This window comes from Streptomyces sp. RK62 (assembly GCF_018070255.1).
Lineage (GTDB): Bacteria > Actinomycetota > Actinomycetes > Streptomycetales > Streptomycetaceae > Streptomyces > Streptomyces nigra.
The window spans coordinates 1-57,531 of record NZ_JAGPYD010000010.1; the positions used below are offsets into that span (position 1 = coordinate 1).

The following is a 57,531-nucleotide window of genomic DNA, read 5'->3' on the forward strand; positions in this document are numbered from 1 at the left end:
ACCCCAAGCTCTCCAGCCCCCAGACCAAAGCCCCCAGCCCCACCCCGAACGACCACATTCCGCTCACGTTTGTCGCGGTTGTGTCACGTGATGACGTTCACCGCGCACGTGGGGAACCCGCCCCGAGGCGGTGGCCTCTTCCACCCTGGAACGGAACAGAACGGAACCAACCAGACTTCGCGTAACGTCGAATGAGGGAGCAGATCGTGACAACGCCGGACATGACAGCGCGCCGCACAGTGGGGGCCTGTGCCGCCCTGGTGATCGGCACCCTGACCCTCACCGCCTGCAGTGGCGGTGGCGCCGACGCCGGGAACGGTGACGGCAAGGGGGGCAAGGGGTCGTCCACGACATCGGCGGCGAAGATCGTGATCTCGGCGAAGGACGGTTCCTCAGGGGCGTCCATCAACTCGACGGGCGTACGGGTCGACGGCGGCAAGCTGACGGCCGTACGGATGAAGGACGCGAAGACCGGGCAGGAGGTGCCGGGTTCGCTGGAGTCGGACGGGTCCGGCTGGCACCCCGGGAAGCAGCTCGAGCGCGGCACGAAGTACGAGATAACGGCCACCGCGAAGGACGCGGACGGCCGGAGCACCACCGCCGACTCGACGTTCACCACGGTCAGCGCGGCGAACAGCTTCATCGGCACCTACACCCCCGACGGCGGGACCACGGTGGGCGTCGGCATGCCGGTGTCGTTCTCGTTCGACAAGGCGATCAGCGACCGTAAGGCCGTGCAGTCGCACATCACCGTCACCTCCAGCAGCGGGCAGAAGGTGGTCGGGCACTGGTTCGGCCAGAACCGTCTGGACTTCCGGCCCGAGGACTACTGGAAGACCGGCTCCAAGGTCACGATGAAGATCGACCTGGACGGGGTCGAGGGCGCCGACGGGGTCGTCGGCGTGCAGAAGAAGACGGTGACCTTCACGATCGGCCGCTCCCAGGTGTCGACGGTCGATGTGAACACCCAGACGATGACGGTCGTCCGGGACGGCGCCACGATCAAGTCGGTGCCGATCTCGGCGGGCAGCTCGGAGTTCTCCACCTACAACGGGCAGATGGTGATCTCCGAGAAGTCCGAGCAGCTCCACATGGACAGCCGTACGGTCAATCTGGCGGACGCGTACGACATCAAGGACGTGCCGCACGCGATGCGGCTGACGCAGTCGGGCACGTACATCCACGGCAACTACTGGTACAACCAGGGCAATCCGCCGTTCGGCCGTCAGGGCACCAGCCATGGCTGCGTGGGTCTGCGGGATGTGAAGGGCGGCCAGGGGGACACGCCGTCGAAGTGGTTCTACGACAACTCGATGCTCGGGGACGTCGTGGTCGTCAAGAACTCCCCCGACAAGAGCGTGAAGCCGGACAACGGCCTCAACGGCTGGAACATGCCGTGGAGCGAGTGGATCGCGGGCAGCGCCGCCTGATCAGCACGCCGCCTGATCAGCACGCCACCTGATCAGCACGCCGCCTGATCGCCACATCCCCTGATGGGCACGCCCCCCTGAACCGCACGTCGGGCAGGGTTTCTTGACGGTTCGACGGGCCGCGCGGGAACTTCTCGCGCGGTCCGCGCGTTTCACCGGACGTACGTTTTCTCGGTTCCCGGACATGATGTCCGACCGAGGGGCTACGGTATGCACCCACAAGGTGACATGCAGCAACGCCGGGAGAAACCTTGAGCGTTCCGTACGAGACCACAGCGTACGAACCACCCGAGTCGCCGGAGTCTCCGGAGGAGCACCTCGCGCGGCTCCTCGGCCGTGCCCTGAACTCGTTCGAGCTGCCCGACGAGACCATACGGCGGCTGGACTGCGCGCTCGCGCACGACAGTTCGCTGCACTCCGCGCACCACAGTGCGGGGCTGCACCGTGAGACGTACCGGCACACCTGGCTGCTCGCCGACGGTTCGGCACTCACCTTGTGGGAGCTGGTGCACAACACGGCACGGGACCGTGCCCCGCAGCACGAGGTGTACATCGACGAGGAGGAGCTGCGTGCCGCGACCGAGCGGCTTCCGCTGCCTCCGGACACCCCTGACTTCGAGCTGCCGGTGACGGTGCAGCTGTCGCCGATGGTGGCGCCCCGGCACGCGTATCTGCCGGACAACTCGGTGGATCATGCGCGGCGGTTGCTGCGCCGCGCGGAGAACGCGGACCGGCCGGGGCGTGAGACGGCCGCGTTGCTGGCCACGGCGTGCGGGCACCGGATCACGCAGGCGTTCGGGCGTCCTTGGCGGTCGGCGCGGGCGGGCCTGTGCTTCTCGCTCTACGAGCACGCGTTCCTGCTGCGGGACGGGGCGGAGGTGTCGCTGTGGGAGGTCGAGCACACGGCGACGCCGGACGGGCGGCACATGTGCGAGGTGTACGTCAGCGAGGACGCGGCGCGTGCCGCGATGGAGCGGCGGGCGACGCAGGTCTCCTGACGGCGAGCTTCCCGAGCAGCGCCTCTGGTCCGGTCAGCGGCCGGAGTTGAGGCGGTGGACGAGGCCGGCGAAGGCGTCGCGTTCGGCCGGGGTGAGTTCGACGGCCTCCCGTTCGGGGGCGGTCTGCCGTTGCTGCGGAAGGCCGGAGAGTGCCTGGTCGGGGCCCCACGGACGGTTCACGGGGCGGTAGCGGCGGAGCAGGCGGGCGAGCCCCGTCACCCACAGCACGGCCGCCAGGGCGAGGACGACGGGTCCCAGGAGCTGGAGGATCGAGACGTGCTCAGGCATGTCTCCCAGTAGACACCACGGTCCGGGCGGTATGGCCCGGACCGTGACGTATCTCGCAGGTGCCGTGAAGCGCGCACAGCGCCGCAACCGGGACAACCGGTCGTCTCAAGCGGTGGCCACGGGCCGCTTCCCCGCGCCGCTGCCCTCGGAGGCGTCGGCGGCCGAGGGCCCCTCCCCCGCCGTAGGGCGCATGCCCTTGAGCAGGATGACGAGGCCGGTGGTGACGGCCGTACCGGCGGCGATGGCGAGCAGGTAGAGGAACGGCTTGCCGATCAGGAAGGTGACCCAGACGCCGCCGTGGGGTGCGCGCAGGGTGGAGCCGAAAGTCATGGTGAGGGCGCCGGTGACGGCGCCGCCGGCCATGGAGGCGGGGATGACGCGCAGCGGGTCGGCGGCGGCGAACGGGATGGCGCCTTCGCTGATGAAGGAGGCGCCGAGCACCCAGGCGGCTTTGCCGTTCTCGCGTTCGGTGGGGGTGAAGAGGGTGCGGCGGAGGGTGGTGGCGAGGGCCATGCCCAGGGGCGGGACCATGCCGGCGGCCATCACGGCGGCCATGATCTTCATGGCGGAGTCGCTGGGGTCCTGTACGGCGATGCCGGCGGTGGCGAAGGCGTAGGCGACCTTGTTGACGGGGCCGCCGAGGTCGAAGCACATCATCAGGCCGAGGAGGATGCCGAGGAGGACGGCGTTGGAGCCGGACAGGCTGCCGAGCCAGTCCGTCATGGCCTTCTGTGCCTCGGCGATGGGCTTGCCGATGACGACGAGCATCAGGAAGCCGACGACCATGGAGGACAGCAGCGGGATCACGACGACGGGCATGATGCCGCGCAGCACCGGGGGGATGTCGATGCGCTGGATGGCGAGGACGACGCCGCCGGCGAGCAGGCCTGCGACGAGGCCGCCGAGGAATCCGGCGTTGATCGTGAAGGCGATCATGCCGCCGACGAAGCCGGGGACGAGTCCGGGCCGGTCGGCCATGCCGTAGGCGATGTAGCCGGCGAGGACGGGGATGAGGAAGCCGAAGGCGACGCCGCCGATCTGGAAGAGCAGGGCGCCCCAGCTGTCGATCTGGCCCCAGGCGAAGTGTTCGGTGACGGGCGGGGCCTCGTCGATCCGGTAGCCGCCGATGGCGAAGCCGAGGGCGATCAGCAGGCCTCCGGCGGCGACGAACGGGACCATGTAACTGACGCCGGACATGAGCCACTTGCGCAAGCGGGTGCCGTAGCCGTCGCCGGGTTCGCCGGCGCGGTCGACGGGGGTGCCGGGCCGTGCGGCCTGTGTGACTTCTCCCCGCGCGGCCTTCTCCCGCACCTCGGCGATGAGTTCGGCGGGCCGGTTGATGCCGGCTTTGACGCCGACGTCGACGGTGGGTTTGCCGGCGAACCGGTCCTTCTCGCGTACGGCGACGTCGTGGGCGAGGATCACGCCGTCGGCGGCGGCGATGACGGCGGGGTCGAGCCGGGTGAAGCCGGCGGAGCCCTGGGTCTCGACGACGAGGTCGACGCCCGCGTCCCGGCCGGCGTTCTCCAGGGACTCGGCGGCCATGTAGGTGTGGGCGATGCCGGTGGGGCAGGAGGTGACGGCGACGATACGGAAGGGACGCGGGGCGTCCGCGGCGGAGCCCTCGGCGTCCCCGCCCTCCACCGGCGTCTGCTCCCCCCGGATCAGCGCGGACGCCGACTCGGCGTCCCCGGCGGCGCGCAGCGCGTCGGTGAAGGTGCTGTCCATGAGTTGCCGGGCTAGCGACGACAGGATGGTGAGGTGGGCGTCGTCGGCTCCGGTGGGGGCGGCGATGAGGAAGATCAGGTCGGCGGGGCCGTCGGGGGCGCCGAAGTCGATGCCGTTCGTGCTGCGTCCGAAGGCGAGCGTCGGTTCGGTGACGTGGGCGCTGCGGCAGTGGGGGATGCCGATGCCGCCGTCGAGGCCGGTGGGCATCTGGGCCTCGCGGGCGGCGACGTCGGCGAGGAAGCCGTCCAGGTCGGTCACCCGGCCGAGGGCCACCATGCGTTCGGCGAGGGCGCGTGCCGCCGCCTCCTTGGTGTCGGCGGCCAGGTCGAGGTCGACCAGGTCCGCCGTGATCATGTCGCTCATCGCGGGCTCCTTCGCACGCGTATCGCCCCGGGAATCCGGTGGGCGAGAAGGGGGACGGGGCTGGGGACGAAGTAGAGGACGGGGAGACAGCCGCATCCGGCGCCTCCACCACGCCCCGCGGCGCCGCTCATACGGCGGGCTCGCCGAGGACGCGGTCCACGGGGACGTCGGCGGTGACGGTGACGGCGGTCGGGTCGAGGTCGGCGGGGGTGGGCATCACGCTGCCGGGGAGCCGTACGGCGGCGGCGCCGTGGGCGACGGCGGAGGCGAGGGCGTCGGGGCCGTGGCCGCCGGCGATGAGGAATCCGGCGAGGGAGGCGTCGCCGGCGCCGACGTTGCTGCGGACGGTGTCGACGTGGGCGCTGCCGTACCAGGTGCCGGCGTCGTCGACGAGGAGTTGCCCGTCGGCGCCGAGGCTGGCGAGTACGGCGCGTGCGCCGAGCGCGCGCAACCGCTCGGCGGCGTCGAGTGCGTCCCCGACCGTGGTGAGCGGGCGCCCGACGGCCTGGGCGAGTTCCTCGGCGTTGGGTTTCACGACGTCGGGCCGGGCGCGTACGGCTTCGAGCAGGGCGGGTCCGGAGGTGTCGAGGGCGATCCGGGTGCCGTCGGCGTGGGCGCGGGTGACGACGTCGGCGTACCAGGTGGCGGCGAGTCCGCGGGGGAGGCTTCCGCAGCAGGCGATCCAGTCGGCGGTGCGGGACTGGGTGCGTACGGCGTCGAGGAGGTGGGCGCGTTCGGCGGCGGTGAGTTCGGGGCCGGGGGCGTTGATCTTGGTGAGGATGCCGTCGGTCTCGGCGAGGGCGATGTTGGAGCGGGTGGCTCCGGTGACGGGGACGGGGGCGACCTCGATGCCCTGGGCGTGGAGGAGGTCGGCGACGAGGGCGCCGGGGGCGCCGCCGAGGGGCAGTACGGCGACGGTGCGGCGGCCGGCGGCGGCGACGGCCCGGGAGACGTTGACGCCTTTGCCGCCGGGGTCCATGCGTTCGCCGGTGGCGCGGATGACTTCGCCGCGGTGGAGTGCGGGGACCTCGTAGGTGCGGTCGAGGGAGGGGTTGGGGGTGACGGTGAGGATCATGCGCTCGTTTCCAGGCCCGGGTGGGGGGACGTTCTCAGACTCGCTGGACTTCGGTGCCGTCGTGTTCGAGGGCCGTGGCGGTGTCGGGGGCGAGGCCGGTGTCGGTGATGAGCAGGTCGACGTCGGTGAGGTCGCCGAAGCGGGCGAAGTGTTCCTGGCCGTGTTTGCCGGAGTCGGCGAGGAGGACGACGCGGCGGGCGGCGGCGACGGCGGCGCGTTTGACGGCGGCTTCGGCGAGGTCGGGGGTGGTCAGCCCGTGTTCGGCGGAGAAGCCGTTGGCGGCGACGAAGAGCACGTCGGCGCGGATCTCGGCGTAGGCGCGCAGGGCCCAGGCGTCGACGGCGGCGCGGGTGCGGTGCCGTACGCGGCCGCCGACGAGGTGGAGCTGGATGCCGGGGTGGTCGGCGAGGCGGGCGGCGGTGGGCAGGCTGTGGGTGACGACGGTGAGGGAGGCTTCCAGTGGGAGTGCGGCGGCGAGGCGGGCGACGGTGGTGCCGGCGTCGAGGATGACGGTGCCGTCGGTGGGGAGTTCGGCGAGGGCCGCCTTCGCGATCCTGTCCTTCTCGTCGGCGGCGGTGGATTCGCGTTCGGTGAGGTCCGGTTCGAAGTCGAGGCGCCCGGCGGGGATGGCTCCGCCGTGCACGCGCCGTACGAGTCCGGCCCGGTCGAGCGCCTTGAGGTCGCGCCGGATGGTCTCGGCGGTCACCTGGAACTCCTCGGCCAGCGACAGCACGTCGACGCGGCCACCGTCCCGGGCGAGCCGAAGGATCGCCTGCTGCCGCTCCGGTGCGTACATGCCCGTTCTCCTTCGCACTGTGCCCGAGCTTGTGGTTCCGAAGCGAGAGTAGGCCTGACCGAGCGAGAAGTAAACACATTCAGGCACCGTACGGACATGAACGGGCACCTCCCAACCCCCGAGGCCGCTTGGCGCGAGAACGTGACGAAGCGCTGCCCCGACGTCACCGCGTCCGTATCCTGGACGTGGGACACAGCTTTCGGGGGGTGTTGTGGACACGGACGACTCGCGCCACCGCACGGGGGTGGACCACGACTGGCAGCGGGAGCTCGTGGAGGCGCTGCTCGACTCGCCGACCCTCCAGGACCGCTCGGCGCGCGCCATGCTGGAGGAGCTGATCGGGGAGGAACTGGGCCGGCGGCTTCACCTGCGCGAACACCCCACCCGTCACCTGCAGTTCCTGGAGCTGGTGCGGGCCTGCGAGGGGGCGGACGGCGGGCTGCCCGCGCTCGCGCAGGTCGTGTCGCTGCTGGAGGGGCACAGCCGCACCTCGGACAGGGTCAGCACCCTGGTCCACGGGCGCGTCGCGGAGACGGCCGGTCCGCCCCCGGCGCCTCAGCCCGCGGCACTCGGTTCCTTACCGGCCTCGCGGTCCCCGCACCCCTCCCCCACCGCCCAGGACGGCGCCTTGGACTTCTTCGTCTCCTACACCGCCGTGGATCGCGCCTGGGCGGCGTGGATCGCCTGGCAGTTGGAGGACGCGGGGCACGGTGTCCTCGTGGAGGAGTGGGACTTCGTGCCGGGCACCCAGTGGCCGGTCGGCATGGAGAGGGGCGTGACGCAGTGCGCGCGCACGATCGCGGTGCTCTCCCCGGACTATCTCCACTCGGTCTACGGCCGCCAGGAGTGGCAGGCCGTGCAGGCCGCGGACCCCACGGGTCTGGCCCGCAGACTGGTCCCGGTGATGGTGGCGCGCTGCAGACCGGAGGGGCTGCTGGCGTCGGTCGTCCACATCGACCTGGTGGGCCTTCCGAGGGAGCGGGCGCGGGAGCGGCTGCTCGACGGGGTCGGTGCCGCCCGCGCCGGCCGCGCGAAGCCGGCGTTGCCGCCCCGGTTCCCCGGCTGAGTGGGGCGCCGTTGACCTGGGAGGGCGGCGGGGGCCGCGGCCGTTCGGCATCGCGGATCCGCGAGCGGATCGAGGAGGAGGGGCAGAACGCGCTGCTCTCGGTCGGCGCGCTGCGGGAGCGGTCCGCGCGGGCCCTGCTCGCGGAGATGGTCGGCGAGTCCCTCGACCGCCGGGTCGACCTGCGTGAACAGGCCACGGTGCCGATGCAGTTGCTCGAACTGGTCCGCTTCTGCACCCGGTGCCCGGACGGGTTGTCGGCCCTGGCCCGCAAACTGCCGATGCTGGATCCCGGCTGCCCGCAGGCCGTGCTGGTGCGGCGGCTCGCGGACGAGTGGACGGCCGTCGACTCGCTCGACGGCCTCCCCGAGATCACCGACTCGTGGGACTTCCTCACCGGCACGCTCGGAGCGCTGACGATGTCGCACGAGATGCGGACGGCCTTGGTGCGGGCGGCCACCCACGCCCGGGTGGCGGCGCCACCGACCCATGCGGAGAACCCGTGGCACGACTTTTTGCACATGGCCGGTCAGGGTGCGCCGCGGGACGGTCTGCCGCCGTGGATGCTCTATCTGGACCGCAGCACCGACTCGATGAACCACCTCCTCGCGGGGGAGGTCCTGGCCCGCAACCGGAAGTGGGCGCTGCGCTGCGGTCTCGCGCAGCTCCTCGACATGGAGCGCACGCAGCGGCTGCGGTCGCCGACCGCTCCGGTGCGGCCGCATCAGGAGTTCCTGGCCATCCACATCACGCCCGATCCGCTGGACAGCGAGTCCTACACGGTGTCCCACTCCTTCATGTCGACGGCGCGTGGGCCGCATTGGGAGCAGGGGGACGCGTTGCCGCAGGTCCCCAGGGACGGGCTGGAGGAGGCGGTGAGCGGGATCGTCCGCTCGGTCGAGGGGGCCGCCGGTGACCGGCCCGCCGATCTGTGGCTGGAGTTCGTCCTGCCGTTCGAGCTGCTCAATCTGCCCGTCGACTGGTGGCCGCGGGACACCACGGAGAGCCCGCATGTGCCGTTGGCGGTGGACTATCCGGTGGTGATCCGCAGCCTGGACCGGCTGCAGAACAGCGCCTGGCACCGGTTCTGGCGCCACCGCTGGCTGCAGCTGTCGCTGGGTGAGCCGCCCGCGCAGTCCCTGTACGTCCATGCGGTCGGCGGCGACGGCGGTCATCTGCGCGGTCTGGAGGCCCGCCTCGGCGACAACCAGCAGGTCGTGGCGACCGTCCTGAGCGAGCCGCCGCTGCCCGGGCAGAACCACGGCCGGCGCGAGTTGGAGGCGGCGCTGCGCAGCGGGCTGCCGGTGGTGATCTGGCACCGCACGGACCGCTCGACGCAGGAGTTCCTGGACGTCGTACGGACGTTGCTCGCCGAGGGCTGGCAGCGGCTTCCGGCGAAGGTCGCCGCGTATCGGCGGCAGGCCGCGATCCATGACGGCGACGGCCGCGACGGGCACCATCCGGGCCGTCATCTCACGCTGCTGTGGGACGACCCGGACCGCAAACCGGTCGTGCCGGACGGGCGGGGGTGGCCATGAGACGGGGACCGTGACCAGGGGCGGCCCCTGACGCACAGCCGTCTTGCCAGTACCTCGCGCGTCGCCCCCGTCCCCGACCAGTGCCAGCCGGAGGAACACTCGCCATGCCGCCGACCGAAGAGCCCCCGCACGAGCAGGCCACCTGGGGTGTCTACCGGGGCACCGGCCACCCGGGTCCCGGTGGCGGGCCCTGGCCGGATCCGCCCGGCCGGCGCAGCTTCGGCGGCGGTCCGCTGCTCCCCGCTCCTGCGGACGATCCGTACGCGGCCCTGCTGCTCGGCGAGGGCACGTCCCCGCTGCCGTTCGCGCCGGACGAGGTGGACCGGGTCAACGCGGCGCTGTGCCTTCGCCGCCCGCTGCTGGTCAGCGGCGAACCCGGCACCGGCAAGGCGTCCCTGGCCCACCGCATCGGCCGTGAGCTGGCGCTCGGGCGTGTCCTGCACTGGCGGATCACCAGCCTGAGCACGCTGCGGGAGGGGCTGTTCGCCGGTGAGGGCCGGCTCGGTCCGCTGGGCACCGCGCTTCTGCCGTACCGCAGGCCCCGGGTCCTGCTGATCGACCGGCTGGACCGGGCCGAGATCTCCCTGCCGGAGGATCTGTGCACGGTGCTGGCCGCCGGCGGGTTCGACCTGCCCGCCGGTGCCGGCCGGGTCGCCACGGACGACGATCCGGACGCGGTGGTGACGGTGCCCGGCGGTGTGGTGCGCTGCCACGCCTTCCCCGTCGTGGTGATCACGACCACGGGCGAGCGGGACATGCCCTTCGACCTCGTACGGCGGTGTGTGGTGCTGCGGACGCGCCGGCCCGACGCGGACACGCTGCGGGCGGTGGCCGCGCGCCACTATCCGCCGGGCCGCCCCGGCACTCCGGCACCGGACGTCGTGGACGCCTTCCTGGAACGGGCAGAGCGTGCCGAAGGGCCGGTCGTGGAGCGACTGCTGGACTCGCTGCACCTGGCCGCGAACGGTGTCCTGAGCGCCGTCGCCGATGAACGCGGCTGGCAGCCGGCGGTGGACGCCCTGTGGGCGTGGACGGCCCCGGAGGAGCCGTGACCACCGGGTTCTGGCCGGAGCTCCCGCCAGGGCTGCCCGGTGCGCTGTGCCGCGCCGGACGGGCCCTGGGCCGGGCCGGGCCGGGCGGCGGCGGGCGGGGGCGGCCCTGGGACGTGGCCCTCGTCGTGGACGGCGGACCCACCATGGAGGTGTGGGAGGAGACGGCGCGTGCCCTCGTCCGGGTGCTGCGCCGTACCGGTGTCTACGGCCGTGTCACGACCCATCGGCTGCCGCACGGCCGCAGTACCGACCCGGCCGGTCTGACCCGGCGGGGCGCGGACCGCCGGCTGACGCTGCTGCTCACCGACGGGGCCGGGGCCCGCTGGCGCACGCACACCGTGGAACCGTTGCTGCGCCGCTGGGGGCAGGCCGGGCCCGTCGCCGTGATCCATGTGCTGCCGCACGCGGTGTGGCCGGCGACGGCGTTGCGCGGCTGGCAGGTGCTGCTGCGTGCGCCGTCCCCCGGCGCCCCCAACCACCGGCTGCGCTGGCGGGCGCGCGGCCTCGGCCCCGACGGGGACGGCCGGCCCCCCGGCCACGGCCCGGACGTGCCGATCCCGGTGCTGGAGCTGTCGCCGCGCTGGCTGGACGCCTGGTCGGCGCTGCTGCGTGCGGGCCCGCCCGGCTGGCTGCCGCTGACGGTGATGTTCCCGCGCGCCGGACTGCCGGAGCGCACCGGGGATGTGGGGCCGCCCGCCGATCCGGGCGGCCGGGTGGCGCACTTCCGTTCCGCGGTCACCCGGGACGTCTTCACGCTGGCCACGCTGCTCGCCGCCGTCCCGCTCGAGCCGCCGCTGATCCGTCAGGTGCTCGACCGGTTGCTGCCCGACGGTTCCCTGGCCGACTTCGCCCAGTTGCTGACCCACGGCCTGGCCCGGCCCGCGCCCGACGGCCGGGGCTACGCGTTCGAGCCGGGTGTGCGGGAGGAACTGCTCGCTGCCGGACGCCGTCCCGATCTCGTACGAGTGGTCGAGCTGGTGGGGGATCGTCGGGGAGGCGACGGGGAACACTTGTGGCGACTGCCCCGGCTGCTGAGTGGGGCCGTCGTGTCCCGGCTTCCCGAAGTGAACGAGGAGTCAGGGCCCTGGCTCCGGGCGGAGAGCGCCGTGCTCCACGCCCTGTCCGGCCCCTTCCTGAAACCGGCACGACAGGTGGACGCCGCACTCGCCGCCCACCGCGAGCAGCACCACGCACCATCCGAGGGCACCATCGCACCCCGCACACCCAGCCAAGCCGTCGCCCACCCCCCGGGCGACGCCGACCGCCCGACGCATCAGGGGAACAGGAGGCCGGCGATGCCGCAGCAGCCCCCGGGCACCGTGGGAAACGACCGCACCAGGAACACCCCCACGGTGTGGGGAAACATCCCGCCCAGGAACCCGAACTTCACCGGCCGTGAGGAGCTCCTCGACCAGTTGCACCGGCGACTGCTGGTCGAGAAGGCCACCGCGGTCCTTCCACACGCCCTGCACGGCATGGGTGGAGTCGGCAAGAGCCTGCTCGCCGTGGAGTATCTGTACCGCAAGATGACCGAGTACGACGTCGTCTGGTGGATCTCCGCGGAACGCACCGCGCAGATCTCCCTGTCCCTGGTGGAGCTGGCCCCGCGCCTCGGGCTCACTCCGGGAAGCGACGCGTCCTCCACGGTCGACGCCGTCCTGGAGGCGCTGCGCATCGGGGAGCCGTACTCGAACTGGCTGCTCGTCTTCGACAACGCCGAGAGCCCGGAGACGGTCCAGCGGTTCTTCCCGGCGGGCGGGCCCGGGAACATCCTCATCACCTCCCGCAACCCTCAATGGGCGTCCATCGCACGCCCGTTGGAGGTCGACGTGTTCCTGCGCGAGGAGAGCAAGCAGCTGCTGCGCCTGCGGGGACCGGAGATCAGCGACGAGGACGCCGACCGGCTCGCCGAGGCGCTCGGCGACCTGCCGCTGGCCATCGAGCAGGCGGCGGCCTGGCACGCCGAGACCGGCATGCTCGTCGACGAATACTTACGCCTGCTCGACGAGAAACGCGTCGACCTGCTGCGCGGCACGGCCCCGCTGGACAACCAGCATCCGGTGATCGCCGCCTGGAACATCTCCCTGGACCAGCTGGAGACGAAGAACCCGGCCGCCTACCAGCTGCTGCAGGTCTGCTCGTTCTACGCGCCGGAACCCATCGCGCGGGCCCTGTTCGCCCGTATGCCCCGCGGCTCCATAGCCCCCGAGCTGGACGCGGCGCTGGAGGACCCGATCCGGCTCGGCCAGGTCATCCGTGAGATCGGCCGCTACTCACTGGCCCGCTTCAACCACCGCAACAACTCCCTCCAGATGCACCGGCTGGTCCAGGCGGCGCTGCTGTACCGGATGACGGAGGAGGACCGGGCCACGATGCGGCGCGGCGCCCATCTGCTGCTGGCGGCGAACGACCCCAACGACCCCAACGACATCAACCGCTGGGACCGGTACGGCTCGTTGTATCCGCACGTGGTGGTGTCGGAGGCCGTGCGGTCGCAGGAGAGCTGGGTGCGCAACCTCGTCGTCAACGAGGTGATCTATCTGCTGCGCTGGGGCGACTACACCTCCGGCCGGGAACTCGCCCGCACCGCGTACGAGATGTGGTCCGAGACCCTGGGACGCGACCACCCGCAGACCCTGCTGGTCGCCCGCTGGCTGGGCTTCCTGCTGTTCACGATGGGTTCCTACCAGGAGGCGGCCGACCTGAACGCCTCCGTCCTGGACGCCTACCGGCGCACCATGGGCCACGACGCGCAGGACACCATCGACGCGCTCGGCAACGTCGCCATCGACCACCGGGTGCGCGGTGACTTCGCCGAGTCCCTGACACTGACGGAGTCCGTGCACCAGCAGTATCTGCGCATGCTCGGGCCCGACGACCCGGAGACCCTGCGCGCCGCGCACAACCTGGGCGTGAGCCTGCGTCTCGCCGGTGACTTCGCCCGGGCCCGGGACGTCGACGAGATGACCTGGAACAGCTACGTCAACATGTACGGCCAGGACCACGTGGACACGCTGCGCACCTGGCTGGGGTTCATCCTCGACACCCGTGAACTGGGCGAGTACGCGACCGCGTTGACGTACCACCGGGAGATCGTGGAGCGGTCGACGGCCCTGCTGAAGGCGGACAACCCGCTCAGCCTGTCCTGCTTCCGTCACATGGCCGTGGCCCTGCGCAAGGCCGGCGAGCACGAGGAGGCGCTGACGACCGCCGACCGGGTGCGCGCCGCGCTGCGCGCACGGTACGGCGACCAGAACCCCGAGACGATGGCGGCGACGCTGGAGCTGACGGTGCACCTGCGGCACAGCGGAGACCTGCCGCAGTCGTTGCGGATAGGGACGCAGATCTGCGAGCAGTACGAGAAGACCTATGGCCGGCACCACCCGCACGCCCTGTCCGCCGCACTGAACCTGGCCATCACCTACCGGCTGCTGGGGAACGCGGCCGCCTCGCAGTACATCAACAGCGTCGTCCTGGACGAGTTCACGGCCGCTCTCGGCGAGAACCACCCCTCGACGCTGGTGTGCCGGACGAACCTGGCCAGCGACCACTACGCCCTGGGGGACGCCGCCGCGGCGCTCGCGCTGGACGAGGAGACACTGCGCCGCTCACGGGCCACCTTCGACGAGGACCATCCGTCCACCCTGGCCTGCGCCGCCAACCTCGCCATGGACCTGCGCGCACTGGGGCGTACCGACGAGGCGGACGTCCTGCACGCGGACACCCGTGAACGTCTCGCCCGCAAGCTCGGCACCGCGCATCCGGCCGTGGAGCGCGCGGCGGACTGGGAGCACCGGGCGGACTGCGACATAGACCCGATGCCGCTGTGAGACGAACGCCGGCCGGGCGGCGCGGACTCAGGCGCCGCCCAGCCAGTGCGCCAGGGCCACCGGGTCCGGCGGGACGGGCAGGGCCGCGCTGACGGCGCGGGCCAGTTCGGGCTGCTCGACGAGCGCCGTACCGGCGGCCTTCCGCCCGCTCTCGAGGAGGGCCAGTCCGAGTCCCGCCCATGCCGCCGGGCGGGCGTCCCGTCGGGTGAGTTCGTCGGCGTACAGCTTCACCGCATCCTGGGTGTCCCCGGCCACGAGTGCCAGGTCGCCGGGCCCGGCGCCGGACACCTCCGCGCCCGGGTCGTCCTGGGCACGCAGCCGGGTGAAGGCGTCCGGGTCGATGAGGAGGAGCCGCGCCAGCAGCGCCGGCACGTCCAGCCTGCAGGCGTCGGGGTCGGCGGAGACGGCGGCACCGTCCGGGCGCGCGGCCCGGGCCCGCTCGGCTCGGGGCCGTCCGGCCTCCCACAGCTCCGCGAGTTCGTCGACGTCCGTCTTGGACGGCCGCACATGGTGGGCGCGCCACGCGGCCAGGTGGTAGGCCGCGGCCAGGTCGGCGAGCCGGGACTCCGTCTCCCCCGCCCGGTCCGCGTCCCACGCGGCGGTCTGCTCCGTGAGGGCCGTCACGAGGTCCTCGCCCAGCCGTGTGAGCGCCGGATGGTCCCGCAGGGTGGCGAGGACCTCCCGTACGGCGTGGCGCCACAGCGCGAACTCGAACCCGGCGAGGCCGTCGAGGCCGCGGGTCCGCCAGTAGCGGGTGACCCCGGAGAAGGCGTACGCGCCGTGCACCAGTCCCCCGACGGGTCGTGGGTCGTCGCGCCAGGGGGCGTGGAAGAGCGCGCCGGAGTCGTCGAAGAGCGGGGTGAGGAAGATCAGCCCGTTCAGCAGGCTGTGCCGGAACTCATGGACGAGGGCGACGCCCAGCTGGGCGGGCAGCGCCTCGGCGTCCTCGTCCGGCGCCGACAGCAGTACGCAGCCGAACGCGTCGCTGGAGGACGCGGCGCGGGCCCGCAGTCGTTCCCCTCGGGGCAGGGGCACCACGGATCGCAGACCCGCGGCGAGCGCCCGCGCACTGGCGGGGTGGTCGTCCACGAGCAGTGGCCACATGGCGGCGAACCAGTCGCGCCAGGCGGTGAGTTGACTATCCGTCAGCCGTTCGGTGGCGGGCAGTCCGGTGACCACCGGGCGGTCGCCCAGGTCGTCCAGGACGAGGGTGAGCGCCACGCCGCCGTGCTCGGCGCGGATCCGGCGCAGCCCTTCCCAGCCGGGCCCGTCGGCCTCCGGATCGCCCGGGAGCGTCACGGTCTCATCGTTCGCGGCGACGGCCAGGACTCCGTCCCGTGCCGACACCCCGGCGGTGCCCCATGCCTCGTCGGAGCCGAGACGGGCGCGCCCGAGCCGGGGGAGGAACACCCGCCCCTGCCGGATCGGCACCTGGACGTCGAAGTCGAGCCCGGCCTCGAAGGCCACGGCGGCCGCGAACTGCCCGAGGAACCCGGCCTCCGCCCACAGGGGCGATTCGTCCGCGGCCCCCTCCGCCTCATCCTGGGAGGGCAGGCGGCGCATCAACTCCGCTGCCCACACGCTGACTTGGGGGTCCAGCAGCGCCGTCCGGAACGCCTGTGGGTCCCGTTCCTCGGCCCGCACCAGCAGCTTCCACGCCTCGCCCACCATAGGCATCGACGCACAGGCGTCCAGGATGGCGCGCAGCATCAGAAGGCGGCGGCTGCACTCGACGTCGAGCAGTGCCTCGACGGCCGACACGTCCTCGCCGGTCGAGGCGAGGGCCTCGAAGACAGGCGTGGAGAGCTGGTGATGACGCATCAGGTCATGCTAGGCGGGCCCCGGCGTTCCGGGGCCCCGTTTCGCCGGGACTAGGGTCTTTCGTTTGGAGTAGGCCAAACCCCGCGAGCCCGGCCTGATCCAAACGAAAGGCCCTAGCTGCCCGAACTTCCGGCGATGGTGGAGAGCGGTTTGTTGACGCGGCGCTTGAGCTGCTCGAGGGGCGCGTCCAGCGCCGCGGGGTCGAGCGTGGCGAGCTCACCCAGGGAGAGTGCCGAGAGGGTGGGGAGCCACGACGCGGTCTCCGACGCCGCCGCCTCCGTCGGAGCAGCCTGTTCTCTCGATGCCATGACGCCTGCCGCTTCTCGTTCGTCCGTCCTCTGCGGGCCCGCACAGGACGCTGGCGTGTTCTGCGCGGGCCCGCACAGAACGTTTGTGTGTCGCAGATTACATTCCGTCCCAGGGCGGGCCCACCAGGGGGGAGCTATCCGGGGCGTCAGAGCGCGTGCGCGAGCCGTTCCTCCTGCTCGGAGGGTGTTTCCTGAGCCGTCGTGGAGCGCGCGCGCCCGGCGTGCGCACCCTCGTCGCGCCCCTCGGTGTCCTCGGTGGCCTCGCTCCCCTCGCCCTCCCGATGCACCGCCGGCCGGGCCGGCAGGGCCCACATCAGCAGGAAGATGACGCCCATCACCACCGCCACCCACACCAGCGCGTGCTGGAAGCCGTCCGCGAAGGCCGTGCTCGCCTCGGTGCGGGTGGTGGCCCGGGTCAGGCGGTCGTCGACGACGCCGAAGAAGACGACGGAGACCAGGCCGAGGCCGAGGGCGTTGCCCATCTGCTGCACCGTGTTGATCAGGCCGGACGCCGAACCGGAGTGCCCGCGCGGCACCTCGGAGAGGATCGCGTCCGTCAGCGGGGCCACGATCAGGCCCATGCCGATCCCCATCACGACCAGGGGCAGCGCCATCTGCCACGGGGTGATGGACAGGCCGTACCGGCCGGCCTCCCAGATGTAGAGCAGGACGCCGGCGCCCATGATCAGCGCGCCCGCCTGGAGCACCTTGCGGCCGAAGCGCGGGACGAGTTGCTGGACGGACAGACCGGCCGCCGTGGACACGGCGATCGAGAACGGGATGCCGGTGAGACCGGCCTTCAGCGGCCGCCAGCCCAGGCCGTACTGCATGTACAGCGTCCAGACCAGGAAGAAGATGCCGAGCGCGACGCCGAAGACGGTCTGGACGGCGATGCCGGCCGCGAAGCTCTTCACCCTGAACAGGGACAGTTCGACCAGCGGCGAGCCTTCCCGCGCGCCCTTGCGCCGCTCGTACGCCACCAGCGCCCCCAGCACGACGAGCGAGCCGCCCATCGACACGTACCCCCACAGCGGCCAGCCCAGCTCGCGGCCCCGGGTCAGCGGGTAGAGCAGCATCAGCAGTCCGAGAGTGACCAGCGCGACGCCCACCAGGTCCAGCTTCAGGGCCTTCGGCGCCTTCGACTCGGTGATGAAACGGCTGCCGAGCAGCAGGCCGGCGATGCCGACCGGCAGGTTGATCAGGAAGATCGGGCGCCAGGCCAGCCCGAACAGGTCGCCCTCCGTCAGCAGCGCGCCGAGCAGCGGCCCGCTGACCGCGCCGAGGCCGACGATCGCGCCGAACAGGCCGAACACCTTGCCCCGCTCGTGCGCCGGGAAGGTCGCGTGGACGATCGACAGGACCTGCGGCACCATCAGCGCGGCCATCGCGCCCTGCAGGATGCGGGAGGCGACCAGCATCTCCGGGTTCACGGCGAAGCCGCACAGCGCGGAGGCGAGGGTGAAGCCGCCGATGCCGACGAGGAACACCCGCTTACGGCCGTGGATGTCGCCGAGCCGGCCTCCCGTGATCAGGCCCGCGGCGAAGGCGAGGGCGTATCCCGCGGTGATCCACTGGATCTGGCTGAACGTGGCCCCGCTCTCGCGCTGGATCGACGGGATGGCGATGTTGACGATCGTGACGTCCACCAGGTCCATGAAGGCCGCGGTCATCACGATGGCCAGGGCGAACCAGCGGCGGCGGTCCGCGGGAGCCACTCCGGAATCCGGTTCTGTGCCTGTCCCGGGGCCCGTGCCCGTGGGGCTGTCCCGCATCGCTGTCGTTCGCTGTCGCTGTGTCGCTGTCCTGCGCTCCGCTGAGGTCATGGAACGACGCTACGGCCCGATTAGGTCAGATCGTGTCCTAGACGTACGGCATGCTCGGACGCATGACGACGGACACTCCGGCACGGCTGCTGACCCTCCTGTCCCTCCTCCAGACACCCCGCGAGTGGCCCGGCGGTGAGCTCGCCGACCGGCTCGGGGTGTCGCGGCGCACGGTCCGCCGTGACATCGACCGGCTGCGGGAGCTCGGCTATCCCGTCCAGGCGACCAAGGGGTCCGACGGCGGCTACCGGCTCGTCGCGGGCAAGGCGATGCCCCCGCTCGTCCTGGACGACGAGGAGGCCGTGGCGATCGCGGTGGGCCTGCGGGCCGGCGCCGGGCACGCCGTCGAGGGCATCGAGGAGGCGTCCGTACGGGCCCTCGCGAAACTGGAGCAGGTGCTGCCCGCCCGTCTGCGGCACCGGGTGAGCACCCTGCAGGCCGCCACCACACCGCTGGCCAGCGGGGACGGGGCGAGCATCGCGCCCGAGACGCTCACCGTCATGGCGTCGACCGTGGCCGGACGGGAGCGGCTGCGGTTCGCGTACCGCGCGAAGGACGGCACCGCGTCGCGCCGACTGACCGAGCCGTACCGGCTGGTGTCGACCGGGCGGCGCTGGTATCTGGTCGCCTACGACCTCGACCGGGACGACTGGCGGACGTTCCGGGTGGACCGGGTGAGCGAGCCGTTCGCGACCGGCGCCCGGTTCGCCCCGCGGGAGCTGCCCACGGGGAGCGCCGCGGAGTATCTGCGCCGGTCCATGTGGGGCTGGCAGGAGTCGTACGAGTTCTCCGTGACGTTCGACGCGCCCGCGGAGTTCGTCGCCGCGCGGCTGCCGGGGTGGCTCGGTGCGCCGGAGCCACTGGAGGACGGGCGGACGTGCCGGGTGCGGGGGACGGCCGGGGGCCCCATGGAGTGGATGGCGGTGCGGCTGGCGATGGCGGGCTGCGACTTCACGGTCGAGTCGCCCGAGGAACTGGTGACATCCGTGCGGGAGTTGGGCGGGCGGTTGAGCCGGGCCGCGTCCGCCTAGGGCCTTTCGAGCCCGGCCTGATCCAAACGAAAGGCCCTACGTCCCGGCTTCACCCCAAGGGAAACCCTTCAGCGCCTCCAGGTTGGCCAGGGCCCGTGCCCGGGGGCCCTCCGGGCCGTCGGCCGGGGCGTCTCCGGTGGCCCAGGTCTCCACCGCCACCCGGACCGCGGCGGAGGCCACCGCCGCGGGGAAGGCGAGGCCGGGGGCAACGTTGTCGCCCGCGCCGCGCGCCGCCAGCGCCGTGGCCAGCCTGGCCTCGGTGGCATGGCCCACCTCCGCCCACACCCGGTGCAGCGCCGGGTCGTGCAGGGCGAGGCGGACCAGGGTGCGGGTCCAGTCCCAGGAGGCCCCGGAGATGCCCTCGCCGGGCGTGAGCGTGTGCCGGACCGCGTGCTCCAGGGCCTCCGGCACCGACAGGCCGGCGGGGGCGTCGTGAACCGCCCGGGTCCAGCGGTCGGCGCCGTCCGCGTAGAGCGGCGCCACCGCCTCCTCCTTGGTCGCGAAGTACCGGTAGAAGGTGCGCGGTGCGATGCCGGCGGCCTGTGCGATGTCCTCGGCGCGCGTCGCCTTCAGTCCCTGCCGTACGAACAGGGCGGCCGCGGCGCGGGCGATGTCCATGCGGGTCGCCGCCTTGCGTCGTTCCGTGAGGGAGGCGGTGGCCGGGTCAGGTGCGGGGGTGGGGCTGCTCACATGCTGCAGGCTATGCCCATGTGACACAATCTGCCATCCGAGGGGTCACCCCGTGGTTCAGGTACGGGGTGGCCCTTTGTTCCACCCGGGATCGCCCCGCCCGCACGGGGGCGGACATGGGTCGAGCCGGGCCCGGCGCCCAGGGGGGATGGGCGCCGAAGCCCGGCTCGGGGAAAGTCCCGGCGCCGGGGGGAGTGCGTCGGGACGTGGTTTGTGGGTGAAGGGTCGAACTCCCTTGCCGGGGCGAACTCCCTTGCCCTGAGGTCTTGTTCCCTGGACCCCGGGGCCTCAAGCGGCGTTCCGGAGCCATGTTTGCGCGGTCTTTCGCCACCCGGCGCACGCCCCTCGCCGGTGCCGCCCCGCGGTATCGCCGGTACCGCTTCACGGCATCGCCTCGCGGCGTCACCGACACCACCCTGCGGCGGTCCGGAGGATGAGGATGCCGCCCCCGCGGCCGCGCGGGTTACGCGGCCGCGTCGAAGCCGGTGCTGCGCGCCAGCTTCTTCAGCTCCAGCAGGGCGTGCTTCTCGATCTGGCGGATGCGCTCGCGGGTCAGACCGTGCTCCTTGCCGACCTCGGTCAGCGTGCGCTCGCGGCCGTCATCGATGCCGTACCGCATCTTGATGATGGACGCCGTGCGCTGGTCGAGGCGGCCGATCAGGTCGTCCAGCTCCTCACTGCGCAGCAGGGTCAGGACGGACTGCTCGGGTGAGACGGCGGAGGTGTCCTCCAGCAGGTCGCCGAACTGGGTCTCGCCCTCGTCGTCCACCGACATGTTCAGCGAGACGGGGTCGCGGGCCCAGTCCAGGACGTCCGTCACACGCTCCGGGGTCGAGCCGAGCTCGGCGGCGATCTCCGCGGGCTCCGGGTCACGGCCGTGCTCGCGGTTGAACTCGCGCTGCACACGCCGGATCCGGCCCAGCTCCTCGACCAGGTGGACGGGGAGGCGGATGGTCCGGGACTGGTCGGCTATGGACCGGGTGATGGCCTGGCGGATCCACCACGTGGCGTACGTGGAGAACTTGAAGCCCTTGCGGTAGTCGAACTTCTCGACCGCGCGCACCAGACCGGCGTTCCCCTCCTGGATCAGGTCGAGCAGGGGCAGGCCGCTGCGGGGGTAGCGGCGGGCCACGGCGACGACCAGTCGCAGGTTGGAGCGGATGAAGACGTCCTTGGCCCGCTCGCCTTCGGCGACCAGGGCCTCCAGCTCCTCACGGGTGGCGTCCGCCTTGGACCCCTCGTACCCGTCGAGGACCTGCTGTGCGAACACACCCGCCTCGATGATCTGCGACAGCTCGACCTCTTTAGCGGCGTCGAGCAGCGGCGTACGGGCGATCTCGTCGAGGTACATGCCGACCAGGTCGCGGTCCGCGATCTCGCCGCCATGGGCGCGAACACTGCTGGCCGCGTCGACGGCCTCGCCGGTGGCGGACTGACGACGGGCGACGGCACGGGTTGCCATGCGTGCTCCCTTGCGATTGGGCTGGCGGGTGGTCCTGTGAACGCTTGGGACTCTTCTCGAGTGCCCGGCATTCGATGGGAACAACGACTTGAATCAGGACAGAATTCCCAACCCGCCCCCCGATTTTTCTGATCTTGCAGTACCCTGCCGGGCCACACGGGCGACCGGCCCCTGAACGGGCCGCGGAGCCGCAGGTCAGACGGGATCCGCAAGGATCCGGCGTCTTCGTCGACGCCGGACGGGGTGAAGGGGTGAGACTCCGCTCACATCGATGTCGCCGTCCATTCGGAGGAGGAGTGCCGCCGTCGGCTGCCCTTCCCTCCCTGAAGACGGCCCGTACCCGCGGAAGGTTGCCAGGAGGGGCCGCTTCACCCGCGGACACCCCCGAGAGGCCACAGGAGATCCCCGGGGAGATCCGCAGGGACTCGTTTCGGCCGTCCACGCCCAGCGAAGAAACTCACCGGCGAAGAAGCTCGCCCGCGAAGAAGCTCAGCCGAACTGCACCGACCGCTTCGCCAGCCCCATCCAGAACCCGTCGATCACCGACTTCTGACCGCCCAGCTCCCCCGCCGCCTCCGCCGCGCCCATGGTCACGAACAGCGGGGCGAAGTGCTCGGTGCGGGGATGGGCGTAGCGGCCGGCCGGCGCCTTGTGGAGGAAGTCCAGCAGCGCGTCCCAGTCGCGGTGCTCCAGGGCACGGCGTCCCCAGTCGTCGAACTCCACCGACCAGGACGGTATTCCGCCCTGGCGCAGCGCGGCGAGGTTGTGGGTGAAGAAGCCGGAGCCGATGATCAGCACGCCTTCGTCCCGCAGCGGGGCCAGCTTGCGGCCGACGTCCATGAGCCGCACGGGGTCGAGGGTGGGCATGGAGATCTGCAGGACGGGGATATCGGCGTCGGGGTACATCTCGACGAGCGGGACGTAGGCGCCGTGGTCGAGGCCGCGGTCGGGGATGTCCTGCACGGGTGTGCCGGGGGCGCGCAGCAGCTTGCGGACGGACTCGGCGAGCTCGGGGGCGCCGGGAGCGGGGTAGGTCACCCGGTAGTAGTGCTCGGGGAAGCCCCAGAAGTCGTAGACGAGCGGCACACCCTCGGTGGCGCCGAGGGCGAGCGGGGCCTCCTCCCAGTGCGCGGAGACGACGAGGATCGCCTTGGGGCGCGGCAGCGCGGCCGACCAGGCGGCGAGCTGGCCGGGCCAGACGGGGTCGTCGGCGAGCGGTGGGGCGCCGTGGCTGAGGTAGAGGGCGGGCATGCGCTCCTGAACAGCGGACATTACGGGCCACTCCCTAAGTGCTTCAAATCTAAAGCGTTTACTCCTCCGACGGTACGCCGAGATAGTTCAAAGTTCAAGAAGCGTGCTCGTACAGTGGAGAGCATGAACACCGCACCGAGCTCCGCCCCGGCGGAGGAGGCCCGCTGGCTCACCGCAGACCAGCAGCGCGTCTGGCGCTCGTACATAGAGGCCACGACCCTGCTCGACGACCATCTGGACCGTCAGCTCCAGCGGGACGCGGGCATGCCCCACCTCTACTACGGGCTCCTCGTCGCGCTCGCCGAGTCTCCCGAGCGCCGGCTGCGGATGACCGAGCTGGCGAGGTACGCGAAGATCACCCGCTCCCGGCTCTCGCACGCCGTCGCCCGGCTGGAGGGCAACGGCTGGCTGCGGCGCGAGAACTGCCCCGACGACAAGCGCGGCCAGTTCGCCGTGCTGACCGACGAGGGCCTTGAGGTGCTGCGCCGGACCGCGCCCGGCCACGTACAGGCCGTACGGCAGGCGCTGTTCGACCGGCTGAGCCCCGAACAGCAGAAGGCCCTCGGCGAGATCATGAAGATCGTCGCCGAGGGCCTGCAGCCGAGCGAAGCGGGTGCGGACCTGCCCTGGCTGCGCTGAACCGCTCGTTCCAGCGAGCCGGGGCAGGTCCTTCGCGGCGTACGTACCGAGCGTCCCCTTCCCCGTACGCACGCCTGGTCCCTCGGGGTACGGCCGTCAGGGCCGTGGTCGTCCGTGCGTCAGTGCGCGACGACCGGCACCGGGAGTTCCTCCTCGGCGCCCTCCTCGGAGGACGCCACCGCCGTGCCGCCGGGACGGCCGGCGTTGATCAGGGTCAGGGCGATGAGCGCGGCCGCGACCAGGATGCCGACGGCGAACCAGATGGCGGCGGTGTAGCCCTGCACCAGGCCCTGCGCCTGGACCAGCTGCTGCTGGGACCGGCTGGACGCGCCGGCGATGTGGTCGGCGATGTAGGACGTGGTCGCCGAGGCGGCGATCGTGTTCAGCAGCGCCGTACCGATCGCGCCGCCCACCTGCTGCGAGGTGTTGACCATCGCCGAGGCGACACCGGCGTCCTGCGGCTTGACGCCCAGGGTGGCCAGCGACATGGCCGGCATGAACGCGGTGCCCATGCCGAGGCCGAGCAGCAGCATCGCGGGCAGCAGGAGCGCTGCGTACGAGGAGCCGATCTCCAGCTGGGTCAGCAGCAGCATGCCGAGCGCGGCGACCAGGAAGCCGGGGCCCATCAGCAGCCGCGGCGCGACCCGGGTCATCAGCCGGGTGCCGATCTGGGTGGACCCGGTGATCATGCCCGCGATCATCGGCAGGAAGGCGAAGCCGGTCTTGACCGGCGAGTAGCCCTTCACGATCTGCAGGTAGTACGTCAGGAACAGGAACAGGCCGAACATCGCGATGATCGCGAGGCCGAGCGAGAGGTAGACACCGCCGCGGTTGCGCTCGGTGACCACGCGCAGCGGCAGCAGCGGGGCCTTGACCCGGGCCTCCACGACCACGAAGGCCAGCAGCAGCACGCCGGAGGCGACGAACATGCCGATCGTGGTGGCGTCGCTCCAGCCGTCGGACTCGGCGCGGGTGAAGCCGTACACCAGCGCGACCAGGCCGAGGGTGGAGAGGATGACGCCGGGGATGTCGAGCGTGGAGCGGTTGCGGCTGCCCTGCGGCTCACGGATGACGTACCAGGCGCCGAGCGCGGCGACGATGGCGAACGGGATGTTCACGAAGAACGTCCAGCGCCAGTCCAGGTACTCGGTGAGGAACCCGCCGAGGATCAGGCCGACGGCACCGCCACCACCGGCGATCGCGCCGTAGATGCCGAACGCCTTCGCGCGCTCCTTGGCGTCGGTGAACATCACCGCGAGCAGGGAGAGCGCGGCCGGGGCGAGCAGCGCGCCGAACGCGCCCTGCAGCGCGCGGGCGCCGAACATCATGGCCTCGTTGGTGGCCGCACCGCCCAGGGCGGAGGCGGCGGCGAAACCGCCCAGACCGACCACGAAGGCCCGCTTGCGGCCCCAGAGGTCGGCGATACGCCCGCCGAACAGCAGCAGACCGCCGAAGGCGAGCGCGTAGGCCGTGACGACCCACTGCCGGTTGCCGTCGGAGATGCCCAGGTCCTGCTGGGCGGAGGGCAGCGCGATGTTCACGATCGTCGCGTCGAGGACGACCATCAGCTGGGCTATCGCGATGAAGGCGAGCGCCTTCCATCGGTTGGGATCGGCGGCGCCGAGGGCACGGCCGGGAGCCTTCGCGGCTGTTTCAGACATGGGGGTACCCACTTCGGGACTTCGTGACGGAAAAAGTGAAAGGTAAGGGGACGGCTCGTCGGCTGTGACGGCCGCTGAGGACGGCTGTGTGATCACGACCCCCGCGCGGAAGAAGCGGGCGGGTCGCGGTTCGCTACGAACTGATCGGTTCGGTCAAGTCGTTCAGGTGGTTCAGGTCGTTCAGGTCGTTCAGGACATGTGCTTCCGGACTCCTGGACTTAGGGGCTGCTGGACTCCTGGCCTTATGGGTTTCTGGACGGGTCGCGTCAGGCCTTGCGCAGGTCCTCCATGGTCAGAGCCGTACCGGGAAGGGCGGAACGGGCAGGTGCCCGCAGTCCGTCCAGGAACAGCTGCAGATGGCGGTGGACGTAGCGGTCCGCGAGGTCGCACCCCGTGCCGGCCGGGGGCCGGCTGAGCTGGGCCGCGGCGATCATGACGTCGCCGACGTCCACGTCGGACCGGAGCTGCCCCGCCGCCTTCGCGCGGTCCATGATCGCGGCGATGAGGCTCTCGCACCGCTCGCGCGACGCCTCCAGATCCGGATGGTGCTGGTCGAACGTGCTCTGGACCATCGGGCACAGCGCACTGATCCGCTCGTCGGCGGCGGCGTGCACGAAGCGCTCCAGAGCCTCGAAGGCATCCCCGGTCTGTGCGAGCGCCAGCTCGGCCGCCGCCACCGTACGGTCCATGACGGAGCAGACGACCTCGCGCACCAGCGCGTCACGGTCGGGGAAGTTGCGGTACACCGTGGCGTTGCCGACGCCGGCCCGGCGGGCGATCTCGTCGAGCGGCACGTCGGGGCCGTGCTCGACGAACATCTCGCGGGCGGCGGTGACGATCCGCTCCCGGTTGCGCAGGGCGTCGGCGCGCGGCCGGGGCGCCTTGCGCGCTGCGGGGGTGGCGGTCTGCACGGTGTACTCCTCGTCTCCTGTGATGCTCGGTGTCCGGTTTCCCCGGGGTTCTGTGACCCGGTTCCCCGGGGTTCTGTGACCCGGTTCCCCTGGTCCCGCGACCCGGTTTCGACGATCCGGGGAAGAGCTCCCCGTTTCGCGGGGACACAGGTCTAAACGGGGAGGGGGTCCCCGGTTATTTCCCGCCCGCTGCTCATATTCCTGTGACCTGAGTCACATTTCACAGAGCCGCTGACCAGGCCGGGGACCCACGTTCGGTCTCCTTCAACGCGCGCGCCCACATCCCTCGACACAGGGTGATCGAGAGGGTGCAGCGCGCGGTCCGGCGGGCTGCCATGGACTGAAAGGGCCCATGCATGCAGCCGAACCGCCGGATACGTCCCCGCCGTGTGGCCGCCCTCGCCTCCGTGACCTCGCTGATCCTCGCGGTCGGCACGTCGGCGGGCACCGGGCACCTCACGGCGGGCACCTCCACGGTGGCCGGGGCCGGACCGATATCCCCGGAACACTCCACGGCACTCGGACCCTGCATGATCAGCGGCCCGCCGACGGTCCAGATGTCGGAGGGCGTACCCACCCCGCGCGGCTACGCCCGCTCCACCGGCACCGTCCGCGCCCTCACCCTGATGGTCGACTTCCCCGACGCCCCCGGCCCGGGCAACGCCCTCGACCGCTACCGCGAGTTCTTCCCGCAGACCCGGGACTGGTTCCGCACCAGCTCCTACGGCCGCCTCGACTACCGCGCCGAGACCCCGATCCCGGACTGGCTGCGGATGCCGAAGTCGTTCCGCGAGTACGGCATAGAGCGCGGCGCCCCCTTCGACCCCGGGTACCGCCGGCTGGTCCAGGACATCGTGGTCGCCGCCGACGCACGCGTCGACTTCCAGTCGTACGACTTCCTGAACGTCCTCGTCACCCCGAACGCCGGGCCCTCCGCCCTCGACACCGTCCTGTCCGTGACGTTCGCCGGCAATATGGAGGCGCCGGTGGCGGACGGGGTCTCCGTCACCAACGCCTCCTTCGTGTACTCCCGCCAGGACGACGGCTCCGGCACCTACCACCGCACCGGCTACCGGGTCCTCCCCCACGAGAACGGCCACGTCTTCGGGCTGCCCGACCTCTACACCGCGGAGGGCGGCGGCGCGGTCGGCCACTGGGACATCATGAGCGAGGACTGGGGGGCCAACAACGACCTGCTCGGCTGGCACAAGTGGAAGCTGGGCTGGCTGGACGACTCCCAGGTCCGCTGCGCGTCCGCCCCCGGCACCGACGACTACTCCCTCACCCCGCTGGCCCGCGAGGGCGGCCCCAAGCTGGTCTTCGTCCCGCTCGGCCCGCGCTCCGGCTACGCCCTGGAACTGCGCACCCGTGAGGGCAACGACGAGGCCGTCTGCCGCCCCGGCGTCCTCGTCTACCGGGTCGACGCGGACGTCGACACCGGGATGGGCCCGGTGAAGGTCCACGACTCCCAGGAGGACAGCGGCGGCTGCACCCGCAGCCCCAATGTGCACGCCGAACTGTCGGACGCGACCTTCACGCCGGGCGAGGCCTTCGACGACGGCAAGCGGGGCGTGCGGGTCGCGGTGGTGGGCGTGGACGAGGCCGGGGCGTACCGGGTACGGGTGACACGGGAGCGATGACCTGCGGTGATCGGCCGGCCGGTCTACGGTGGGGGCTGCCGCGACCGCCGCACCGGAGAGCAGATGCCCGCGAAGAGGATGCTGTACGACGGTGCGGGTGCCCGTGCGGGTGCCGGTGCCGGCGCCGATGGCGGTGGGATCGCCGGCGAAGATGGCCGCGATGCTGCGGCAGCTGCCGATGCCGGCGCCGCACGGGGTGGCCCGGCCGTGCCCGCCGAGGCGGTCGCCCCGCTGATCCGCGGCGTGACCGTACTGCGCCGCCTGACGGAGGCCGGCGGCACCCTGAGCCCGAGCGCCCTGGAACGCGCCACGGGCCTCGCCCGCTCCACCGTCGACCGCGTCGCCTCCACCCTCGCCCGCATGGGATACGTCCGTATGGACGGCCGCGACGTCACACTGGCACCCCGCGTGCTGGAACTCGGCAACGCCTACCTCGCCGCCCTCGGCTGGCCGGCCCTGCTCGCACCGCACGCCGACGCGCTCGCCGAGGAGCTGGACGAATCGGTGACACTGACGGTCCCCGACCGGGACGGCGTCCGCCTCGTCCACCGGTCCGGCCATCGCCGAAGGCTGCCCCTCGGCTTCCCGCTGGGCACACTGCACCCGGCCGACCGTACGGCGCCGGGCGCGCTGTTCGCGACGGAGTGGACGGACGCGGACTGGCAGTCATGGCGCGTCCGCCGTCCGTGTTCCGAACCACGGGCCGACTTCGAGGACCGGGCGAAGACGGCCGCGCGGAACGGCTGGTCCGAGGAAGCCGAACTCACCGAACCCGGCCTGCTCACCCTCTCCGTACCGGTCCGCGACGCGGCCGAGGGCGGCCGGATCGTCTGCGCGGCGAGCGTGGTCAGCCACACCGGCCGCCACACCGCCGCCGGACTGCGCGAAACGGTCCTGGCCCGCCTCCGTGTCACGGCGACGGCGATGGAACGCACCCTGCGCGAAGCATCGGCCCCCCGACCCGGCGCCGCCCCGTCGGGACTGGCCTCCTGGACGAGCGCGTCCAAGCAGGAACTGGGCAGGGAGTTCGTCGAGTCCCTGGCGCGCGGACTGACGGTCCTGACCGCGTTCGGCGAGGGCCGAGGCGAGCTGACGCTGACCGACGTGGCCCGCGCGACCGGCCTGCCCCGCGCCACGGCCCGCCGGGCCCTGCTCACCTACGCCCACCTGGGCCTGGTCCGCCGCTCGGGAACCCGGGGCTTCCGCCTGACCCCCCGCGTCCTGTCACTGGGCTTCCCACCCCTGTCCCGCCTGCCCTTGTCCGAACTGGCAACCCCACACCTGACGGAACTGTCCACCCGCCTCACCGAGTCGGTCTCCCTCTCCACCCTGACCCCGACCGGCGAGGAAACCCGGTGCACGGCCGCGACCGCCCCCACGCATGCGCTGAGCCTCGAGGCGGAGGTGGGCACGAGGCAGCCGGCCCACGCGACCCCGGCGGGCCGGGTCCTCCTGTCGGATCTGCCCCCGGACCTGCGCAAACGGGCCCTGTGCCACCCCGAGGCCCCCACCCCGGACGCTTTGACGACCGACCTGGACACCGTCGCCCGCGAGGGTCACGCCGTGACGGACGACGCCCCGGAACCGGGCCTGCGCACCCTGGCGGTACCGGTTCGCGACGGAACGGGCCGGGTGGTGGCGGCGATCGAGGCGACGATCCACAGGGCTCGCAGGACGAGGGAGGCCTGCATGAAAGAGGTACTCCCACACCTACTGGCGACCGCACACGCCATTGAGGCCGACCTACGCCTGACGGCACACGTCACTTCCGCCCCCCACTGAAGGCCACCACCCCCCTCACCGGTCATCGAGCTCTCACCCGTCGTAGACCTCTCACCCCTCGTAGGGCCGGACGGCACGCCCCTCCCGCAGGGTGAGCCCCCACCAGGCGAGCTGGTCCAGCAGGACGGCGGCGGCCTTGGCGGTGCCGTCCTCGTCGTGCGGCCGCCCGTCGTCGTCGAACCGCTCCCAGGCCATGTGGAAGCTGACGGTGTCCCGCAGGGTGACGGCATGCAGCTCGGCGAAGACCTGCCGCAACTGCTCCACGGCACGCTGCCCGCCGGCCATCCCGCCGTACGACACGAACCCGACGGGCTTGGCCCGCCACTCCCGGTAGACGTAGTCGACGGCGAGCTTGAGGGCGGCGGGGTAGCCGTGGTTGTACTCGGGCGTGATGACGACGAACCCGTCGAGCCCACCGATCCGCCGGGCGAGCGTGGGCGCGTCGGACTGCTCGAGGGTGAGCTTCAGCTCGTCGGCGAGCACGGGTTCGGACAGATCGATGACATGCGTCTCCATGTCGTCCCGCCGCCCGATCTCGGACAGGAACCACCGGGACACCTTGTCGGCGAACCGCCCGGGCCGAACACTCCCGATGAGCACACCGATCTTGAGGGGCGCGTGGGACACGTGGGACATGAGGTCCTCGTCTCTCGTAGGAGGAAGCCGCCCCGGGGATCGCGATGGACGCGCCGGGACCGACGAGAGAAACGTAAAAACTCAACCAAACTTGAGGTCAAGCACGACGGTCCGCGACGCCCCGATGCCCCCCACACCTCGCCCCTGACCAGCCCAAACCGGAACACCCCCAAGACCGATCGACGATCCGCTAGGCTAGTCGCCGGATCTTCCACGATCCGCGCCTTCGTAGCTCAGGGGATAGAGCACCGCTCTCCTAAAGCGGGTGTCGCAGGTTCGAATCCTGCCGGGGGCACCAGGCAATAGGCCCCGGACCGATCATGGTCCGGGGCCTTTGACATCCACTTCTGACATCAACGAGTGCGGTCACTGACGACCGGGCCGCCTCTTCCTGAGCAGCCGGTCCATGTGGCTCATGGCCTCGCGCTGCGTGTCCTGCACGACGTGCGTGTAGACGTCCATGGTGATGCTGATCTGGGAGTGCCCCAGAATCTCCGTCACCACCCGGGGCGCGACGCCGGCCGCCGTCAGGAGCGTCGCCGTGCCGTGCCGGGCGTCATGCAGCCGGATCACGCGGAGGCCGGCGGACTCGGCAACGCGCGTGAAGGAGCGGTAGACGTTGCGCGGCTCGACCGGGCGACCGGTCCGAGTGGTGAAGACGTACGCGGACTCCTGCCACCCCTCCCCCGCCTTCGCACGGGCAGCTGTCTGCCGCATGCGGTGCCAGCGCAAGGGCGCGATGCAGAGAGCGGGCAGCGGGACCGCACGGCGACGGCGACTTTTGGGATCGTCGTCGTACAGGACCCCGCGGCGACGCTGGATCTGTTGGCGGACGTACAGCACGCGGCCGTCGAGATCGACGTCCGACCAGCGCAGGCCCACGATCTCTCCCCGGCGGAGACCCATGGCGATAGCGAGCACGAAGGCCGCATAGAGCGGGTCCTTGCGAGAGGCCGCCAAGAAGTCGAGCGTCTCGTCCAGGCTCCAAGGCTTCAACTCGCGGTTGTCGGTGCGGGGAGGCTCGACGAGCTTGGCTACATTCCGCGTGTGCAGCCGCCTCTACCTACTACCTATGCGGCTTCAGCCCCACGCGGAGGCGAGGACTCGCCTCCGCAGATCGACGACACCCTCGTTCTCCCGGCTGACAGCCCAGCACCAGGAGATCGAACAGCTACGGGAGCAGGCTGCCGCCGCCGGCAACGTGCGGCGTGGCTGTGTCGGTTTCAGTGGGAGTTGTTTCCCGGTGGCTTCGGGAGTCATTCCGCCGGCTTCTCGGTGATCAACAACGGTGAGTTTTTGATGTCACTCGCGGTGTCGGGGCTTCACCGCGGGTGGGCATTCTGGCTTTCTGCCGGCCTCGCGGGCCGGTTCCATGGAGACCGTGTTGCTGTTCGTCGCCCGCGTTCCTGCGGACTGGCCGACCAGGGAAGGTGGACAGCGCAACAGGTCGGTCGGGGCCGGGGTGTGCCCTGTTGGCCCTCTCGGGAAGAGGGCCGAGGGCGTATCCATGACATAGACCCCAGCGGTGCTCGGCAGGAGCTCGGGACGCTCTCAGAAGCACCCGACCCGTTGGACGCCCCGGACACGGTCCCGGGCGGCAGCGCCGTCTTTGGGGAGACAGGCGTCTGTGTGTCCCTGGTCAGGCGCTCACAGGCTCTGACCAGGGGCATTCCAGCGTTCGTGGTTCCCCGATCCGTGCAGGGTGGCTGCGTGCGTCTTTGTGCCGTGCAGGCCAGGCAGTGGCGAGTCCCGTGGGGAGTAGGCTGCAATCACCGAGGGTATTACGTGCGCCGGTGGCCGTGCTGACGCCGTTCTCGGTGAACGACAATGCCGGGCCGGTCAGACCGCGCCCGGAGGCAGGTTCACGTCATGGAACCGACTGCCGATCAAGTCGCACTCAGCGTAGTCCCCTCTCCACCGCTGCCGGCCCGGCTATCGCTGGCGCCATACGCAGCCGTCCCGGGCGGATTCGACGGAGCCTGGTGGCCGTACTCCCGCAATCTCGCCGACGAACTTCCCGCCCTGGTGGAAGCGATGGACGGGGTGGGCACCATCACCAGAGTCCTTCTGGGGATCGGGCTGTGGCCCGACATCCCGCACCGGATCTCCGTCGGCGGGCACGTCGTGACCGCAGGCTGGTTCGTGTCCGATCACGAACAGCACGAGATCATGCTCTGCTCCTATCGTGACGGGTTTCGCACCCTGCTCATCGTTCCTCCCACGACGGAGCCTGACACCGCAGCCTGGCTGATGAATAAACCCGTACCGGTCGACAACAGCAGCACCGCCACCGAACTGCTGGCCATGGCAACGGCCCGCTTCGACGCCCCTGTTGACGGTCCGCAGTGATCGGACTGCCGATGTGAGGCGTTCTGTCTGAGCACGGCCTGGACGTGCCGAGCCGCCTCGTTCAGCCGGCTTCAGCCCGTTCGGCCTGCGCCTTGGGGGCCGTCGGCGACGCCACCGGCGTCCTCGCCCAGGGCGCCACCGGCGTCCTCGACACCGACGAGCCGGACGTGCCGATGCGCACCGACACCCTTTTCGACGCCGCCGGCCTCACAAAGATCCTCGCCGTCTGGTCCTCCATCGGCGCCCTGTGGGAAGACGGAACCCTCGACCGGCTCCCGGCACCACTGCCGAGGAGGACGTCTGGGTCCACTACGGCTTCAGCGGCACAGGCATGTGGAATCGCCCGCATCGACGGCCGGTGGGCGGTACTTTTGACCAACGAGCTCTACTACTCCCGCGACCGCAAACCGCTGAACGGTGTCCGTAACGCCTTCCGGAAACTGGCTTTCACTTAGGGACCAAATCCTTGTGGCGTGGGACGTTTCGCTCGGAGGGGTTCGGAGACCCGGCGAGCGGAGGTCGCGTCGTGTGCGGGTTCGGAAGTGAGCTGGCATTCAATTCGTCCACCCGCACTGCCGTCCGGCTTCGATCGCGGGCGGCAGCGCTGTGGGCGTATTCAGGGGGCTGCGCGGCGGCCAGTGCTGGTCCGGAGCCGGGCGCATCCTGTGGCACCTGTCGCGACAGGGCAGGGACGGGGTGGCGCCCCTGCCCTTACCCCGTCGGCCCTCGACTGTGAGGTACGCATCCTTCGACGCAGCCGCTTCCCCATCGCCCCAGCTTCGCCCTGCTGGTAGCCGAGACGACGGTGCTGGTCGGTTGCGCCTTCGGTTTTCCGGTGGGCTCCGACGGCTCCGGCGGCCGGCAGGGCGGCGGAAGCTCCAGGAGATCATCCAGCGGCTCACTTCCCGGGCACGGTTCGTCGTCCTCACCCAGGTCGTGGCCCATCCGCACGCTCAGCACCGCGACATCGCCCGCCGGCCGCAACAGCGTCTGCTCACAGACCTGCACTCCTCCCTCGGGGTCACCCTGCTGCATCCTGCCGACCATGCGGGACAAGCCGCCTTCTCGTCCTGGGGCTGGCAGAACATGGGTGAGGTCGTGGGGCTGCACGGCGCCGTCGCCCCTGCGTGCTGACCTTGTCCGCCGAAGGAACAGCTCTTGCACGCCGGTGATGCGGCAGTGCGAAGCCGGCGTGCCACGCCGTCTGCCACAGCCGGGAGTAATCTGAGGCATACCGAGAACTTCCGGGCGCACGATGACGGCGGCGCCGTTCCCGGCGAGTGACACGAGACGGGCAGCCGGAAACCGCACGGCCCGGAACGGGATCGCACGATGAACGCCATCACACAGCGCGCCGAAGGTACGGCGCCAGGTGACGGACACTCCTACCCCATGCCCTTGCCCCGGCTGCGCCTCACGCCGGACGTCAGCCATGGCCCGCTGGACGGCGCATGGTGGCCGGGCTGCGACGCACTGGAACTGGAACTGCCCGTACTGGTCGGCTCCCTGGATCCGGGCATCGGCACCGTCACCGGCGTGACCGTGGAAACGGCCCCCTGGCCCGATGCCCCGCAGGAGGTGATGGCGCCCGGCCACGTGATCGAGGTGGTGCTGACCGATTCCGCCGCCGAGGCGCATGCCATCACCGTGGACTGCGGCACCGTGGGGAGCTGGGAACTGCTGGTGATCCCCACGGAAGAGCCGGCCCGAGTGGCCACCCGGCTGCTGACCGCTGCTGCCGACCCCGCGAACCCACTGTCGGCTCCGTGCCTGCCGGCACTCGCCGAGAGCGGCCCCGACGGACAGGACACATGGGAGTCGGAAGGAGGAGCCGGACCCGGTAAGCAGCCCGTCCGGCTCCGCACGACCGGCGGGCCGGGCATGCACGACCGCATGATGGAACCATGGCACCGACAGATCCTTTGTCATCCGGGCCCGCCCCCGCCCCTAGCGTGACCACGGAAGGTGAGGGAATGCCAGCAGGGCGACGCCCGGACCGGTCCGAGAGCTTCGGGGAAGCTCTTCTCGGAAAGATCCTCGACAGCGCGCACGAACTGCCGCCCCACCTCATCGGGCCCCTGGTCGCCGACGTGATGGGACAGCTCGGTGGCCGCCGTCCGCAGGTGCTGTTGCAGGACTACGGCCAGTTGGTGCTCGTACCGCTGCCCGGGGAGGGCCTCAGCGGCGGGGAACCGCAGGTGATCGACGACTCCGAGGCGGGCCGCTGCTTTCTCGACGCCGTCCCTGTCGAGGTGCCTCAGGAGGGCGGCCTCCGGGTCCATCTGCCCCTGCTGGACGGCGGTGACCAGGTGGGAGTCATGGCGGTGACGCTGGACAGCGTCGACGATGACGACCGCCGCCTGCTGCTCAGAATCTCCGGCCTGGTGGCCGACCTTCTGGTGACCAAGCACGGCTACTCCGACCTGTTCTTCGACGTCCGGCGCGATGAGGGGATGAGCGTCGCCGCGGAGATCCAGTGGTCGCTGCTGCCACCTCTGGCCATGATCATGCCCCGGGTCGCCGTGGCCGGGATCCTGGAACCCGCCTACGACGTGGGCGGCGACAGCTTCGACTACGCGCTGAACGGCGATGTCCTCCACGTGGTCATGATCGACGCGATGGGGCACGGGCTGGACGCGGCCACGATGGCCACCGTGGCCATCGGCGCCTACCGCCATGCCCGCCGCTCCGGCATCGGACTGTTGGAGATCTACGCGTTCATGGACCGCGCCGTGGCCGAGCAGTTCGGTCCCGAGCACTTCGTCACCGCGCAGATGCTGCAGCTGGACACGACCACGGGGCGGGTGCAGTGGGTCAACGCCGGGCACCCGCCGCCGATCCTCGTCCGCGACCACCGCGTCGCACAGCGTCTGGTCGCCCCGACGACCCTTCCCGTCGGCCTGGGCGGTTCGGAGCCTCGGGTGAGCGAACTGGGGCTGGTGCCCGGGGACCGAGTCCTCTGCTTCACCGACGGAGTGGTCGAGGAACACAAGAGCGGCGGGGAGGAGTTCGGCGAGGACCAGCTGATCGACTGCGTGAACCAGCTGGAGAGGACCGGCCGCGGCATCCGGGCGGTGACGCGCTCCCTGTCCCACACGCTCAAGCAGGCGCGCGGCGGACAGACCAGCGACGACGCGACGCTGCTCATGGTGGAGTGGCGCGGCTGACCTCTCGTCCCCACCGTCCGTCACCGTTGCACGGCCGCAGGTACCGCACATCCGTGCGATCACTACGCCTCGCCGCCTGTCAACGCGGAGTAGTGTGGGCAGTACCGAGGGCATTTCGCACACCGGCTGCCACGCCGGGTCGTCCCCGGCGAAGGATGACACCCGGGCCGCGGCACAGGTGGCCCGGAGACGGGTCCGCATCATGTCGGCGACCTTGTACCCCCACCCTGCCGCACCGCGAGCCCGTCGCAGCCCCGGCCGCACGTCTCGCGCTGAAGACCGACGGCGCCTCCCGCGGGCTGCTGGACGGAGCCTGGTGGCCACGGTCCCGGGACCTGCTCAGCGAACTGCCGGCGCTCACGGACGTGTTGGACCCCCTGTGGGGCCGCATCACCCGTATCGCCGTCAACCCGGAGCACTGGCCGGTCATCCCGCGCAAGATCCCCGTGAGCGGGCACATCGTCAAGGTCGGCTGGTTCACATCGGAGATCGACCCGCACAAACTGCTGCTGCTCTCCTACGGCACCAGCCGCTGGGATCTCCTCGTCGTTCCGCCCGAGACCGGTGCGCAGTCGGCGGCCCGTCTGATGGCAGCCGTATCCGACCACGACGGCCCGCCCCTGACCGCGAGCGCGTACATCGCCGCGGAAGCGGCCCGGCACGCCGTCTCCCCCACCGACCAGGCACTGGACCCGGGCGAGGCATGGGAGTACGAGGGCGGCGCCTCGGCGGTGTCCGCGGCCGGCACCGGACAGACCGGTCCGCCAGGGCCGGCCAGCCGGCTGATCATCGGTATGTGAGGTGGCCGCCATGAACGCCTTCCTGACAGCCATCGCTTTCCTGGTCCTCGTCGCAATGGCGGCGTATGTGATCCACCGGCTCGGGCTCCAGCACGCCGAGAGGATCGCGGCGTACCGGTACAGCACTCCCCGGCCCGGTCGCCGTGGCCGTGGCACGCCCCAGCCGCACGCCGCACCATGGGTCGGCATCCGGGCGTCCGACCGGCCGCCCGGCCGCCCCGCCCCACCACCCGCCCGGCCCGCGGCGACGCGAGCCCGGGGCGTGGACGCAGGCTCTGGAGCACCAGAGGTTCCGAGCATCCGAACCGAGGCGTCATGACTCTTCCACGGCTGAACGTCTACCGGCACGACCGGGGCGCGCGGGCCCTGGTCACCCTGGCCGGTGTGATCGACCCCGTCACCGCGCCCCGGGTGCGCGCCGCTCTGGAGCAGTGTCTGCGGGACGGGATCACCCTCATCGACGTCGATCTGACCACCGTCGACCGCTGTGACGACAGCGGCCTGCGCGTCTTCCTCGACGTGTCGGAGCATGCCGCCGAGGCCCAGGCGTTCCTGCTGCTGCACCACCCCTCGCCGCAGACCGAACGACTGCTCATGGACACGGGCTCCGACGGTCTGCTCTACCCGATGAGGCCGGGAGGAGCGCGCCCTCAGCGGGCCTGACGTCGGCGGAAGCGCCCCAGGGAACGGGCCGCCTGATCGGAGAGCGCTGGTGCGCCGGTCAAGCCGTACGCCGGTCGCGCCCCGTGCCGCCCACAGGACCGCGCCCGCTCCCGGTGTCGATGAGGATCTGTTCCGCGTCGCTGACGTTGTCCACCCGGACCGCCTGGGCCATCGCGGCACGGGCGGCATCCGGTGCCGCGTCGGGCGGGACGACCAGCAGCGAGAAGATGTCCCGGTCGCCCCGGGTGATCAGAACCGTGTCGTCACCGACCGGGAAGGAGTCGATGTGCACCACGTGGTCGTCCACGACGATACGCGTCGGGAGACCCTCCCAGGCGGAGGCATCCAGCCCCACACGGGACACGGGGCCGAGGTGGGCGACGAGGGCACTCAACAGGGCGGGCAGCTCGGCCCCGATGTCGCGCGAGCGCGGCCACCACCTGGTTGACCGAGGCCGAGCGGGACCTGAACACCTTCCGCTGGTAGCGCCGGCGAACCCACAGACGTGTCCCCCGAATCGCAGCGGTTCGCCATCGAGTTCAGCAACGCGCTGATGGACAAGGACGTCCCAAGCCGTCCAGGCCCGAGTAGGCACCCCTGCTCGCGGTCCGCCTAATCCCCCTCGTCCTCGTCCTCGAGCATCCGGCGGCGTTCCTGTTCGCGTTTCGAATAGGCGGCCGCGCGGATCGCCTCGTCGCTCTCCAGGCCCGAGCCCAGCGCGCCGCCCACCGTGGCGACCGACGCGACGAACCAGGCCAGGGTCCAGTACTCCGCCGCGCGCAGCGGGGACTTGGTCATCGAGGCGAAGACCTCGCCGTTGACGATGAAGAGCACCCACAGCAAGTTGATGATCAGCAAGCCCACGTAGCAGACCAGCACCCCGATGCTGAGGGTCACGACCGTCGACGCGTTGTAGAGCGCTGCCCGCGTTCTCGCCTGCGGCGAGTCCCCCGTCGGCCGGTGCCATAGATGCGCGTCCACGATCAGCCAGCCGATCATGAGGGCGATGGACCCGATCGTGGCGATCACGAGTCGTGTGGTGTCCAGGGCGATGGCCAGACTCCAGACCGTGGAGTTCACGGTGGCAATCACTCCCGAAGCAAGTGCCGCGGCCAGGGCCTTCGAGAGTCCGGGGACCAGGCGCCACGGCCTGTTGGCCCGGACCATGCCGCCGAGCACTCTCAGGTAACCGCCCGGCCCGCTGACGACGTACCGGAGATCCGCGGTCTCCTCGTCGTCTACCGGACCCGAGTGAACACCGGCGAAACGGCCGGCGAGACGTCGCAGCGGTCGGGGTCGGCGGGGTTCTGGGGCGTCGGCGGGACGCCCGTCCAGCAGGCTGAGCACCGCCCGCTCGACCGCCCGTCGCGCCCTGCGGTGGAAGCGCAGGCCTCCCAGCGAGGGAAGTGACAGCAGGGCCAGGCCGTGTTCATGGCTCAGATCGGCGGCGAGCTTCCGCCTTCCTGCGTGCAACGGCAGGTCGGTGAGCGCCACGACGACGTCCCAGTTCTCCTCATCCGCGCGGTCCACGATGCGGCGCGTCAACGTGGACAGGTCCTCCGTCCCTGCGGTGAAGGGCTCACTGACCACTTCTACGGAGAATTCTCGCTGCCCGTCGAATGCGTTCGCGAGGCGGTCGGGAAGGTCCTTCGCTATCCGCTGCGCGACCTCTGTCGGCGCGTCCGGATCGGCCAGGAGAGCCACCACAGTGACGCCCTGCGACGACTCACCCATGACCGGACCCTTCTCGTCGACGGCCCCGGCGTACTGCAGTGCCCAGATTCTCCGCTCTATAACGCTCCCACTCCGTGGCCTGCGGAGACGCCCGAGCCCGGGCCCAGGGCCTCTCGTTTGGGCCATGCCGGGCTCGCGGGGGTCACCAGCAGCATCGGGAGAGTGAAGCGGGCGAGTGCGCAGTGGCCTCAGTTGCTCGCCACCGCCACGAAGAGGCCTACGGCGACCACGGCCACCCATACGACGACGGCGACGGCCACCACGCAGCCGAGTGCTCCCGTGGTGCAGCCGAGCGTGGCCCACGCCCACCGCCGCGCCTTTTTGCCGTCACGCTCGGCGGCGTCGGGCTCGTGGCTCTCGTCGCCGGTCTCCGGCCCGCCGTGCGCCACCATGCTTCGATTCCCCCTCATCCCCTCCGGCGGACCTTATCGTTCACGCGGAGCAGTCGGCAGATCGGTCACCACCGCAGATCCGCCCTCGGAGTGAGCCACTTCACAGCCACGTCGATTGCCCCAGAACCGCGAGCGGGGGCGCCGGGCTGTGGCCCGGGCGGGGCATGGGGGGCGTCATGCCGGGTGGGGAAAACCTCCTCCGCCACGCCGGGCAATATCTGTGTTCGCGAGATGAGAATTTCGAGTCCGGCTCACCGCAGGGTTTCTTCGGCCCCGGCCTGACCCGGCATTTCGGCCCCGCACCGGCCATCCCCCCGTGCTACTGTCGTTATCAGTTGCAGGTGTGGTTGCCAGAGGGATTGTTTTTCCGACGGATGATCGACACGGCGACACGGATTGCGCACAGGGCGTTTTCCGATCACCGCCTCCGAAGGAGAAACAAAATGGCTACTGGCACCGTGAAGTGGTTCAACGCGGAAAAGGGCTTCGGCTTCATCGAGCAGGACGGCGGCGGCCCCGACGTCTTCGCCCACTACTCCAACATCGCCAGCCAGGGCTTCCGTGAGCTGCTGGAGGGCCAGAAGGTGTCGTTCGACATCGCCCAGGGCCAGAAGGGCCCGACGGCTGAGAACATCGTCACCGCCTGACGTCGGTCACCGACGCAGACTTCGCAGCTGGGGCCCGCACCTCTGGGGTGCGGGCCCCAGCTCGCTGCTTTTTACCTCGCTGCTTTCTACGGCAGTTTTCGCTTCTCGTTGCTCTCAGGGGCGCTGCGCGGAAGTCGTACCACCCGCCGTCGACCGGCTGTCATGTCGCCCGTCCGGCTCGCCCCACCGATTTTTTCTCCGGCTCGTTTCGAGATTCTCTGCGCCGCTCTTCGGCTGCGGGAATTCCTTGCTGCGTGCCCAGAACGAAAGGTTCCGCATGCAGCGTTCCCGCATGTCCCGTACACCCCGCACCTCTCGCACTCCTGACCGTTTCGGCGGAGGCTCCCGGCCCACTCGTCGCGCCGGCAACCCGCGCCGCGACGAGTTCGCGGTGCCGGTGACCAAGACGCCCGGTCTGCCGGCCGTCGAGTCGTTCACCGACCTCGACATGCCCGGCCAGCTGATGGCCACGCTCGTCCACGAGGGCGTGACCGTGCCGTTCCCGATCCAGGCGGCCACGCTGCCGAACTCCCTCGCCGGACGTGACGTCCTCGGCCGGGGCCGCACCGGCTCCGGCAAGACGCTCGCCTTCGGTCTCGCCCTCCTGGCCCGCACGGCCGGACGGCGCGCCGAGCCGAAGCGGCCGCTGGGCCTCGTCCTCGTCCCCACCCGGGAGCTCGCGCAGCAGGTCACCGACGCGCTCGCCCCGTACGCCCGCTCCGTGGGCCTGCGGACGGCCACCGTCGTCGGCGGGATGTCCATCGGCCGCCAGGCCGGTGCGCTGCGCGCCGGTGCCGAGGTGATCGTCGCGACGCCGGGACGGCTCAAGGACCTCATCGACCGGAACGCCTGCCGTCTCGACGACGTCGGCATCACGGTGCTCGACGAGGCCGACCAGATGGCCGACATGGGCTTCATGCCCCAGGTCACGGCGCTGCTCGACCAGGTGCGCCCCGACGGGCAGCGGATGCTGTTCTCGGCCACCCTGGACCGCAACGTCGATCTGCTGGTCCGCCGCTACCTCTCGGACCCGGTCGTCCACTCCGTCGACCCGTCCGCCGGCGCGGTCACCACGATGGAGCACCACGTCCTGCATGTGCACGACGCGGACAAGTACCAGACGACGACCGAGATCGCGGCCCGCGACGGCAGCGTGATCATGTTCCTCGACACCAAGCACGCCGTGGACAAGCTGACCAAGCACCTGCTGAGCAGCGGCGTCCGTGCCGCGGCCCTGCACGGCGGCAAGTCCCAGCCGCAGCGCACCCGCACCCTCGCCCAGTTCAAGAACGGGCAGGTGACCGTGCTGGTCGCGACCAACGTCGCGGCGCGCGGCATCCACGTGGACAACCTCGACCTGGTCGTCAACGTCGATCCGCCGAGCGACCACAAGGACTACCTGCACCGCGGTGGACGTACGGCCCGTGCCGGCGAGTCCGGCAGCGTCGTCACCCTGGTGACCCCCGGCCAGCGCCGGGGCATGACCCGGCTGATGGACGCGGCGGGCATCCGCCCCCGTATCGCGCAGGTGCGTTCGGGCGAGGCGGAGCTGAGCCGGATCACCGGCGCGCAGGCTCCGTCGGGTGTCCCGGTCGTCATCGCCGCACCCGAGGCGGCGACCCCTCGCGGCACGTCCTCCTCCCGGGGCCGTCGTGGCCGTTCCGGGCGCGGCGGATACGGCGGCCGCGGCGGACAGGGTGGACAGAGCGGACAGGTCCGGAGCCAGTCCGTGCGCGGGGAAGGTCCGCGCAGGTCCGGCCTCGGGTCGGCCGCATAGGACTGCCCCACCGGGCACCGCCCGGCGCCGTGACCGACCGCCCGCCTTCCACCGTTTCGCAGGAGCAGCTATGACGACGGCTCAGCCGCAGTACCAGGCAGCACACCGCATCCCCGGGACCGGGGTCGACAGGCGGGACACCGCCGGGCCCCGGGTCCGGGACGACATGACGGTCGAGGTGGCGCTGTCCCTCATGGCCGGCGCCCGGGTCGACCACCTCGTCCTGTGCGACGGGGACGACCAGAGCACCGGCACGGTCACCCGGGAACGGCTCGCCGTCCTGCGGGGCAGCCCCGCCTACACGGACCGGATCCGGCTGCGGGACGTCCACGTGCTTGACACGCCGGTCACGCCGGTCACCGGAAGGTGTCATCGGGAGCTGGGCGTGGCCGCCCTCGCCTCCTGATCCGTACGACACTCCCATGAGCCCGGTGAGGGCCTGCCGACGCGCGTCGGCAGGCCCTCATCGTCGTCTCCGGCTGTCGTGGGTACCCGAGCCCTGGGCAAGGGCGGCGGAGCGTCGGGGCGGGCCGATGGTGTTACATGTGGTGCGGGGCCCGGTGCCGGTCGGCGCGGGGCCCCTCGACGCGTTGCACATCGAGGTGACATGGCAGATTACCCACTCAGCGACCGGCTGGACGACGACGACTACCCCGCCTACACGATGGGCCGGGCCGCCGAGATGCTCGGCACCACACCGGGCTTCCTCCGCGCGCTCGGCGAGGCGCGGCTGATCACCCCGCTGCGCTCCGAGGGCGGGCACCGGCGGTACTCCCGCTACCAGTTGCGGATCGCGGCCCGAGCGCGCGAGCTCGTCGACAAGGGCACGCCGATCGAGGCCGCGTGCCGGATCATCATCCTCGAGGACCAGCTCGAGGAAGCCCAGCGCATCAACGCCGAGTACCGGCGCGCCGCGCAGGAAGGGTCCGACGACTCCGGGAACTGAGGGCCGTGTCAGCCCAGCGGGTTCGTGGTGGCGCGCAGGGTCGACAGGACCGGGCCGTACATACGGGACTTGATGGTGCCGACGGTGTCGCCCGCCTTGTTGACCTGGGCCTGGGCCAGTTCGATCGCCGTGGAGCGTACGGCGTCCTCGGGGACCGCCCGGTCGACGATGCCGGCCGACGCGGCGTCGGCGCCCCCGTAGCGGCGGGCGGTGATCATCGCCTCGTGCGCCGTCCGCGGGGTGAGCCGGGACTGGATGAGGGCGGACATGCCGGGCGTGAACGGGATGTTGATGTCCGCCTCGGGCAGGCACCAGTAGCCGCGGTCGGCGCGCATCACCCGGAAGTCGTGGGCGAGGGAGAGCATCGCGCCGGCGGCGAAGGTGTGGCCCTGGAGCGCGGCGACCGTCACGAGCGGCAGGGACAGCACGCGCGCGAAGAGCTGGTGCACGGAGACGACGTAGTCGTGGTAGTCGTCGGCGTGGGCGGTCAGCCACTCCAGGTCGAGACCGTTGGACCAGAACTTGCCCGTGGCGGCGGTGACCAGGGCGCGCGGGCCGTCCGCCTTCTCCACCTCGTCGAGCGCGGCGCCGAACGCGGCGATCCAGTCGGGGTGGAAGCGGTTCTCGCCGTCCCCGAGGTCGAGGACGAAGACGTTCTCCTGGCGGTCGAGCGACGGCATGACGGCTCTCCTTCGAGGCGAGCGGTGCGGGGCGGCGGAGGCAGGACGGAGATGAGCGACCGCTTAGTAACTTATGACGGTCGCCATAGCCCGCGCAAGAGGCGTGCCACCCGCGAGCCGACCGCAGCACCGAGCAGGGGCCCGTCCGCTCTCGCGGGTCGGGCCCCTGCTCGGTTGTTCGGGCGATCGTGGGAGTCGATCGCACCCGCGGCGCGGAACGCCGTTCCTCCGCGGGCGGACCTCAGAACGCGCTGTTGTTGCAGCCCATGGTCGAGCCGAGGTGGGTGCCCTGCGCGCCCGCGTCACCCTCGCCGTTGAGCGCGTTGGCCAGGGCGCCGTTCAGGATGCCGACCTCGCCGAGGACGTCGACGTTCAGGTCGTGCGAGCGGCAGTTGGAGCTCTGCAGGACGCTGACCTTGTCCCCGCCCTTCTTGCCGCCGTGCCCGTCGAGACCCTGGGCGGTGGCGGTGCCGCTGGCCAGGATTCCGGCGCTGCCGAGGGCCACGACCACGACGGCAGCCTTGCGAAGCTTGTGCATGTCATCTCCGGAGAGGTGAGGGGGTGCGATCCGCGAGAGATCGACTTCGTACAGTTACGAGAGGCTAATGTGACGAAATACGACATGTCGGTACGACTCGCCGGTGATCGTCATTTTTTCACCGCTCGCCCGTGCTACCCCCGCGCCCGCTACTGGTCGAGATACGCCAGCACGGCCAGCACCCTGCGGTTGTCCCCGTCCGTCGGCAGCAGACCGAGCTTGGTGAAGATGTTGCCGATGTGCTTGGCGACTGCCTTCTCGGAGATGAACAGGCCCTGGGCGATCCCCGCGTTCGAACGGCCCTGCGCCACCCACTCCAGGACCTCGCGCTCGCGGTCCGAGAGGCTGCCGACGGCTTCGTCGCGCTCCTTGCGGAGCAGGAGCTTGGAGATCACCTCGGGGTCCATCGCGGTGCCGCCCTCCGCCACCCGGCGGATCGCGTCGAGGAAGTGGCCGCCGTTGGTGACACGGTCCTTGAGCAGGTAACCGACGCCCCGGCCGCCGCCGGCCAGCAACTCGCGGGCGTACAGCGGCTCGACGTACTGGGAGAGGAGCAGGACCGGCAGGTCGGGGACACGTTCGCGGGCGGCGAGCACCGCGCGCAGGCCCTCGTCCGTGAACGTCGGCGGCAGCCGGACGTCGACGACCGCGACGTCCGGCCGCCGCTCGACGAGCGCGTCGAGCAGTTCCGTCCCGTTGTCCACGGCGGCGACGACCTCATGGCCGTGGGCGCCGAGGAGACGGATCAGCCCGTCCCTCAGGAGGAAGTGGTCTTCGGCGAGGGCAATACGCAAGGAAGCTCCATCGTCACCATGGTCGGGCCGTTCACGGGGCTGTTGACGGCGAGGACGCCGTCGAAGGTGGCGAGCCGGCGCTCGATGCCCCGCAGACCGGTGCCGCGCGAGACGTCCGCACCGCCCTGGCCGTCGTCCGTGACGGTGATGCGCAGCATCCCGCGATCGTAACGAAGGTCGATCCAGGCCCGGTCGGCGCCGGAGTGCTTGGCGACGTTGGTCAGGATCTCGGAGATCGCGAAGTACGCCGCGGACTCGACGGGCATCTCGGGGCGGCCCGGCAGGTCGACGTGGACCTCGGTGCGGACCGGGCAGACCATCGCCAACGCCCGTACGGCGTCCGCGAGTCCGCGGTCGGCGAGGACCGGCGGGTGGATGCCGCGCACGAGGTCGCGCAGTTCCTCCAGCGCCTTGGAGGAGGACTCGCGGGCTTCGGCGAGCAGGGCGCGCACGGCCTCCGGGTCGCTCTCCAGACGGTGTTCGGCGGCGTCGAGGGTCATGCCCATCGCGACCAGGCGGGCCTGGGCGCCGTCGTGGAGGTCGCGTTCGATACGGCGGATCTCGGCCATCTGTGTGTCGACGGCGTCGGAGCGGGTGGTGGCCAGGTGCTGGATGCGGCCGGCCATCAGCTCGCTCTCGCTGGGGGCGAGCATGGAGCGGGTGTACAGGGCGTGCCGGCGCACGGCGCGCGGCGCCACCCACAGGGCGAGCGGCAGCTGGAGGACACCCAGGACACCGGCGAGGACGGCGGTGGCCCGGCCCTCGATCGGGATGAACTGGTACCACAGGCCGTCCCATTCCACGGACAGCGGGACCCCGAAGAAGGCGAGGAAGACGCCCCAGACGCCGCTGAGGATCAGGGCGAGCGGGAAGAAGGCCAGTAAGGCGCCGGCCAGTGGGTCGACGAGCACCCAGACCCACTCCCGGCGGGTCTGCGGGTCGCTCATGATCCACCGGTAGCGGGCGGCGGGCCCGGAGGCTCCCTCGGGTGCGGGGGGCGGCGGGCCGGGCGGGCCGGGGATCTCGACCCCGGACCAGCGCAGGGCCAGCTCCCGCCGGCGGGCGGCCAGATTGCGCACGCCCTCCATGGCGCGCGGCACCACGCCGAGGCCGGGGCCGACCAGCCAGATCGCCCCGGACACCGCCAGGGACCGGCCGAAGGCCGCCGCCGCCATCCAGCACAGGGTCATCACCCTGCGCAGCCCGACCAGTCCGGCCGCGACCGAGAATCCCCTGATCTCGTCGGGCGCGCGATTCACCCCGAGCTGCGTCGTGCGGTCCATACGGCTCGCTCCTCTCTGCTGCTGTGCGGTACGTGGGGCGAAGCGCCCGTGTCCTCATTCTGGCCACGGGCGGGGCGTCGGCGCGGTGGAGAAAACTCCCCTCTTGGCCACCCGAGTGCCGTACCGCGTCAGCGAGTAGCGGTCGCCGTCGCCTCCTCCCCCGACCGGCGGTGGGCCGTCGCCAGGGTCAGGGTGATCGTGAGGGATGTGAGGGCCAGGCAGGTCATCGCCGTGGCCGGGGTGGTCAGTTGGGCGAGGGTGCCCGCCAGGGCGGCGGCGAGGCCCTGCATGGTGAGCATTCCGGCTCCCCGCAACCCCTGGGCGTGGCCCGCGAGTTCGTCGGGGGTGACGGACATCAGGCGTTCCTGCTGGGCCAGGGTCGCGCCGAAGCCGACCGAGGCGACGCACACCACCAGGGCGGACCAGGGCAGGGGCGGGTGCAGGGCGAACAGCAGGTACGGCGTGGCCAGCAGCGTCAGGAGCGGGATGGGCAGGCGAGGGCGCAGGGCGGGCGGCACCAGGCGGCCGACGGTCAGGTCGCCGGCGAACATGCCGAGCGCCGCGCAGGCGAACAGCGCGCCGGCGGCTCCGGGGTCGTAGGAGACGTAGAGGGACTCGCAGCCGACGATGAGGCCGTTGGGCAGCCACATGCCGAGGTAGGCGAGGCGGCGGGGGCGCGAGGACCACAGCAGGGCGTTGGTGCGCCAGGTCTCCGCGACGGACGGGCGGCCCGAGGCACGCGCCGGGCGGGGCGTCAGGCCGAGCCGCAGGACGAGGGACGCGGTGGCGTACAGCGCCGCCGACAGGAGCAGACACGCGCGCGGGGACAGTACGGCCAGGAGGGCGCCGCCGGTCGCGAAGCCGACGATCTGCACCAGCCCGAAGACCATGTTGAACACCGAACGCCCGAGGACGAAGCCGCCCTTGGGGAGGATCTCGTTGAGCAGGCCGCCGCTCACCCCGCCGCCCAGCGAGGAGATCAGCCCCTGGACGAAGACCACGGCGAAGGCCGCCCCGAGCGGCAGGCCGGGCAGCGCCTGGACGGCCGTGCAGAGCGCGAAGGCCAAGGCGATGCCGCTGAGCGCCGCGCGTGGCGGGAGCCGGTCGGCGGCCGACAGCAGGAAGGTCGCCCCGAGCATCTGCGCGAGCTGCGGCCCGAACATGCTGATGGCCGACAGCAGCGGTGAGTCGGTGGCCCGGTAGACGAGGGTGGCGAGCGCGAGCCCGCCGATCGTCAGGGCCGCGCCCTGGGCGGCGGAGCCGAGGAAGAACGGCGTGAACTCGGGGGTCCGGAAGAGCTCGCGGTAGCTGCGCATGCGGGGAGTCTGCGGCGGGGCGTGCGGCGGCCGTACTCTTTCGCGCGCACGCGAAACGTCGTGCGCGCGCACGCGCAACGTGGGGAGGGTGCTCTCGTGGGGTGGTGGCAGCTCAACGCGGACACGCTGGCGCGCAGCCGGTTCGTGCTCTCGCCGTTCGCGGAGACGTTCGCGAGTCTGAAGCTGCTGCACGCGGGCATCCCGGCGCACCCCGGTGAGCGGGCGTGGCTGCGCGCCCATCTGCCCGGTTACCGGTCCCGGCTGGCCGCGGACCCGACGACCGCGCGGCTGGTGGGCGCCGCGCTCGGGCGGTCCTGGATCGCCGACTTCGTCGCGCCCACCCCGCGGGACGGGGAACGCTTCGAGGACGTCGTCGCCCGGGTGCGGTCCGCCGACCCGGCCGCCGCCCGCGCCCATCTCGCCGTCTCCCTCGGCGGGCCGCTCCCCGCCGACCTGGACCGCGACGATCTGCCGGAGCGGGCCGCGCGGCTCCTGGAGTACGTCTGGACCCGGACCGTACGGCCGTACTGGGACCGGCGCCGGCGGGTCCTGGAGGCGGACGTGGCCGCCAGGACCGCGCGGGTCAGCCAGGGCGGCTGGGCGGCGGTGCTGGACTCCCTGCGGCCGGGCCAGACCCGCTGGCTCGGCGGGAACCGGCTCCAGGTCAATCTGCAGGAGTACCCGCCCCGCGAGATCTCCGGCGCGGAGCTGGTCTTCATGCCGGTCACGCCGCGGACCGGCTGGGTGTCCTGGGAGGAGCCGGACCGCTACGCCCTCGTCTACGCCTGCTCGGGCCCGCTCACCGACCCGGACGCCCGGAGCGTCCCCGCGGGGCTCTCCGCGCTGCTGGGCCCCGCCCGGGCCACGGTCCTGGTGCTCCTCGGCTCCCCGATGAGCACGAGCCATCTGGTCGCCGTCACCGGGCAGGGCCTGGGCTCGGTCGGGCGGCATCTGCGGGTGCTGCGGGACGCGGGACTGGTGGAGCGGCGGCGCGCGGGCCGCTCGGTGCTGTACGCGCGGACGCCGGCGGGCGACACCCTCGTCGCCGCGCGTGCGGCGGCCGGGGACGGCCTCGTGGACGCGCGTACGCCGGCTGGAGACGGCCTCGTCGACGCCCGGCGCCGGCGGGATCCGGGGCGGAGTTAGCATCCGGAGCATGACGACCCAAGACAGCACCTCCCCCCTCGACGTCGGCATCGGCGCCCTCACCGGCGGCTCCGCCGACCTCTCCCAGTACGCCGGCAAGGCCGTGCTGGTCGTGAACGTCGCCTCCAAGTGCGGGCTGACCCCGCAGTACAACGGCCTGGAGAAGCTCCAGGAGCGCTACGCCGAGCGCGGCTTCACCGTGCTCGGGGTGCCCTGCAACCAGTTCCTCGGCCAGGAGCCCGGCTCCGCCGAGGAGATCGCCGAGTTCTGCTCGGCCACGTACGGCGTGACCTTCCCGATGACGGAGAAGGTCGAGGTGAACGGGGAGGGCCGGCACCCGCTGTACGAGCGGCTCGTGGGCTTCGCCGACGCCGAGGGGCACAGCGGCGACATCCGCTGGAACTTCGAGAAGTTCCTCATCGGCCGGGACGGCACGGTCGTCGCCCGCTTCTCGCCGCAGACCGAGCCGGAGGACGCCGCGCTCGTGGCGGCCGTCGAGGCGCAGCTGGCCTGACCGCTTGACCTTGCCCCTGGGGGAGAGCCGAGCGTCGTCGTCGCCGGGCGGGAGGAACCGCCCGGTGACGGAGGATGAGGCCGTGGACGAGGAACTGCTCACCATCGGCGCGTTCGCCGCGCGGGCGCGGCTGTCGGCCAAGGCGCTGCGGCTGTACGACCGGCTGGGCCTGCTGGTGCCGGCCCGGGTCGACGAGGCCAGCGGCTACCGGTACTACCGGGCCGAGCAGGTCGAGCGGGCCCGTACGGTCGCGCTGCTGCGCCAGCTGGACATGCCGCTCGCGCGGGTCGCGGAGGTGGTCGGGGCCCCGGACGGGGCCGCGGCCGCCGACCGGCTCGCCGCCTACTGGGCGGACGTCGAGACGCGGGTGGCGGGACAGCGTGCGCTCGCCGAGTACCTCCGTGGACGACTGTCGGGGAGGAGCTCCGGGATGAGCGAGAAGTTCGTGGTCGAGACGGTGGACGTGCCCGAGCGGGTGGTGATCGCCGAGACCCGCCATGTGCTGGCGGACGAGCTGCCGGTCTGGATCGGGTCGGCGCTGGGCCGGCTGGAGACGGCCGCGCGGGAGTGCGGCGGGGTCACGGCGCCGCCGTTCGTCGTGTACCACGCCGAGGTGTCACCGGAGAGCGACGGGCCCGCCGAGGCGTGTGTACCGGTCGGGGACGAGGCGGCGGCCCGGGCCTGGCTCGCCCGGGAGGGCCGTACGCGCGCCACCTCGGTGCGGGTGGAGCCCGCACAGCGGCTGGCGTTCACCCGGATCACCAAGGCGCAGGTGGCGCATCCGCAGATCCTGGCGGCGTTCGAGGCGGTGGAGGAGTGGATCGCCCGGGCGGGGCTGGAGCAGGCGGGTCCGTGCCGTGAGGTGTACTTCGCGGACTGGGAGGCGGCGGGAGCCGGGGACCCGGTGTGCGATGTGGCCTTCCCGATGAGGTGACGCCGGCGCGGGCCGCGCCGGGCCGCCGTGCCCGACGGGTGTGGCCGAGCCCTCTCGGCAAGGACGGCGGACTGGTCGAGAGGGCTCTTCCTGTGGTGCCTGTGTGGTGCTCTCTTGTGGGAGGGGAGGTCAGACGGCCCCGCCCCTCACGCCTTGACCGACGCCACGAAGGTGTTCCACGCGTTCGCGGGGAACGCCAGGACGGGGCCCTCGGGCACCTTGGAGTCCCGTACCGCCATGGCCGCCGTGATCGGCGACTTGACCTCGACGCACGCGCCGTTCCCAGTCGAGTACGAGGACTTGGTCCACGTGTCCGTGGCACCCTGACGAATTGCCATGTTCGCTCCGCAATGCTGATGGTGAGTGCTGTCATCGCGCGGCGCGGCCCGGAACGGACCGGCAGCGCGATTCACGCCAACCTTCTTGCTCGGTGGCGTGATCGACGCTACTCGCCACCCCCGGCCGACGAAGCGACTATTCACTCGGCCGGGTGGCATATTCCATTGGAGTCTTCCGTCCTGACGGGGGACGGTGTACCGTGCGGCTTTTTCGCGATCGACGACCATCAGCGCGCGTACTCAGCGCCTACTCAGCGCGCGTACTCCTTGGCGATGTCCGCGATGAACTGCCGTGACTGCTCGACGTTCAGGGCCTGCGCCCGCAGGTGCTCGTACATCACGCTGTACTTCTGTACGTCGTTCGCCTTCTCCAGGTACAGGTCGCTCGTGACGCCCTCGATGTAGACGACGCTGGAGTCGGCCGCGTCCGGGAACTCCAGGATCGCGTACTGGCCGTTGAGGCCCGGGTGGGCGCCCATGTCGAACGGGATCACCTGCACGGTGACGTGCGGCAGCAGGGACTGCTCGACGAGCTGCTCGAGCTGATCCCGCATCAGGGAGCGGTTGCCGACGACCCGGCGCAGGGCCGCCTCGTCCAGCACGGTCCACAGCCGCAGCGGGTTCTCCTCGGTGGAGATTCGTTCCTGTCGGCGCATCCGCACCTGGACGCGCTTCTCGATCTCCGTCGGCGCCGTCTCGGGCAGCGCCCCGGCGATCAGGGCCTCCGCGTACTGCTTCGTCTGCAGCAGGCCCGGCACGACCTGCGGGTCGTACACGCGCAGACTGGCGGCGTCGGTCTCCAGGCCGATGTAGACGCTGTAGGGGATGTCGCCGAAGGAGTGCCACCAGCCCTGCTGGCGCGAGTCCTTGGCCATCTGCATCAGGGAGTCGACGATCCGGTGGTCCTCCACCTCGTAGACCCCGCACAGGTCGCGGACGTCGCGCTGGCTGATGCTGCGCCGTCCGTTCTCCAGCCGGCTGATCTTCGACTGGGAGACCAGCAGCCGTTCGGCCACTTCCTCGGCGGTCATGCCCTTGAGCTCGCGGAGCCTGCGCAACTCCTGGCCCAGCCGGCGTCGCCTGACGGTGGGATTGACATTGGACGCCACGGGACGTGCACCTCCGGCTGCCTGCCTTGTGATCGGCACTTTGCGTATCTGCTGTTCAGCAGATTGCCACCAAGGCGCTCACCACCGCTGGGAAACGGTGGATATGCGCAGGACGCACACCATCGGTGCTCCGCGGCCCGGCACACGCGGCCGCGCGGGACGACGGAACCGGTGTCCCTGTCCGTGGTGATACGGACGTACGGTTCCGTCGCCCCGCGCGGATCAGCGGCTCCCGAACCGGTCATGGGGGACGGTGCGGCGCTGCACGTGGCGTGCGGGTCTTGCTGGTCGAGCGGGTCGAACGTGTCGAGCGGTCGGACGTGTCGTGCGGGTCGAGCGGTTTCTCAGTGGGCCACGACCCGCGCCATGGATCCTCGGCGCGGCTGCGCCGGGACACCGCGCGCGGGTTCCGCCGACGGCCTGCCGCCGGGGCCCGGGGGACGGCCGGACGGTGTCTGGCCGCGACGCGGCTGTGCGGCCGCGCCGTTCTGGACGTCCATCACCGCGTGCGCGACGAGGCCGCCCATGGGGTCGTGCCGGATCAGATCCCGCAGCCGGGAGCGAGAGGAACGTCCCTCGTTGCCCGGATACAGGTGCTTGCCGAGACCGACCGCGTGGGCCAGGGCGGCGAGCGCCGCGGTCCGCGGGTCCGGCGGTACGCCGGTGCGGATCGCGGAGTCCAGCCGGGCCCTGATCTCCCGGCTGATCTCGTTGTCCGTCGCCTGGTAGCGAGTCGTCGGCAACACCCCGCACATCTGGCCGGCCACGGCATGCACCATGCCGCACCTCTCCAGATGCGAGAGATAGGTCTGGCGCAGCCCCAGGCGGGGCCCGCCGATCCAGTGGACGGCCCGTACCGGAGCGCCACGCCTTCGCAGCAACTCCAACGCGCAGTCCAGTGTCGGATCTCCTGTCGGCCGTGGTGCCACCACGGCGATACGATCCCCGTCTGGGGCTATCCGTCCGGCCAGCGCCAGCTCCACTAGCTGTGCTCCGGCCAGACCGAGGTCGAGCGACTGCGGCTGCGCGGTGGTACCCGTGGCCGGGTCCAACGCCAGCAGCAGAAGCTCCTCCGGAAGTGTTCTGCGGCTCCTGCCCATCCATGCCTCCCCGCGTGGATGAAAGACAGGGTGACCCCTCTCACATTGGTCTGTCGAGAGCACGTGACCGGTTCGTAGCGGAACCAGTAGGTATGTCGTTCTCGTCTACCGCGTCAGGTGGGGGCCGCGCACAGGACACTGGTATCTGGTTCGGACAGCGGCACGGGGGTCGTGCGGACACGGTGTCCGGGCGACGACCCACGGTTCGGCAGCCGTACGGTGGCGTGCGGCGGCACATGGAGGAGGCATCGGTGGCGGGCGAGTCCCCCGACAGGTCGAAGCAGCGCGAGTCGTCGGCAGAACCGACGTCGGGGAGCGCGGTCCCGGTTCCCGAGTCCCGGCCCGAACCCGAGGCCACCACCCGGCCGGCCCAGAGCCCGGGCGGCGACCCGCGCCTGGCGATGGCCCGCGAGTCGTCCTCGGGCGGCGGCGTGGACACGGCCACGCGGGTGCTGTCCCGCGAGGAACCGGTGGAGACGCCTGAGGAGCCGGAGGAGCCCGAGACCGAGGGTGACGTCGAGGCCGACGCCGATGCCGAGGCGGCTGAGGATGCCGAGGGTGCGGCTGAGGGTGCCTCGGAGGACGGGGACGCGGATGCCGACGCCTCCGCCGACAACGATGACGCGGACGCGGACGACGCGGATGCTTCCGGCAGCTCCGACGACGCTGCCGACGCCGGCGACTCCGGTGAGGGCCAGGACCGGCTGAGGGCCGCCGTCGCGGCCTGGGTGGCGTCCTCCGACGGCAAGGACGAGCCGAGCGCGGAGGACGGCGCCGAGGAGGCGGAGGACGCCGACTCGCAGGCCGCCGCGAAGACTGACGACGCGACGGACGACGAGCCCGAGGACGACACCGACGCGTCCGCCGACGCCGAGGACACCCCCGACGACGGCAAGGGCGTCGACCAGGCCACCGCGGTCTTCCGCACCCGGCCCGCCGAGCCGAAGGCCGCCCCCAAGGACGAAGAGGCACCCAAGGACGACAAGGCTGCCCCGGCCGACGACGAGGCCCCGAAGGACGACAAGACCCCCGAGGACGCCGCCGACACCCCCGCCGCCGACGACCGCAAGGGCGTCGACCAGGCCACGGCCGTCTTCCGCACCCGGCCCGCCAAGCCGCACGTCGACCAGCCGACCACCATGCTCAAGGCCCCCAAGCCGGAGGCCGAGAAGCCGGAGGCACCGAAGCCCGACGCCGAGAAGCCGGAGGCGTCGAAGACCGACGCCGAGCCGGCGGCCCCCAAGCCGGACGCGTCCAGGCCCGAGCCCCCCGCCGAGCGCACCAGCAAGTTCGTCGCGCTCAAGCCGGACCTCCCGCAGGAGGCCCCGAAGGCGCCCGCGGCGCCCCGGCCCCCCGTGCCGCCGGCGGACGTCACCGCGGCCGTCCCGCAGATCGGGCCCGAGCGCACCACGCAGCAGCCGCTGCCGCCGAAGCCCCCGCTGGACCTGCTCGCCGAGCTGACGAACACCCCGCCGCCGCCGGAGACCCCGGTGCGCACCCTGGTGCGGCGGGTCAAGATCTGGACGCCGCTGGTGATCCTGCTGGCGATCGTCTTCGCGATCGTGCAGTCCGTGCGTCCGCTGCCGGCGCCCACGCTCGACCTCACGGCGAACGACAGCTTCACCTTCGAGGGCGACAAGATCGACATCCCGTGGCCGGCCCAGGGCCAGGCCGCGCTGGACGTCGACGGCATCGGCAGCTTCGGCTCCTCGGGCGACCAGAAGCCCGTGCCGATCGCGAGTGTCGCCAAGGTCATGACGGCGTATCTGATCCTGCGCGAGCACCCGCTGAAGAGCGGGGCCCCGGGCCCGAAGATCCCGATCGACCAGGCCGCCGAGGACCAGTCGAACGCGGGCCAGGAGTCGACCGTCAATGTGACGAAGGGCGACTCGATCACCCAGCGTGAGGCGCTGGAGTCCATTCTGATCGCGTCCGCGAACAACGTGGCGCGGCTGCTGGCGCGCTGGGACGCCGGTTCGGAGAAGGACTTCGTGGCGAAGATGAACGCCACCGCCGAGAAGCTCGGCATGACGAACACCACGTACACGGACCCGTCCGGTCTGAACGACACCACGGTGAGCACGGCCGTCGACCAGGTGAAGCTGGCGAAGGCCGCGATGAAGGAGCCCGCCTTCCGCGAGGTCGCCGCGATGATGTCGTACGACGACTACAAGGGCGTCAACCACTCCAACTGGAACCAGCTGGTCGGCAAGAACGGCGTGGTGGGCATCAAGACCGGCACCACCACCTCCGCCCTCGGCAACCTGGTCTTCGCGGCGAAGAAGGAGATCGGCGGCGAGACGCGCACCATCATCGGCGCCGTCGTCCGCCAGCCCGCCGGCGGCCCGGAGAACACCATCCTCAGTGCCGCGCTGTACGGCGGCGACCAGCTGATCCGGGCCGCGCAGGGTGCCCTGGAGTCGGCGACCATCCTGAAGAAGGGCGACGTCGTCGGGTATGTGGACGACGGGCTGGGCGGCCGTACGCCGGTGGTGGCCACCAAGGACGTCACGGCGATCGGCTGGGCGGGCCTGAAGGTGAAGCTGACCTTCGCGCCCGACGAGGTCCCGCACACCGCGAAGGCCGGCACCGAGGTGGGCGCGCTCACCGTCGGGGACGGCAGCAGCGGAGCGGTGAAGATCCCGGTCGCCCTGCGGAGCGATCTCACCGAGCCGGGCTTCACGGACAAACTCACCCGGATCGGCTGAGCCGGGGGCGCCACGGCGTCATCACACCGCAGCCCGCCGACCACGCTCGTCGGCGGGCTGCGTGCTAGCGTCACGAATCGGGCAGGTCGTCGCCCACGGGGCACGACCGCAGCACCTTGACCGACTGGGCCGACACACGCGGGACACGGGACGCGGCCAGAAGAGAAGACAGCACGGGGAGTGCCTCAGACGTGGCCACTGCGGAGCCGACACGCGCCGACGACGCCGATCCCGAACGGGGAGCCGGTCCGCGAATACGCGTACCCGCGCCGCGCTCGGACCTGGATCCGGGTGACACCCGGAACGGTCCGCCGTCGCGTCCGGCGGCGGCCTTCGAGGCCCTGCGCGCGCGCCTTCTGCGGCACCCGGTGCTGTCGGTCACCGCCCTCGCCGGGCTGCTCCACATCATCTGGTTCTTCACGTTCGCGAACAGTGGCGGCGACCTCGCGGCCCAGGACGCCTGGGCGGAGTTCGTCGGCCGGCACCCCGACTCCGCGTACAACCTCGCCTGGTACGGCGGGATGCATCCGGTGTCGTACAGCATCGTGTCGCCGTATCTGATGTCGGTGCTGGGCGTCCGGACGACGATGATGATCGCGGGGACGATCTCGGCGGGGCTGCTGATGCTGGTCCTGCTGCGCAGCCGGTCCGTGCGCAATCCGCTGTGGGCCGCGCTCGCCGGGGTCTTCGGGCTGATCGCCAACGCCATCTCCGGGCGGGTCACGTTCGCGCTGGGCACGATGTTCGCGCTGGGCGCGGTCGCCGTCGTCTTCTGCTGGCCGCATCGCTGGCGCTACAAACGCTGGGCGAAGGCGCTGTGCGCGGCGCCGCTCGCCGCGCTCGCCACCATGGCGTCGCCGGTCGCGGGGCTGTTCGTCGGGCTCGTGGCCGTCGCGCTGTTCCTGCAGAAGCGGCGTCCGGGCGCCTGGGCGCTGGGGCTCGCGCCGACCGTCGTGGTGGCGCTGTCGGCGTGGCTGTTCCCGTTCTCCGGCACCCAGCCGATGGTGATCGGCTCGGTGATCATGCCGTTGCTGATGTCGGTCGTCGTCTGTCTCACGGTGCCCTCGGACTGGCGGACGGTCCGGCTGGTGTCGGCGGTGTACGGCGTCTCGGTCGTCCTGGTGTGGGTGGTCAGCTCGCAGATCGGCTCCAACATCACCCGGCTGGCGATGCTGTTCGCCGGGGTGACGCTGGTGGCGGCGCTGCCGTTCACGGTGGCGCGCACCCGCAAGTGGTACGCGCTGGTGACGGCGCTGCTCGCGTTCGTCGGGTGGATCGGCTACAAGACGGTCGACGACATCATCCACGCGGCCCCGGAGGCGTCCTGGGCGCGTGAGCTGGCCCCGCTGGTGAACGAGCTGCAGGAGGTCGGCGCCGAGAAGGGCCGGGTGGAGGTCGTGCCGGCCCGCTCGCACCGGGAGGCGTCCGCGCTCGCCCCGTACGTGAACCTGGCGCGCGGCTGGAACCGGCAGGCCGACATGGAGCGCAACCCGCTCTTCTACGACGACACCCTCAACTCGGCGAACTACCGGGAGTGGCTGCGGCGCTGGGCGGTGCACTTCGTGGTGCTGCCCAAGGACGAGCCGGACCCCTCGGCGGCGCAGCGCGAGCGGGAGCTGGTGCAGCGCGGGCTGCCGTATCTGAAGCAGGTGTGGGGCGACGCGAACTGGCAGCTGTTCGAGGTGACCGACCCGGTGCCGCTCGCCGAGCCGAACGCCGTGGTGGAGCGGGCCGAGCAGGGCGAGATGACGATGCGGGTGAGCAGGCCGGGCCGGATCCTGATCCGGATCCCGTACTCGCCGTGGCTGAGCATCGTGGACGCGGAGGGCAGGAAGCTCGACCCGCCGCAGGAGACCGAGGAGTCCCGCGCCCGTCCGGACGACCGGCCGAAGTCGTACGAGAACGTCAACGGCTGTCTGATGGAGACCGAGGAGGACGCGAAGGGCGACCGGTGGACGACGCTGGTGGCCCCGCGGGCGGGCGTGTACCGGCTGGCGGCGCCCTACGACGTGCCGCGCGGCACGCCCTGCCCGGAGGAACTGCGCTGAGGGACTGCGCTGAGGAACTGCGCTGAGGGACCGCGCTGACGGCACGGCGCCGACCGGGTGGGTCAGCGCAGTTCGTCGACGTACCGGTCGGTGCCCGGCACCGTGGGGATGAACGGCGCCACGAGCTCGGTGCGGCCCAGGCCGGTCTTCTCGACGGCCGTCTCCGGACCGGCGAAGTGCTCCTCCCAGCAGCGCCGGGGGTCCTCCTCCAGGAACCAGAGCAGGGTGAGCCGGGTGCCGACGCCCTCGACCTGGCGGACGTAGGACATGCGGTCCAGCGGCAGCGGGGTGGGCCGGAAGACGGTCGCCATCGCGGCCGGGGAGCCCGCCAGCCGTTCGGGCAGATGCCGGTCGCGCAGCCAGGTGAGCAGGTCGGCGCTGTGCGCGGCCGTGTCGGCGTCGACGACCTGGAGGACCAGTCCGGCGTAGGGGTGGTCGAGGGCGTGGAGGTCGCGGGGGCCCGCCGGGCCGTCGCGGTACACCGTCGTCGCGTGGTCCTGGAACGCCGTGAAGACGTGGGTGCGGTCGTGGTGGACGCGGGCGTCGCGGTTGAGGCGCCGGTTGATGGCGACGGTCCAGCGCATGTGGTCGGCGTAGCGGCCGGCGGTGATCCAGTACGTGGAGAGATAGCAGCCGCCGGTGACCGGCCGGGCGACCGCCGACCGTGCGGGGTGACGCAGCAGCTGGAGGTCGCGGGTGGCGACCCAGCGGCGGCCGGCGAACATCCAGGGC

The 57,531-nt window shown here is 71.6% G+C and carries 49 protein-coding genes, 1 tRNA gene and 3 pseudogenes (1 of these 53 only partly in view); 27 read left to right on the plus strand and 26 right to left on the minus strand.

The features are described 5' to 3' along the window. Positions 1-206: 206 nt before the first annotated feature. Together KBY32_RS19910 and KBY32_RS19915 are read left to right on the plus strand one after the other, a co-directional pair. Positions 207-1,430: an Ig-like domain-containing protein gene (locus KBY32_RS19910; RefSeq protein ID WP_210981031.1), complete on the plus strand. Its 1,224-nt coding sequence runs from the start codon at positions 207-209 to the stop codon at positions 1,428-1,430. A 251-nt stretch (positions 1,431-1,681) separates the two neighbouring features. Continuing rightward, a complete protein-coding gene (locus tag KBY32_RS19915; RefSeq protein ID WP_055623524.1) occupies positions 1,682-2,428 on the plus strand; it encodes a DUF6227 family protein in 747 nt (248 codons plus the stop codon). A gap of 33 nt (positions 2,429-2,461) precedes the next feature. On the opposite strand, the gene KBY32_RS19920 is transcribed toward KBY32_RS19915, so the two are convergent. The 4 genes from KBY32_RS19920 to KBY32_RS19935 form a co-directional block, all read right to left on the minus strand. Continuing rightward, positions 2,462-2,716, minus strand: coding sequence for a hypothetical protein (locus KBY32_RS19920; protein ID WP_210981032.1), 255 nt, complete (start codon positions 2,714-2,716; stop codon positions 2,462-2,464). 105 nt (positions 2,717-2,821) lie between these two features. Beyond that, positions 2,822-4,807, minus strand: a complete 1,986-nt coding sequence (locus tag KBY32_RS19925; protein WP_210981033.1) for a fructose-specific PTS transporter subunit EIIC — start codon at positions 4,805-4,807, stop codon at positions 2,822-2,824. A gap of 127 nt (positions 4,808-4,934) precedes the next feature. Continuing rightward, on the minus strand, positions 4,935-5,882 hold the full coding sequence (gene pfkB / locus KBY32_RS19930) for a 1-phosphofructokinase (RefSeq protein WP_210981034.1): 948 nt from the start codon (positions 5,880-5,882) through the stop codon (positions 4,935-4,937). A gap of 34 nt (positions 5,883-5,916) precedes the next feature. Then, positions 5,917-6,678, minus strand: a complete 762-nt coding sequence (locus KBY32_RS19935) for a DeoR/GlpR family DNA-binding transcription regulator (protein WP_055623528.1) — start codon at positions 6,676-6,678, stop codon at positions 5,917-5,919. Between the two features lie 211 nt (positions 6,679-6,889). Between KBY32_RS19935 and KBY32_RS19940 the strand changes: the two genes are divergently transcribed. The 4 genes from KBY32_RS19940 to fxsT all read left to right on the plus strand — a co-directional run bounded on the left by KBY32_RS19940 (position 6,890) and on the right by fxsT (position 14,161). Next, positions 6,890-7,744, plus strand: coding sequence for a toll/interleukin-1 receptor domain-containing protein (locus KBY32_RS19940; RefSeq protein ID WP_210981035.1), 855 nt, complete (start codon positions 6,890-6,892; stop codon positions 7,742-7,744). Between the two features lie 11 nt (positions 7,745-7,755). Continuing rightward, on the plus strand, positions 7,756-9,279 hold the full coding sequence (locus KBY32_RS19945) for a hypothetical protein (protein WP_210981036.1): 1,524 nt from the start codon (positions 7,756-7,758) through the stop codon (positions 9,277-9,279). 104 nt (positions 9,280-9,383) lie between these two features. Further along, positions 9,384-10,331, plus strand: coding sequence for an ATP-binding protein (locus KBY32_RS19950; RefSeq protein WP_210981037.1), 948 nt, complete (start codon positions 9,384-9,386; stop codon positions 10,329-10,331). After that, positions 10,328-14,161: an FxSxx-COOH system tetratricopeptide repeat protein gene (fxsT, locus tag KBY32_RS19955; protein WP_308293763.1), complete on the plus strand. Its 3,834-nt coding sequence runs from the start codon at positions 10,328-10,330 to the stop codon at positions 14,159-14,161. Before KBY32_RS19950 ends, fxsT begins: the two co-directional genes overlap by 4 nt. Before the next feature lie 27 nt (positions 14,162-14,188). Here the strand turns inward: fxsT and KBY32_RS19960 are convergent, their stop codons facing one another. The 3 genes from KBY32_RS19960 to KBY32_RS19970 form a co-directional block, all read right to left on the minus strand. Further along, on the minus strand, positions 14,189-15,982 hold the full coding sequence (locus KBY32_RS19960; protein ID WP_210981038.1) for an HEXXH motif domain-containing protein: 1,794 nt from the start codon (positions 15,980-15,982) through the stop codon (positions 14,189-14,191). A 113-nt stretch (positions 15,983-16,095) separates the two neighbouring features. Beyond that, the gene (locus tag KBY32_RS19965) at positions 16,096-16,290 is read right to left on the minus strand and encodes a hypothetical protein (protein ID WP_210981039.1); all 195 of its coding nucleotides are present in this window, start codon (positions 16,288-16,290) and stop codon (positions 16,096-16,098) included. A gap of 146 nt (positions 16,291-16,436) precedes the next feature. Continuing rightward, complete coding sequence (locus KBY32_RS19970; RefSeq protein WP_247689761.1) at positions 16,437-17,960, minus strand: MFS transporter; 1,524 nt, start codon at positions 17,958-17,960, stop codon at positions 16,437-16,439. Between the two features lie 215 nt (positions 17,961-18,175). Here KBY32_RS19970 and KBY32_RS19975 point away from each other — a divergent pair, with 215 nt between their 5' ends. After that, on the plus strand, positions 18,176-19,144 hold the full coding sequence (locus KBY32_RS19975; RefSeq protein WP_055623676.1) for a YafY family protein: 969 nt from the start codon (positions 18,176-18,178) through the stop codon (positions 19,142-19,144). Between the two features lie 36 nt (positions 19,145-19,180). Here KBY32_RS19975 and KBY32_RS19980 read toward each other — a convergent pair whose 3' ends face one another. From KBY32_RS19980 to KBY32_RS19990, 3 genes are all read right to left on the minus strand, one after another. After that, a complete protein-coding gene (locus KBY32_RS19980) occupies positions 19,181-19,834 on the minus strand; it encodes a TetR family transcriptional regulator (protein ID WP_308293764.1) in 654 nt (217 codons plus the stop codon). A 463-nt stretch (positions 19,835-20,297) separates the two neighbouring features. Beyond that, complete coding sequence (locus tag KBY32_RS19985) at positions 20,298-21,296, minus strand: RNA polymerase sigma factor RpoD/SigA (RefSeq protein WP_210981041.1); 999 nt, start codon at positions 21,294-21,296, stop codon at positions 20,298-20,300. Between the two features lie 489 nt (positions 21,297-21,785). Continuing rightward, positions 21,786-22,568: a dioxygenase gene (locus KBY32_RS19990; protein WP_210981042.1), complete on the minus strand. Its 783-nt coding sequence runs from the start codon at positions 22,566-22,568 to the stop codon at positions 21,786-21,788. 102 nt (positions 22,569-22,670) lie between these two features. On the opposite strand from KBY32_RS19990, the gene KBY32_RS19995 reads away from it, so the two are divergent. Beyond that, a complete protein-coding gene (locus KBY32_RS19995; protein WP_115508068.1) occupies positions 22,671-23,186 on the plus strand; it encodes a MarR family winged helix-turn-helix transcriptional regulator in 516 nt (171 codons plus the stop codon). A gap of 119 nt (positions 23,187-23,305) precedes the next feature. Here KBY32_RS19995 and KBY32_RS20000 read toward each other — a convergent pair whose 3' ends face one another. Further along, complete coding sequence (locus tag KBY32_RS20000) at positions 23,306-24,847, minus strand: MFS transporter (protein WP_210981043.1); 1,542 nt, start codon at positions 24,845-24,847, stop codon at positions 23,306-23,308. A 266-nt stretch (positions 24,848-25,113) separates the two neighbouring features. Then, positions 25,114-25,758, minus strand: a complete 645-nt coding sequence (locus KBY32_RS20005) for a TetR/AcrR family transcriptional regulator (RefSeq protein ID WP_210981044.1) — start codon at positions 25,756-25,758, stop codon at positions 25,114-25,116. 356 nt (positions 25,759-26,114) lie between these two features. Here KBY32_RS20005 and KBY32_RS20010 point away from each other — a divergent pair, with 356 nt between their 5' ends. Together KBY32_RS20010 and KBY32_RS20015 are read left to right on the plus strand one after the other, a co-directional pair. Further along, on the plus strand, positions 26,115-27,398 hold the full coding sequence (locus tag KBY32_RS20010) for a M6 family metalloprotease domain-containing protein (RefSeq protein WP_210981045.1): 1,284 nt from the start codon (positions 26,115-26,117) through the stop codon (positions 27,396-27,398). Positions 27,399-27,605: 207 nt separating this feature from the next. After that, entirely contained in the window at positions 27,606-29,180 is a 1,575-nt protein-coding gene (locus tag KBY32_RS20015) for an IclR family transcriptional regulator C-terminal domain-containing protein (protein WP_308293765.1), read from the plus strand. 51 nt (positions 29,181-29,231) lie between these two features. Here KBY32_RS20015 and KBY32_RS20020 read toward each other — a convergent pair whose 3' ends face one another. Further along, entirely contained in the window at positions 29,232-29,807 is a 576-nt protein-coding gene (locus KBY32_RS20020) for an NADPH-dependent FMN reductase (RefSeq protein WP_210981229.1), read from the minus strand. A gap of 231 nt (positions 29,808-30,038) precedes the next feature. Here KBY32_RS20020 and KBY32_RS20025 point away from each other — a divergent pair. Further along, positions 30,039-30,114, plus strand: a tRNA-Arg gene (locus KBY32_RS20025). A 68-nt stretch (positions 30,115-30,182) separates the two neighbouring features. Here the strand turns inward: KBY32_RS20025 and KBY32_RS20030 are convergent. Beyond that, a pseudogene (locus KBY32_RS20030) lies at positions 30,183-30,869 on the minus strand (tyrosine-type recombinase/integrase); the annotation flags it as partial. Positions 30,870-31,685: 816 nt separating this feature from the next. On the opposite strand from KBY32_RS20030, the gene KBY32_RS20035 reads away from it, so the two are divergent. The 7 genes and pseudogenes from KBY32_RS20035 to KBY32_RS20065 all read left to right on the plus strand — a co-directional run bounded on the left by KBY32_RS20035 (position 31,686) and on the right by KBY32_RS20065 (position 36,795). Further along, positions 31,686-32,165: a DUF5994 family protein gene (locus KBY32_RS20035; RefSeq protein ID WP_247689741.1), complete on the plus strand. Its 480-nt coding sequence runs from the start codon at positions 31,686-31,688 to the stop codon at positions 32,163-32,165. Between the two features lie 44 nt (positions 32,166-32,209). Further along, positions 32,210-32,620: a hypothetical protein gene (locus KBY32_RS20040; protein WP_247689742.1), complete on the plus strand. Its 411-nt coding sequence runs from the start codon at positions 32,210-32,212 to the stop codon at positions 32,618-32,620. 361 nt (positions 32,621-32,981) lie between these two features. Then, entirely contained in the window at positions 32,982-33,299 is a 318-nt protein-coding gene (locus KBY32_RS20045; RefSeq protein ID WP_247689743.1) for a hypothetical protein, read from the plus strand. A gap of 198 nt (positions 33,300-33,497) precedes the next feature. Further along, positions 33,498-34,121, plus strand: coding sequence for a DUF5994 family protein (locus tag KBY32_RS20050; RefSeq protein ID WP_247689744.1), 624 nt, complete (start codon positions 33,498-33,500; stop codon positions 34,119-34,121). A 17-nt stretch (positions 34,122-34,138) separates the two neighbouring features. Beyond that, a complete protein-coding gene (locus KBY32_RS20055) occupies positions 34,139-35,332 on the plus strand; it encodes a PP2C family protein-serine/threonine phosphatase (protein ID WP_086865902.1) in 1,194 nt (397 codons plus the stop codon). Positions 35,333-35,426: 94 nt separating this feature from the next. After that, positions 35,427-36,132, plus strand: a pseudogene (locus KBY32_RS20060) (DUF5994 family protein). Positions 36,133-36,447: 315 nt separating this feature from the next. Continuing rightward, positions 36,448-36,795, plus strand: coding sequence for an STAS domain-containing protein (locus KBY32_RS20065; protein WP_055622667.1), 348 nt, complete (start codon positions 36,448-36,450; stop codon positions 36,793-36,795). Between the two features lie 58 nt (positions 36,796-36,853). Here KBY32_RS20065 and KBY32_RS20070 read toward each other — a convergent pair. The 3 genes and pseudogenes from KBY32_RS20070 to KBY32_RS20080 form a co-directional block, all read right to left on the minus strand. Then, a pseudogene (locus KBY32_RS20070) lies at positions 36,854-37,234 on the minus strand (DUF5994 family protein); the annotation flags it as partial. 173 nt (positions 37,235-37,407) lie between these two features. After that, on the minus strand, positions 37,408-38,529 hold the full coding sequence (locus KBY32_RS20075; protein ID WP_210981046.1) for a hypothetical protein: 1,122 nt from the start codon (positions 38,527-38,529) through the stop codon (positions 37,408-37,410). Between the two features lie 188 nt (positions 38,530-38,717). Continuing rightward, on the minus strand, positions 38,718-38,921 hold the full coding sequence (locus KBY32_RS20080; RefSeq protein WP_210981047.1) for a hypothetical protein: 204 nt from the start codon (positions 38,919-38,921) through the stop codon (positions 38,718-38,720). Positions 38,922-39,364: 443 nt separating this feature from the next. Here KBY32_RS20080 and KBY32_RS20085 point away from each other — a divergent pair, with 443 nt between their 5' ends. The 4 genes from KBY32_RS20085 (at position 39,365) to KBY32_RS20100 (ending at position 42,291) form a co-directional block, all read left to right on the plus strand. After that, a complete protein-coding gene (locus tag KBY32_RS20085; protein WP_055623558.1) occupies positions 39,365-39,568 on the plus strand; it encodes a cold-shock protein in 204 nt (67 codons plus the stop codon). A gap of 292 nt (positions 39,569-39,860) precedes the next feature. Next, positions 39,861-41,345, plus strand: coding sequence for a DEAD/DEAH box helicase (locus KBY32_RS20090; RefSeq protein WP_210981048.1), 1,485 nt, complete (start codon positions 39,861-39,863; stop codon positions 41,343-41,345). A gap of 70 nt (positions 41,346-41,415) precedes the next feature. Further along, on the plus strand, positions 41,416-41,751 hold the full coding sequence (locus KBY32_RS20095; RefSeq protein ID WP_210981049.1) for a CBS domain-containing protein: 336 nt from the start codon (positions 41,416-41,418) through the stop codon (positions 41,749-41,751). A 201-nt stretch (positions 41,752-41,952) separates the two neighbouring features. Further along, positions 41,953-42,291 (plus strand): MerR family transcriptional regulator, encoded by a 339-nt coding sequence (locus KBY32_RS20100; protein WP_210981050.1) that lies wholly within the window; start codon positions 41,953-41,955, stop codon positions 42,289-42,291. An 8-nt stretch (positions 42,292-42,299) separates the two neighbouring features. Here KBY32_RS20100 and KBY32_RS20105 read toward each other — a convergent pair whose 3' ends face one another. The 5 genes from KBY32_RS20105 to KBY32_RS20125 form a co-directional block, all read right to left on the minus strand. Next, complete coding sequence (locus KBY32_RS20105) at positions 42,300-42,971, minus strand: enoyl-CoA hydratase-related protein (protein ID WP_055623561.1); 672 nt, start codon at positions 42,969-42,971, stop codon at positions 42,300-42,302. A gap of 241 nt (positions 42,972-43,212) precedes the next feature. Then, entirely contained in the window at positions 43,213-43,509 is a 297-nt protein-coding gene (locus KBY32_RS20110) for a hypothetical protein (RefSeq protein WP_210981051.1), read from the minus strand. Between the two features lie 149 nt (positions 43,510-43,658). Then, positions 43,659-44,303, minus strand: a complete 645-nt coding sequence (locus tag KBY32_RS20115; RefSeq protein ID WP_210981052.1) for a response regulator transcription factor — start codon at positions 44,301-44,303, stop codon at positions 43,659-43,661. After that, positions 44,267-45,586: a sensor histidine kinase gene (locus KBY32_RS20120; protein WP_210981053.1), complete on the minus strand. Its 1,320-nt coding sequence runs from the start codon at positions 45,584-45,586 to the stop codon at positions 44,267-44,269. Before KBY32_RS20120 ends, KBY32_RS20115 begins: the two co-directional genes overlap by 37 nt. Positions 45,587-45,714: 128 nt before the next feature. Beyond that, entirely contained in the window at positions 45,715-46,902 is a 1,188-nt protein-coding gene (locus KBY32_RS20125; protein ID WP_210981054.1) for an MFS transporter, read from the minus strand. Between the two features lie 96 nt (positions 46,903-46,998). Here KBY32_RS20125 and KBY32_RS20130 point away from each other — a divergent pair, with 96 nt between their 5' ends. From KBY32_RS20130 to KBY32_RS20140, 3 genes are all read left to right on the plus strand, one after another. Beyond that, a complete protein-coding gene (locus tag KBY32_RS20130; RefSeq protein ID WP_115508075.1) occupies positions 46,999-48,048 on the plus strand; it encodes a helix-turn-helix transcriptional regulator in 1,050 nt (349 codons plus the stop codon). 10 nt (positions 48,049-48,058) lie between these two features. Continuing rightward, complete coding sequence (locus KBY32_RS20135) at positions 48,059-48,562, plus strand: glutathione peroxidase (protein ID WP_247689745.1); 504 nt, start codon at positions 48,059-48,061, stop codon at positions 48,560-48,562. Positions 48,563-48,626: 64 nt separating this feature from the next. Continuing rightward, a complete protein-coding gene (locus tag KBY32_RS20140) occupies positions 48,627-49,496 on the plus strand; it encodes a MerR family transcriptional regulator (protein WP_210981055.1) in 870 nt (289 codons plus the stop codon). 146 nt (positions 49,497-49,642) lie between these two features. Here the strand turns inward: KBY32_RS20140 and KBY32_RS20145 are convergent, their stop codons facing one another. From KBY32_RS20145 to KBY32_RS20155, 3 genes are all read right to left on the minus strand, one after another. Further along, positions 49,643-49,834, minus strand: coding sequence for a DUF397 domain-containing protein (locus KBY32_RS20145; RefSeq protein ID WP_055623569.1), 192 nt, complete (start codon positions 49,832-49,834; stop codon positions 49,643-49,645). 251 nt (positions 49,835-50,085) lie between these two features. Then, positions 50,086-50,943: a helix-turn-helix transcriptional regulator gene (locus tag KBY32_RS20150; RefSeq protein ID WP_055623570.1), complete on the minus strand. Its 858-nt coding sequence runs from the start codon at positions 50,941-50,943 to the stop codon at positions 50,086-50,088. Positions 50,944-51,287: 344 nt separating this feature from the next. After that, on the minus strand, positions 51,288-52,043 hold the full coding sequence (locus tag KBY32_RS20155) for a GPP34 family phosphoprotein (RefSeq protein ID WP_055623571.1): 756 nt from the start codon (positions 52,041-52,043) through the stop codon (positions 51,288-51,290). 251 nt (positions 52,044-52,294) lie between these two features. Between KBY32_RS20155 and KBY32_RS20160 the strand changes: the two genes are divergently transcribed. Together KBY32_RS20160 and KBY32_RS20165 are read left to right on the plus strand one after the other, a co-directional pair. After that, entirely contained in the window at positions 52,295-54,751 is a 2,457-nt protein-coding gene (locus KBY32_RS20160; protein ID WP_210981056.1) for a serine hydrolase, read from the plus strand. Between the two features lie 191 nt (positions 54,752-54,942). After that, complete coding sequence (locus KBY32_RS20165; RefSeq protein ID WP_210981057.1) at positions 54,943-56,799, plus strand: MFS transporter; 1,857 nt, start codon at positions 54,943-54,945, stop codon at positions 56,797-56,799. A 62-nt stretch (positions 56,800-56,861) separates the two neighbouring features. Here KBY32_RS20165 and KBY32_RS20170 read toward each other — a convergent pair whose 3' ends face one another. Next, positions 56,862-57,531, minus strand: partial view of a hypothetical protein gene (locus KBY32_RS20170; RefSeq protein ID WP_210981058.1) — the 3' portion only. 170 nt of this gene lie beyond the right edge of the window; the window shows 670 of its 840 coding nt (coding positions 171-840); its start codon lies beyond the right edge, outside the window — the gene reads right to left on this strand; its stop codon occupies positions 56,862-56,864.

What these genes read in the sequence shown, in the direction of transcription:
- KBY32_RS20055 (WP_086865902.1), top strand. Translation starts at nt 34,139, where the DNA reads ATGCCAGCAGGGCGACGCCCGGACCGGTCCGAGAGCTTCGGGGAAGCT.
- KBY32_RS19965 (WP_210981039.1), bottom strand. Translation starts at nt 16,290, where the DNA reads ATGGCATCGAGAGAACAGGCTGCTCCGACGGAGGCGGCGGCGTCGGAG.
- KBY32_RS20125 (WP_210981054.1), bottom strand. Translation starts at nt 46,902, where the DNA reads ATGCGCAGCTACCGCGAGCTCTTCCGGACCCCCGAGTTCACGCCGTTC.
- KBY32_RS20075 (WP_210981046.1), bottom strand. Translation starts at nt 38,529, where the DNA reads ATGGGTGAGTCGTCGCAGGGCGTCACTGTGGTGGCTCTCCTGGCCGAT.
- KBY32_RS20100 (WP_210981050.1), top strand. Translation starts at nt 41,953, where the DNA reads ATGGCAGATTACCCACTCAGCGACCGGCTGGACGACGACGACTACCCC.
- KBY32_RS20035 (WP_247689741.1), top strand. Translation starts at nt 31,686, where the DNA reads ATGGAACCGACTGCCGATCAAGTCGCACTCAGCGTAGTCCCCTCTCCA.
- KBY32_RS19920 (WP_210981032.1), bottom strand. Translation starts at nt 2,716, where the DNA reads ATGCCTGAGCACGTCTCGATCCTCCAGCTCCTGGGACCCGTCGTCCTC.
- KBY32_RS19960 (WP_210981038.1), bottom strand. Translation starts at nt 15,982, where the DNA reads ATGCGTCATCACCAGCTCTCCACGCCTGTCTTCGAGGCCCTCGCCTCG.
- KBY32_RS20080 (WP_210981047.1), bottom strand. Translation starts at nt 38,921, where the DNA reads ATGGTGGCGCACGGCGGGCCGGAGACCGGCGACGAGAGCCACGAGCCC.
- KBY32_RS20065 (WP_055622667.1), top strand. Translation starts at nt 36,448, where the DNA reads ATGACTCTTCCACGGCTGAACGTCTACCGGCACGACCGGGGCGCGCGG.
- pfkB (WP_210981034.1), bottom strand. Translation starts at nt 5,882, where the DNA reads ATGATCCTCACCGTCACCCCCAACCCCTCCCTCGACCGCACCTACGAG.
- KBY32_RS19975 (WP_055623676.1), top strand. Translation starts at nt 18,176, where the DNA reads ATGACGACGGACACTCCGGCACGGCTGCTGACCCTCCTGTCCCTCCTC.
- KBY32_RS20095 (WP_210981049.1), top strand. Translation starts at nt 41,416, where the DNA reads ATGACGACGGCTCAGCCGCAGTACCAGGCAGCACACCGCATCCCCGGG.
- KBY32_RS20110 (WP_210981051.1), bottom strand. Translation starts at nt 43,509, where the DNA reads ATGCACAAGCTTCGCAAGGCTGCCGTCGTGGTCGTGGCCCTCGGCAGC.
- KBY32_RS20010 (WP_210981045.1), top strand. Translation starts at nt 26,115, where the DNA reads ATGCAGCCGAACCGCCGGATACGTCCCCGCCGTGTGGCCGCCCTCGCC.
- KBY32_RS19995 (WP_115508068.1), top strand. Translation starts at nt 22,671, where the DNA reads ATGAACACCGCACCGAGCTCCGCCCCGGCGGAGGAGGCCCGCTGGCTC.
- KBY32_RS19990 (WP_210981042.1), bottom strand. Translation starts at nt 22,568, where the DNA reads ATGTCCGCTGTTCAGGAGCGCATGCCCGCCCTCTACCTCAGCCACGGC.
- KBY32_RS19985 (WP_210981041.1), bottom strand. Translation starts at nt 21,296, where the DNA reads ATGGCAACCCGTGCCGTCGCCCGTCGTCAGTCCGCCACCGGCGAGGCC.
- KBY32_RS20085 (WP_055623558.1), top strand. Translation starts at nt 39,365, where the DNA reads ATGGCTACTGGCACCGTGAAGTGGTTCAACGCGGAAAAGGGCTTCGGC.
- KBY32_RS20120 (WP_210981053.1), bottom strand. Translation starts at nt 45,586, where the DNA reads ATGGACCGCACGACGCAGCTCGGGGTGAATCGCGCGCCCGACGAGATC.
- KBY32_RS19950 (WP_210981037.1), top strand. Translation starts at nt 9,384, where the DNA reads ATGCCGCCGACCGAAGAGCCCCCGCACGAGCAGGCCACCTGGGGTGTC.
- KBY32_RS20050 (WP_247689744.1), top strand. Translation starts at nt 33,498, where the DNA reads ATGAACGCCATCACACAGCGCGCCGAAGGTACGGCGCCAGGTGACGGA.
- KBY32_RS20135 (WP_247689745.1), top strand. Translation starts at nt 48,059, where the DNA reads ATGACGACCCAAGACAGCACCTCCCCCCTCGACGTCGGCATCGGCGCC.
- KBY32_RS20105 (WP_055623561.1), bottom strand. Translation starts at nt 42,971, where the DNA reads ATGCCGTCGCTCGACCGCCAGGAGAACGTCTTCGTCCTCGACCTCGGG.
- KBY32_RS19925 (WP_210981033.1), bottom strand. Translation starts at nt 4,807, where the DNA reads ATGAGCGACATGATCACGGCGGACCTGGTCGACCTCGACCTGGCCGCC.
- KBY32_RS20145 (WP_055623569.1), bottom strand. Translation starts at nt 49,834, where the DNA reads ATGGCAATTCGTCAGGGTGCCACGGACACGTGGACCAAGTCCTCGTAC.
- KBY32_RS20000 (WP_210981043.1), bottom strand. Translation starts at nt 24,847, where the DNA reads ATGTCTGAAACAGCCGCGAAGGCTCCCGGCCGTGCCCTCGGCGCCGCC.
- KBY32_RS19970 (WP_247689761.1), bottom strand. Translation starts at nt 17,960, where the DNA reads ATGACCGCGGCCTTCATGGACCTGGTGGACGTCACGATCGTCAACATC.
- KBY32_RS19935 (WP_055623528.1), bottom strand. Translation starts at nt 6,678, where the DNA reads ATGTACGCACCGGAGCGGCAGCAGGCGATCCTTCGGCTCGCCCGGGAC.
- KBY32_RS20155 (WP_055623571.1), bottom strand. Translation starts at nt 52,043, where the DNA reads ATGGGCAGGAGCCGCAGAACACTTCCGGAGGAGCTTCTGCTGCTGGCG.
- KBY32_RS20090 (WP_210981048.1), top strand. Translation starts at nt 39,861, where the DNA reads ATGTCCCGTACACCCCGCACCTCTCGCACTCCTGACCGTTTCGGCGGA.